Below are 56,140 nucleotides of genomic sequence, written 5' to 3'. Positions count from 1 at the left end.
TGCCGGGGCGCACGGCACGGCTGTCCAGCACCAGGCCGGTCAGAACGGGATCATGGCCCGCCAGGACCACGTCCGGAAGCAACTGCGAAAGCAACATCGAAGGACTCATTGCGTGCCTCCCGTAGCGGGTGGCACATGGGATTGCGCGCTGGGCAGCGCGGCATCGAATTCAGCGGCGGCATCCGCCGGCAGTGCAGCTTCCGCCGGTGGCACCGGCAGTACCGAGGCCGAATGGCCGATCTTTCCGGACTGCTGGGCAGCCAGCCACGACTGCAGGTCGTCCAGCGGCACGTCCATCAGGCGCAGCGTGCCTTCCATCACGTTGTGATAGACCGGCGCCGACACCAGGCCGCCGTAGAACTTGCCGCCCTGCGGGTCGTTGATGACGATGACGGTGGCAAACCGCGGATTGGTGGCCGGCACCACGCCGGCGAACAGCGCGTTGTAGTGACCACGCTCGTAGCCACCGGGGCCGGTCTTGCGCGCGGTGCCGGTCTTGCCGGCCACGCGATAGCCCAGCACCGCCGCCTGCTTGGCGCCGCCCTGGGTGACCACCGTTTCCATCATCGCCACCACCTGCTTGGCGACGTTCTCGTCGATGATCTGCTGGCCTTCGTTGCGCTGGCCCTTCACGAACGTCGGTGCGATCAGCTTGCCGCCGTTGGCCAGCGCCGAGTACGCGGTGGCGATCTGCAGCGGCGTGACATTCAGGCCATAGCCGTAGGACATGGTGGTCTTGGTTGCGCCGTCCCAGTTGGCCGGACGCCGCACCACGCCGCCGGACTCGCCGGGGAAGCCACTGTGCGGCACCGAGCCGTAGCCGAAACGGCGCACGCCGTCATAGAACACCTGGTCGGGCATCTTCGCGGCGATCTTGGCCGCGCCGATGTTGGAGCTGCGGGTGATCACGCCGGTGACATTCAGCACGCCGTTGTTGCGCGGCACATCGCGGATGGTGAAACGGGCGACCTGCATGTAGCCCGGGTTGGTATCGATGATGGTGTCCTTGGTCACCACCCCGGACTGCAGCGCGGTGGCGATGGTCAGCGGCTTCATCGTCGAGCCCGGCTCGACCAGATCGGTCACCGCGCGATTGCGGCGCGTGTCCGGCACCGCGCCGTTGAGCGAGTTCGGGTTGTAGGTCGGCAGGTTGACCATGGCCAGGATCTCGCCGGTGGTCACGTCCATGATCACCATCGAGCCGCCGGCCGCCTTGTTGGCCACCAGCGCGTTGCGCAGTTCCTTGAAGGCCAGGTACTGGATGCGGCGGTCGATGCTGAGGGTCAGGTCCTTGCCCGGCTCGGCCGCATGCAGCAGGTCGCTCTCGACCGTCTCGCCCTTGCGGTTGCGGATCACCCGCTTGCCGCCGGGCTTGCCGCGCAGCCATTCGTCGAAGGCCAGCTCCAGGCCTTCCTGGCCGCGGTCATCGATGTTGGTGAAGCCCAGCACGTGCGCCATCGCCTCACCCTGCGGGTAGAAGCGGCGGAACTCGCGCTGCGCGGCCACGCCCGGAATCTTCAAGGCGACCACGCGCTCTGCCTCGTCCGGATTGATCCGGCGACGCAGGTACATGAATTCCTTGTCCGACTTCTGCGACAGGCGGCTGCTCAGCTCGTCCACCGACATGCCCACCGCCTGTGCCAGCTCGGGGATGCGCTCGGGCGAACGCAGCAGGTCCTGCGGGTTGACCCAGATCGAAGCGACCGGCGTGGACACGGCCAACGGCTCGCCGTTGCGGTCGGTGATCATGCCGCGCGAGGTCTTGATCGGCAGTTCGCGCAGGTAACGTGCTTCACCCTGGCGCTGGTAGAAGTCGCTGTTGATGATCTGCACGTAGGCGGCACGACCGACCAGCGACACCGAGCACAGACCAAGCGCCAGGGCCACCCAGCGCAGGCGCTGGCGCAGGTTGAAGGCGTTGCGGGGACGGTTGCGGCCGGTCTTGCTCATGGGCGCACCACCACGACGTCGGCGGCCTCGGGGAACTTCATGCCGAGCTTTTCGCGGGCGATGCTGTCCACGCGGTTGGCTTCGGCCAGGGTCGCCTGCTCCAGCTGCAGGCGGCCGAACTCGATGTTCAGGTCATCACGCGCACGCTCGGCGCGCGACAGCTCGATGAACGTCTGCCGGTGACGGTGACGCACGAACACGACGCCGATCGCCGAGGCCACGGTGCAGGCCAACAGGATGATCAGCAGCAGCCGGCTCATGCATCGGCCTCCCGCTTCTGGGCGACACGCAGCACGGCGCTGCGGGCGCGCGGGTTCGTCGCCAGCTCTTCGTCGGTGGCCTTGATGGCGCCACCAATCAGGTCCAGCGTCGGCACGAACACCTGCGCCTCGGGCAGCCGGCGGTTGGCCGGCGGCGCCTTGGCCAGGCGGTTCATGTACTGCTTGACGATGCGGTCTTCCAGCGAGTGGAAGCTGATCACCGCCAGCCGGCCACCGGGCTTCAGGCGCTCCACCGCCGCATCCAGGCCGGCTTCGAGGTCGGCCAGTTCGCGGTTGATGTGGATGCGGATGGCCTGGAAGCTGCGCGTGGCCGGATGGATCTTGTCTTTCCCACGCGGCATCACCGAGGCGATCAGCTCGGCCAGTTCGGCGGTGCGGGTGAACGGCTGCTTCTCACGGCGGGCCACGATGGCGCGGGCGATGCGCCGGCTCTGCCGCTCTTCGCCGTAGGTCCACAGCACGTCGGCGATCTCACGATCTTCCACGCGGTTGATCCACTGCGCAGCGCTTTCGCCACTGTCCGGGTCCATGCGCATGTCCAGCGGGCCGTCCTTGCCGAAGCTGAAACCACGCTCGGCGACATCCAGCTGCGGCGAGGACACGCCAAGATCGAACAGCACGCCATCCAGGCCTTCGGCGGTCTCGTTCCACTGCAGCAGCTGGGCGAAGCTGCCACGGAAGATCGAGACACGCGGGTCCGGCGCGAAATCGCGCTCGGCAACGGCAATGGCTTCCGGATCCTTGTCCATGACCAGCAGGCGTCCCTCGGGACCGAGCTGGGTGAGCACGCCACGTGCATGACCGCCACGACCGAACGTGCCATCCAGATAACGTCCGTTTTCGATCACCCTCAGGCCTTCCAGGACCTGGGTGTACAGGACCGGCAGATGCACCGCCGGCGACTGCGACACCGGAAGGTGACCGGTCTGCGCTTCTGGGCGCACCCGGGCACCCCGGCTCACAACTTCAGGTCGAGCAACCCATCACCCAGATCCTCGTCAGACAACGTCTGCTGGATCAGGGCCCGATGCGCCTGCTCGCTCCACAATTCGAATTTGTCGCCCATACCGAGCAATACCGCCTTCTTCTCAATGCCCACCGCACCGCGGTGGCTGGCGGGAATGCTGATGCGACCGTTGCCGTCCAGCTCCAGGTGGGCGGCTGAACCGACCAGCTTCTGCTGCAGCAGACGTACGACGCGCTGTGTGTTGGGTTTGGACATGACGTCGTCGCGTACCCGCTCCCATTCCGACTCGGCATACAGCCACAGGCAGCCGGACTCGAAGGGGTTGTAGGTCAATACGAGACGGTTGTTGCTGACGCGCGCAACGAGGTCGCGATGAGCGGTGGGAACCGCCATGCGTCCTTTGTCGTCAACTGTGATGGCCGTCTCGCCCTGGAACACGACGCCTGCACCTTATCCTTCGCCCGGTGAAACATTGAACCACGAAAATCCACAAAACACCCGGATTTCCCTCTGATGCCCACCTTAGCAGCGGCCCAAGGGTTGTCAACAACTTTTCAGCAGGGAAATCGCCAGCCGCATCAATGGTTTGCGCCAATGTTTAGAGAGTTGTTCAAGGTTTATCCACAAGTTGCTGATCCGTCTCAATTTTTGAGATTGAACGGAAGTTCAGGGGTGTGGAGGCCGCGTGAAACATGGCCTGCGCATTCATCCAGGACGGCCCGGAAGCGACGCCGCTCTGCGCAAACCGGGCACAATGACCCCATGTGCCTGCTTGCTCTTGGCTGGCTGCACCACCCGCGCTGGCGGTTGGTCATGGCCGGCAACCGTGATGAGTTCCACGCCCGCCCGACCGCGGCCCTGGCCCCCTGGCAGGATGAGACGTCCGTCATCGGCGGGCGCGACCTGCGCTCCGGCGGCAGCTGGGCCGGCGTCGGTGCCGGCGGCCGGATGGCGGTGGTGACCAACGTGCGCGATCCGCAGGCGTCCCAGACCGGGCCATCTCGTGGTGCCCTGGTGGCCGACTACCTGCGTGGCCGCGATACGGCGGGTACGCATATAGAACGTCTGGCCGGAATCGCCGCGGCCTACGCCCCGTTCAACCTGCTGCTGGCCGATGGCCACAGCCTGGAATACCTGGGCAACCACCCGGCTGAGCGACAGACGCTTGGCCCGGGGGTACATGGCATGTCCAACGGCGCCATCGACGCGCCCTGGCCAAAGACCCAGCGGTTGATGGACGCGCTTTCCGCTTGGCTGGAACAGGACGGGGTCAGATCCCTTTCCCAAGGGGAAAGGGATCTGACCCCGCTGTGGACCGCCCTGGCCGACGAACATCGCCCGGCCGACAGCGACCTGCCCGATACCGGCATCGGCCTGGAACGCGAACGCTGGCTCAGCCCCGCCTTCATCCGCGGCGACGATTACGGCACCCGCGCCAGCACCGTGCTGCTGATTGACGCGGACGGCCATGGCGAAATCCACGAGCGCCGCTTTGGGCCGCAGGGTGTACCCAGCGGACAGAGTCACGTCATTTTCTGACTGGAAGGGTAGTGCCGGCCGCTGGCCGGCAACCTCTGCATCTACGGGCAGGTCACGCGCCTGCCGGCCAGCGGCCGGCACTACCGGCGCCCGGCGCGTCGTGTTTTCCATCAAATGGGCCGTCGACGGGACAGGCCAAGCACGTCATTCAGCTTCCGGGCGCGACCAGTACCCGCCTCTGCCACAAGGGCTGCAGCACCACAGGCGCCCCGCTGTGCCCTTTTCGCCTTCGGCACTGTGTCTATAAATGTCGCCCCCAGCCTCCCAAGGTGGTCCTGCCCGGCGCCATGCCGCGCGATCCACACCCACAAGGAGGCCCCATGCGCCGCATCCTCATCCTGCTCACCACCCACGTACTCACCCTTGGCCTCGGCTTCGGCCTGGGCGTGTATCTCCTGCCCATCCTGATCGCCCCCGACGATCCGCCGGTCGAGCAGGTGCAGACCGCAATGGCCGACGCCACCTACCGCACCACCTTCCGTCGCGACCTCAAAGGCAGTGACGCGGTGCATTGGGCCGAAGGCAAGGTCAGCGTCAGCGCCCGTCAGGTCGCCTTCGACGGCAAGATGGGCCCGGGCCCGGACTACAAGGTGTACCTGGTCCACGACTTCGTCGACAACAAGGCCGACTTCCTGAAGATCAAGGACAAGGCCCAGCGAATCGGCGAGGTCAAGACCTTCAACCGCTTCCTGGTGGATGTGCCGGCCAACGTGGACGTGGATGAGTTCACCACCGTGGTGGTGTGGTGCGAGCGCTTCTCGCAGTTCATTTCCGCCGGGCAGTACCGGAAGCCGGGCTGAGGCAGGACATCATCCGGGTAGTGCCGGCCGCTGGCCGGCAACCTCTGGATCCTCGGACGGGTCACGCGGCTGCCGGCCAGCGGCCGGCACTACCAGATCCACGCTATGCGTGGATCCACGTGGATGGAATGAAGGGGCGGAGCCGGCCGATAAGCCGGGTTCTGTCGTGGACAGTCATTCCTCTAGGCGTTACGTCGCCGCAACGCTCAAGCAACCTACCCGGATCCAACGCGGGCCGCGCCAAAGGATCCCTATTTGGTCTTGCTCCAGGTGGGGTTTGCCGTACCGGTCTGTTGCCAGACTCGCGGTGCGCTCTTACCGCACCATTTCACCCTTACCGGCCTTCCGAAGAAGACGTAGGCGGTATCTTTCTGTTGCACTTTCCGTCGGCTTGCGCCGCCCAGGCGTTACCTGGCACCTTGCCCTATGGAGCCCGGACTTTCCTCGGCACCCCCGAAGGGATGACGCGACTGTCTGGCCGACTCCGCCGCGCGCATTCTACCGCACGCGCGCCTGCCCTGTCGGGTTGATTACGGCGCGCGGTTCATCCATCCACGCATGGCGTGGATCTACTGCACATCGGGGATTCTTCATCCACGCATGGCGTGGATCTACCGTGCACACGCAATGGCGTGGATCTACTGCAGTAGAGCCACGCCCTGCGTGGCTGCGATTCACCCAGCCCCGATCAACTGCCGTACAACGCCTTGCGCGGCGCACCGGTCATTTCGGCCGCCAGCTTGGCCGCGGTCGATGGCGGCAGGTGCTCGCTCAGCTTGGCGTAGACCTGGCGGCCATGGGCCAGCTGCGCCTCGGCATCATCGCCAGCGCCCTGCACCATCACCACGAACTCGCCCTTGCGCTGGTTGTCATCGGCTTCCACCTGCGCCAGCAGCCCGGCCAGGTCGCCATCCAGCACGGTCTCGAACAGCTTGGTCAGCTCGCGCGCCAGCACGGCCGGGCGCTCGCCGCCAAAGATCGCCGCCATGTCGGCCAGGGATTCGGTAATGCGGTGCGAGGATTCGTAGAACACCATCGTGCGCACTTCGCCGGCCAGCGCCTGCAGGCGATCACGGCGACCGCTGGCCTTGGCCGGCAGGAAGCCCTCGAAGGTGAAGCGGTCGCTGGGCAGACCGGCCACGCTCAGCGCGGCGATGGCCGCGCACGCGCCGGGAATCGGGCTGACCTTGATGCCGGCTGCGCGCGCGGCACGCACCAGGCGGAAGCCCGGATCGCTCACCAGCGGGGTGCCGGCATCGCTGACCAGCGCCAGCGACTCACCCGCCTGCAGGCGCGCCACCAGGCGCTGGGCCAGCGCCTCTTCGTTGTGCTCGTGCAGGGCCACCAGCGGCTGCTGGATGCCGAAATGGGACAGCAGCTGGCCGCTGCGGCGGGTGTCCTCGGCGCAGATGGCCGCCACCGAACGCAGCACTTCCTGCGCGCGCGGGCTCAGATCGGCCAGGTTGCCGATCGGCGTGGCGACGACATACAGGGTTGGGACACTCATTTCAGCGGTACTCACGGGGCAAGGGTAGAATCCTAGCGTGTACCTGGCCAAGGCCGCTGCCCTCATCGCATGGACCCGATCATGAACAAGCCCGCCGCACGCATCTCTGCCCTGTCGCTGTCGTTGATGCTGCTGGCCGGTTGTGCCACCACCAGCCTCGTCAGCGCGCCCGAATCGCCGGCCCAAAGCCAGGCGCTGGCGCTGATCGAACAAGGCAAGCCGCGCGACGCCGCCCTGCAATTGGAAGCGCTGGCCGCCACCCTGCGTGGTGGTGCCCGCAGCAACGCCCTGGCCGATGCGGCCTGGGCCTGGCATCTGGCCGGTGACAGCGCCCGCGCGCGCAGCCTGCTGGGTCAAGTGACCGCCCGCCAGGTGAACGGTGCCAGCCTGCAGCGTTACCAGCTGGCCAGTGCCGAGCTGGCGCTGGCCGACAAGCAGCCGGCGCAGGCGCTGGCCCTGCTGAAGGATCATGGCGACAACGTGCACCCGAGCCTGCGCACGCGCTGGTACCTGGCCCGCGCCAATGCCCTGCAGGCCACCGGCGATGCGTTCGGCGCCGCCACCGAACGCGCCCGTGCGCATGCCGGCCTGACCGGCGCTGCGCGCAGCGAGAACCAGGCGGCCATCTCCGGGCTGCTCGGCACCCTCGACGATGCCACCCTGCGCAGCCGTGCCGCCGCATTGCCGGCCAACGACCCGCTGTACAACTTCGCCGGCCGCGCGCTGATCGCCCGTGGCCTGCCGCTGCCACGCCCGTTCGATCGTGATGGCGCCGCCCAGTTCGACACCAGCAAGCGCCCGCCGGCAATGAGCGATGGCTACCGCCCGCCGGCCAAGCTGGCGGTGCTGCTGCCGCTCAGCGGCCGCCTGGCCACCGCCGCGCAGCCGGTACGCGACGGCCTGCTCAGCGCGTACTACGGCGAAACCCGCCGTCGTCCGGAGGTCAACTTCTTCGACACCGCCGGTACCCCGGCCGGTGCGCTGGCCGCCTATGACAAGGCCGTAGCGTCCGGCGCCGACTTCGTGGTCGGTCCGCTCGGCCGCGACGAAGTGGATGCCGTGTACGGCCGCCAGCAGCTGCCGGTGCCGGTGCTGGGCCTGAACCGCGGCAAGGATGCGCCGCCGGCCGGCAGCGCCGGTTTCTCGCTGGCACCGGAAGACGATGGCATCGTCGCCGCCGAATACATGCGTGGCCGCGAGCGCAGCAAGGCGCTGGTGATCAACAGCAGCGACGACACCGGCCGCCGCGCCGCTGCCGCATTCGCACAGCGCTTTGCCCAGCGTGGCGGCAGCGTCGCCACCACCATCGCGATCAGCGAAACGGTGGGGGATGTCAGCGCGCAGGTTCGGAATGCCGGCGCGGTCGATGCCGTGTTCCTGGCCGTACGTGCACCGCAGGCCCGCCTGCTGGCGCCGCAGCTGGCGCTGGCCGGTGCCGGTGGTGCCACCCGCGTGGGTACCTCGCAGCTGACCACCGGCAGCGGCAAGGTTGAAGAAGACGTGGCGCTGGACGGCATCATCTACCCGAACGAAGCCTGGAACGTGCGCAGCGTGTCCGGCGTGCCGTCCGCTGCCCAGGTCGCGCAGACCCTGCCCAGCGCGCGCGGCGCGGCCAGCCGCCTGTTCGCCTTCGGCGCCGATGCGTGGAAGATCAGTGCCTACCTGGACAAGCTGGCCACCGAAGGCGGCCTGGACGGCGCCACCGGCACGCTGTACCTGGACAGCAACGGCAACATCCTGCGCCAGCCGGCATGGTCGACCTTCAGCGGTGGCCGGCCGATGCCGATCGCCGGTGGTCGCTGAGCACCTGCAACGTGGCTCGGCGGTGGAAGCCGCCGCCGAGCAGCATCTGCAGCAGGCCGGGTTGCGGCCGCGCGCACGCAACGTGCGTTATCGCGGCGGTGAACTGGACCTGGTGATGGATGACGCCGGCACCGTGGTCTTCGTGGAAGTGCGCTACCGCGCACGACAGGACTTCGGTGGCGGCGCAGCCTCGGTCGATCCACGCAAATGCCGACGGCTCGTGCATGCCGCACAGCTGTATCTGCAGGAACATCCTGCGCTGGCCGATGCACCGTGCCGTTTCGATGTGGTGGAAGCCAGTGGTGAGCCACCGCAGCTGCATTGGCTGCGGGATGCGTTCCGGTTGGATGATTGCTGATGGGTACCGTCCGCTCTGGTAGAGGCCGACCTTGGTCGGCGCTTCTGTGCCAACCAAGGTTGGCACCTACCAGAGCGCAGCCTGGCCGGCTCTACCACGGTGCATGACTGATGCCTTCGATCATTACCCATGCCGCCGTGCCGCTGGCGCTGTGGTGCGCTGCTGATCGCGGTCGCATTCCGCCGTGGCTGCTGGCTGCCGGCCTGGTCGCGGCGATGTTGCCCGATGCCGATGTGCTGGCGTTTGCCCTGCATATTCCGTATGCCGATGCCTTCGGCCATCGTGGCGCCAGCCATTCGTTGATGTTTGCCGGCGTGCTGGCGGTGTTGGCAGCGTTGCTGGCGTTCTTTGGTAGTCGCCGACCTTGGTCGGCGGTTCCGCGCCAACCAAGGTTGGCATCTACCGTTCAAGCGGCGACGTTCGTCTTCATCTGCGCCGCCAGCCATCCATTGCTCGACGCACTGACCTCCGGCGGCCTCGGCGTCGCCCTGGCCTGGCCCTGGAGCGAACAACGCTTCTTCGCCCCGTGGCGGCCGATCCGCGTTTCTCCGTTTGCCCCGCAGTTCTTCAGCGCGCGCGGCGTGGCCACGTTGCTGTCGGAACTGCGCTGGGTGTGGCTGCCGCTGGCCGGCGCCGTTGTTGCCTGGAAACTGATTCAACCCGCCCCTGCTGCCCCACGAGATCCGTCATGAGTACTGCCCTGCCCGTCGCGTTGATTGCCGAACTGTCCGCCCTGCTTGGTGCCGATGGCTGGCGCATGGATGACGGCGCGCTGGAGGCGAACGCGCAGGACAACTCGTGGCGCCACCAGCGCCCGGCTGCCGTGGCACTGCCGGCAGATATCGAACAGGTGCAGGCGCTGGTGCGCGCCTGCCGCACGCATGGCGTGGCACTGGTCGCCCGTGGCGCAGGCACCGGCACCACCGGCGCCGCGGTGCCACTACCGGGCAGCATCGTGCTGTCGTTCACCCACATGGACCGCATCCTCGAGATCCGCGCCGGTGACCGCTGCGCCGTGGTGCAGCCGGGCGTACTCAATGGAACGCTGCAGCAGGCGCTGGCGCCGCACGGCCTGTTCTGGGCCCCGGACCCATCCAGCGCCGAGATCTGCAGCATTGGCGGCAACCTCGCCTGCAATGCCGGCGGCCCGCGCGCGGTGAAGTACGGCACCAGCCGCGACAACGTACTGGGCCTGGTGGCAGTCACCGGCACCGGCGAGGTGATCCGCTGCGGCGGTGCCTACACCAAGGACGCCACCGGCTACGACCTCACCCATCTGCTGGTGGGCAGTGAAGGCACGCTGGCGCTGATTGTGGAAGCGACGCTGAAACTCACCCCGCTGCCGGTCAGCCAGGCTGGCCTGCGCGTGCTGTACCGCGATGCCGATGCCGCGGCCGCTGCGGTATCGCGGCTGATGTCGCAACCGGTCGTTCCCACGCGATTGGAATTCATGGACGCACGCAGCCTGCAGCTGTTGCGCCTCAACGGTGCCGACGTGCCGGAAGCCGGCGCGATGCTGCTGGTCGAGGCCGATGGCGACCACGACACCCTGCCCTACCTGCTGCAGGCGCTGGCCACCGCCGCCGAGGGCGACGGCATGATCGAACTGGACGTGGCGATGGAAGGCCGCGCGCGCGATCAGTTGTGGGCCGCACGCAAGGCGCTGTCGCCCGCGCTGCGCAGCGTCGCGCCGGGCAAGATCAACGAAGACGTGGTGGTACCGGTGTCGCGCATTCCGGAACTGGTGGCCGGCGTGCAGGCACTAGCGCACGAGTACACGCTGACCATCGTCACCTTCGGCCATGCCGGCAACGGCAACCTGCACGTCAACATCCTCTACCACCCGGACGACGCCGACGAGAACGCACGCGCGCATGCGGCGCTGCCGAAGATCTTCGAACTGACGCTGGCGTTGGGCGGCACGTTGTCGGGCGAGCATGGCATCGGATTGGCCAAGCGCGATTTCATGGCGCAGGCGTTCAGCCCGGCCACGCTGGCAACGATGCGCGCGATCAAGGCCGCGCTGGATCCGGATGGCATCCTCAACCCAGGCAAGGTGCTGCCGCCGGGGTGACACCCGCCGGGCATGGCCCGGCGCTACCGGTTTCCCGGGGTCGGATCCCATTGCCAAGCAATGGGCTCCGACCCCGGCACTGTCGCTTACCAGGCCATGCGCAGGCCCACCTGGCCACCCACATTTCGGTAACCGTGGTCACCCCGCTGCACGGTCAGGCCACCCCATGCGCCCCAGCGCTGGCCCAGCTTCAGCTCGGCACCGGCCTGCACGTCATAGCGATTGCGCAGAACATCCGCGCCCAGCCTGTCACCGTTGAACTGCAATGCACTGTTGCCGCTGCCACGCAGCCAGTTCCCCCCCAGGTACGTGCCAGCTGCAGCGCCATGACCGAACACGCGCACAGCCCGGGCGCCCGTTCAGGCCACCGGCATCGGCACGATCGATCGCCGTGCAGTTGTGTTCCATGGCGATCAGCGTCGAAGTCGACATACGACAGCTGCGGCTGCAGATACAGCTGGCTCGACGCACCCTGCCAGACGTTGAACGTGTAACCGGCCTCCAGCGACGCCCTGGCCATCCGCGAATCGTATTGCTCCGGCTCCAGGCCGATACCCCTCACGCGGTTGTCGAAACCGCCGTACTGCACGTTCGTATCCATATAGGCGCCGTGAGTGCCCTCGCCATCCTGCAACCAGGTGCCATAAACACCCAGCGGCAGTACCACGCACGCGGCCGGTAGCGGTGTAGCCGGTCAGATCCGCCTGCGACGCTGGCGAAACTCCCGACATCGCCGCTACCAGTAATCGACGTTCAACACCGCCTCCCCCTTGATGATGCCGGGCGTGAGTGTCTCCGTGGTGCGGATGTAGCGCGCCGTGAACTCGTGGTTATGCATGCCGCCCACCCCCGGGTCGAAATCCCACTGCTGGCCGAACTGGACCTCGCTGCCTGCACGCATCAGCTGCACACGGACACCGCCGGCATCCGAACCCGCACTGGGTGTCAGCTGGCTCCCGGTATTGCCAGGGTCTGCAGCATCATGCAACGAGATCCTGGCCCGGGGCGCATCCGCGCCGCAATCCATCCGAATGGCCACCACTCTCTCTCCTGCCGTGCTGCCTGGTGCGGACAACTCGGCGAAATCGACATCCCGCAGGTCCTCCGCCGCGTCCAGCAGCGGGCACGTGACGTGTGGGAATTTCAGGTTGATCCTGAGCGGAATCGTGAGTCCCAGCGAAGGAAAATCAGGCGCATCGATCTTGAGGCTGCCTGACATCTCATAGGTGCGCATGGGAGTTCCCCGTGAGAAAGCGTAGGCGCGAAAATTGAAATCGGCTTTGGGCCTCTCCGTTGCCGCTATATCCATGACATACGGTGTGGTACTACCCGGAGTGACGGGTTGAGCAGACCATCCTATGACCTGCATGAACGCAAAGCCGATCAACGGCGAATCATCCGCATAGTCGTAAACGGGCAACGTCATTCCGTCATAGCTGATGGTACCTGCCGGCCTGAGTCCAGGCATATCCAGCGTGAGCGCCATATCATAGAGGCCGGGGACACTGCATTCGCTGAAGTTGGCAACGGTACTGCCGTAATCCATGAACCGTCCCTCGGAGGGCGGCGAGGAGCTGTAGGTCTTGTCGAAGTTCATCGGGTAACCCCGGCTTGTCGTACACGCAACTGCAGTCGCGCAGAAGCCAAGTGAACACAGCAAGCCGATCGCCATGCGCAGTCCGGAGTGCCTTGCCCGCCTGATTTGGCGCGCGGCGCTGATCATGCTTCTGGTCGGCGTGGGTACATTCGTTCTCATTCGTAGTCCGCCGTCACCACGATCTCCGTGGAAACCCCACCGGCTTCGGGCACGCCTGCGGGAGGCAGGTAGTACGCCGCTCTCAGGTCGTAACGCGCGCTGGTGCCGGTCACCGGCACATCGATGCCGGTGTCGCCGTCCTTCAGATAGGTGCTGCCGGTGGTACCCGACAACAGCGAGATCGACACGCCACCGGCCGGGTCGGTAGCTTCGGTGTTCTTCCAGCGCGTCGCATCGCCGTCGGCAGCGGTGCCGGCGAAGGACAGCACCGCCTTGCTCACGCCCACGCAGCCGTTGAACTCCAGCGCGCCGGCCTTGATCTGGCTGTCCGTGCCGGGGGTGAGGTCGCTGGCTTTGACCGGATCCAGGGTGATCGGCGAGGCGGTGAGCGTGCAGGTGCCGGGCAGCACCCGGCCGCTGATGGTGAGGGTGGCGCTGTCGGCCATGGCCAGCGGCGCCACGGCCAACAGAGCGGTGCACAGGGTCAAGCGGTTGAACAGATTCATGCAGAACTCCAGATAGGGAAAGGAAAGAAAGACTCAGAACGACGCTGCGCTGGACACATCCAGAGCGGCCTGCAGACCCGGGCTGGGCGCGGGCAGCGGTGTGCAGACCGCCTGGCTCCAGGACAGCCCGTAGGCATCCGGGGCATCGGGCGTGGTGTAGTGCAGGCGACAGCGCTGTGGACCATCGGGATCGACGATCAACTGGCCGTGTTCGGGCGCGCCGCGCAGCTGGATCACGCCGCCCTGGCCCACCGCGCCGTAGCCACGGCCCGTCTCATCTTCGATGCGCGCGGCGAACGGCAGCGGCTGGCCGAGGGCATCGGTGGCATCGATGAACAACGTGCGTTCGCGCTTGGCGTTGAAGGCCACCCGCACGATGCTGCCGGCGGTGGGGGCGACACGCTGCGAGGTCTGCAGCAGTTCCACGTCCAGCGGCAGGTCAGCAGGATCCAGGTCGATCTGATTCCAGCGGTAGGGGCTGACGTGTGGCAACAGCGCGTAGCCATTTCGCGCCACGCGGGTGTCGTTGCCGTAGCCTACCTTCGCTCCGTGCGCACCGTCGGCCTGGATCAACGCAAAGCCGTCGCCCGCCGGCGCGCCAAGGTTCACACCGCCCGCATGCAGTACCAGGCTGCCGGCGGCACCCAATACCAGGGTGCTGTAGTCGCCCGAACGGCTGTAGCCCGCACTGAAGTTGCCCAGGCCGCCCTGGTAGGCGGCATACGCACTGGAATTGGACTGGCCCGTGCTGGCATCACTGGCCGACAGGCTGTAGCTGAGGGCGCGCGATTCGCCCAGCGTACCGCTGAGGCCCAGCTGCGCTTGCTGCCCGCTCGCACCGTGGCTGACCAGGCTGCTGGCGCGCGGCGCATTCGGGCTACGCCCCAGCGGCACGCTTACATTGAACGAGTAGCGGGTGTCCTGGCGGCCGTTGCCCAACTGGTAGCGCATCGCGGAGATGCCGTAGTTGGCGCGGCCCCAGGTACTCTGGAAGCGCAACTGGAAATCGTTCTGGCGGTCGGCGCTGTCCCAGTAGCTCACATGGCCGCCACTGAGCGACAGCGTGCTGCGCTCACCCAGCCGCTGCGAGAAGTTCACCTGGTAGCGCTGGCGCGCGCGGCGGCCGTAGCCCCAGTCGTCGCGGCGGGCGTCGGCGAAGTCGGTCAGGGTGAGGTAGCCCTGGGTGCTGTAGCGATGTGCGGCCAGGCCGAAGTTGGTGCCGGTGGCAGCAACATAGCGCTGGAAGTTGAGGCGCAGGCTGTTGCCGGTGATCTGCGAACCATTGGCCAGGCGCGCGCGAGAATGGGTGATGTCGGCACCGAACGCACCGATTGGTGTGTTCACTGCGCCACCGAACAATGCGGCCTGGAAGCCTTCGCTGGCCTGCACGCCACCCAGTGCGGTGAAACGGTTGCTGAGGCCGCGCACATAGGTACCTTCGGCAAAGCGCAGGTCTTCACCCCCGCGACGCGGCGCGCGCAGCGCACCTGCGGTCGCGCTGAAACGGCTGGCACCCGGACGCAGCGCCTGCGGCACCGCCGAGAAGCTGACCTTGAAGCGCTGCTCGCGGCCATCGGCTTCGGTCACGGTCACCTCCAGATCGCCACCGAAGTTGGTCGGGTACAGGTCTTCGATCGAGAATGGGCCCGGTGCCACCGTCACTTCATGGATGACATTGCCGTTCTGGCGGATGGTGACCACCGCGTTGCCCTCGGCGATGCCCTGCACCACCGGCGCGAACCCGCGCAGCGAATCGGGCAGCATGCGGTCGTCGGTAGCCACGCGCACGCCGCTGAAGGCAACGCTTTCAAACAGCTCGCCACCGGTGCTGCTCTGGCCCAGCAGCAGCTGGCTGTTCCATGCAGGCAGGTCGCGCTGCAGATGGCTGCTGATCACATCGTGGTGCGAACCGTACGTGCCCTGACTGAAAAACGCGCGATGACGCAGGCGCCATGCACCCAGGTTGAAGCCGGCGTTGACGCTGGCCGAGGTAGTGTCCTGCGCATTGCTGCGGTTGTGGTTGACGCTGTAATCAAAGAAGGCCGCGGTGATGCCATGATCGCGCAACTCTGGCGCCACGTAGCCACGCGCCGTACTTGCCTGCGCCGCCTGCGGGATCGTGATCAGCAGCTGCAATGCGCTACCATCGAAACTGACCGTGGCACCGTCCACCAGCGCAGCCAGATCCACGCACGTGGTCGGATCGTCATCGAGTGCAGTCAGGTAGGCATCCTTCAATCGGAACTGGCGCACCAGCGTCACCGGAAGGCATGGCACGGCGCCCTGCGGTGCCGGCGCTGCCACGAAGGTGATGTCGCGGTTCTCGCGGAATTCGCCGTTGACCAGCAGGTCCAGCGGATAGACGCCCGGCTCCATCGGGTTGCCCTGCGCATAGCGCTGCATGTCGATGGCTTTGCCACCAATCAGGAATCCTTCACTGAATTGCAGTGGCTCGCCATCATCAGCACGGGCGTAGCTGCTGAGCGTCACCGCCATGGCAAGGGCGATGGCCGCTCCCAGCGGGCGGCTGATGAGAGGACGCTGTGTGCGGTGATGAAGAGAGCGCTTCTGCATGGAAAACGTCATTCGATGAGGCCGAAGCCGACATCGCTCGTAGTCGAAGTGGGCCGAAGCGTAGACAGCGCCCCACCGTCTTCCCATGCAATTTGTTGCAAAGCGACAACGAAGTACGGAAAGACGCGACTTTCCATGCACTGACTGTTTCAGGGCAATTCAGGCTTGTTGTCACGATCCAAAGACAGTCAATCGAATGCCTTGCAGTTGCCGCACCGATTGCCTGCCACAGGGCGTCGCAGGGTGACATGTCGTTTTCTGACCGCTCGCTTTACCGCAAGCACAAACTCGTACGTTGAACAAGCATCTTGCAACTAATTGCATGGTCCCGGTGGGTATCGATGGGAACACTGTGCGCATCCGCCGCCTCATCCATTGCGGAACCCCTGTTTCTCCAACCAAGGACACTCTTATGTCGAACCAATTGAACCTGATCGTTGCCGGTGCGCTCGCGCTGGCTGTTTCCCCCGCCGCCTTCGCCGAGAAGCTGGAGATCACCGGCGAACTGATGGCCTCCACGTGCGCAGTGGATTCCACCGGCGGCACCATCACCGTGGCCATGGGCCAGGTCGACCTCAAGTCGGTCAACGCCGATACCCGCGCCGGCCAGAAGAACTTCAGCATCGGCCTGGACTGCTCCGGCTCGGGCAGTGCCCAGGAAGTAAGCGTGCGCTTTGGCGGCATGCCCGACGGCAGCACCGGCAACCTGGCACTGACGGCAGCCTCCGGTGCCGACAACGTGGGTGTTGCGCTGTACGACGCCGCCGGCAACCACCAGAAGATCGGTGAAGACCCGACCCATTGGGTCACCATTCCGGCCGACAGCTCGGGCCAGCTCGACTACAGCGCGTGGTACGCCTCGCCGGGCCAGGACGCGACCGCAGGTACGGCCAATGCTTCCGGTGACTTCGTCGTTCTCTACAAATAAGCAGGTTGCAGCTTCATGTGCCGGTGCACATCGCACCGGCACGGTCCTTCCTCTTTCGAGCAGGTGAGCAATGAACATGCGTACTACATCGCGGGCCGCCGCCCTGGTGGCACTGCTGTTGGCCAGCCATGCCTCGTCGGCGGCCGTCACGCTTCAAGGCACCCGCATCGTGCACGACGCCGGCAAAGGCCGCGATATCACGGTGAAGGCCAGCAATGGCGGCGATCAGCCGGCCATGGTGCAGGTCTGGATTGATGCGGGCGACAGCCAGGCGCGTCCGGAGAACGTGCGCACGCCGTTCCGGTTGACCCCGGCCGACCCGCGCCTGCTGCAGGCGCATCAAGGCCAGGCCTATCGCATCACCTATGCGCCGCGGCCGTCGGAAGCAGCGCTGCCGACCGATCGTGAATCGGTGTTCTATTTCAATCTGCTGGATATTCCACCCAAGCCCAGCGATGCCACCGGCAAGAACCTGCTGCAGTTCGCAGTGCGTACCCGCGTGAAGCTGTTCCACCGCCCCGCCGGGCTGCCCGGCAACGCGCGCGACGCAGCAACGCAACTGCAATGGCGCGCGCACGACGGCGCGCTGCAGGTGAGCAACCCCACCGCGTATCACGTCACGCTGAGCACGCTGACGCTTCCCGACGGCCGCAAGGTGGACGCCGACATGATTGCCCCAGGCGCACAGGTACGCTTGCCTTTGCCGTCCGGTGCATCGACGCCAGCGCAGATCGGCTTCCAGTGGTTGGATGATTACGGCACGCCCCGCGATGCCCAGGCAAACGTCGAGCGTTGAACGGAAGGCCAATCCATCCGGGATTACCCCACCCTTGGTGGATGCGGCCCTTGGTTCGCATCGTGTCTCGCGTGCGATGACGCAATCGCCTCGTGCTTGAGACTCATTGCGTCAGTGCGTACGCACTGCAACGTTTTCGAATTTGAAACTTTTCTGATTGGTATGGCAGCACTTGCGTGTGCACATCATGGCGTGCCACCGACAACGGGTGGCACGGGCTTGCAATCCCGTTAGGTTGATGTGTTGTTTACGCTTGCCTGCCGGCGTCGCTCTTTCCTTGTTGGGCGGCGTCGGCAGGCAATCCGTCCGTGCCCTATGGCGGACGGTGCGTGGGGGTCTCGTACCCGCCGGCGTTTCTACATCGACCTCCGGCATTGCAACCACGCACCGTCCGCCGCCCTCGCCCAGCGCGAGGGCGGCCCTTGCTACATGCACAAGGATGCCGCCGTGACTTCTTCGCTCTATCCCCATCTGTTCGCCACACTGGGCGACGCCGTCGAACGCCTGCCGGAAGACCTGGCAAAAGCACTGGAGACCACCTTGGGCACCACGATGGGTGCCCAGGCCGACGAGGGCATCGCCCTGCTCGGTTGCCTGCAGCGCATTCGTCATGTGGAAGCCGCCGATGGCCAGCCGTGGCCAGGCAAAGGCCGCAAGCAGGGCCATGGCATCGCGATGGCACGCATCGACCGCGCCAATGCCGGGCTGACTTTGCTGCTGGAACTGCTGCACGCCATCGAGCGTGTACGCGTGGATGGTGATGAGGGCCAGCAGGTGGGCGATGACGTGCGCGAGGGATTGCTGCTGGCCTGCCGCGGGCTGGCTGAGTACGTTGACCTCCAGCTGCACCCTGTGTGAGGGCGTAGTACCCCCCTGGCACGTCCCAGGCGCATCGCGCTATTTCAGGTCTGCGGTGATCACGGCTTCGCCGACGATATCACCGGGCGTCAAGGCATCTATGGTCCGGATGTATCGTGCAGAGAGATCCTGATCAATCCAACTGAAGTCACTGGTGACATCCCACTGGCTTCCCATTGCCAACGGAATTCCCCCGCGTAAAAGCTGCACTGCCACACCCGACGCCGTAGTGCCTGATGCCGCCGTAAGCACACTGCTGATATTGCCTGGATCCATTGCGTCGTCGATCCGCACCCTGGCCACCAGGCCGGCACTGGAGCATCGAACCCGGGCCGGTGCTGCCTGTTCGGCAGCGCTGTCACCAGGCCGCTGCAACTGGTGCTGCTGCACGGATGCCAGCGATACCGTCGCGTCGGTGCGGACCCTGCATGAATGGGACGACGGGCGGATGTCCACGCTCGCACTGTTGTAGAGGCGCGTGGAAGGACTGCCTGCAACCGAGGTTTCCACAACCCCGAGGTCGACGCGTTCCTCAATGATGGGCCCGCCGCGGGCGACCAGACCCACCGCAAGCTGGAAGATCGGCCCGCCCGCTGAAATGAATGTGATCGGTGTCTCCCGATCCAGGCGCAGCGGTTCATCGTAGTACTCCAGCGAATTGATGATTCGGTACCGGAATACCACCAAAGACGAGGTCGCGCTCCATCCATACGCCGGATAGGTGGTACCAGCGATGATTACGTCACGGACGTATGTCAGCTGCGGCATGACCGGCTTCACGTTCACCGTGGTCGAGTATTCGCAGTTCACCAGCGAAGTGCCCCAACCTCTTATCGGAATCGAAAGCACCGTATCAGCATCCGCCTCGCTTTCAGTCGCAACTGTCACGTTGGTCGAGGCTCGCTGCTGCGAAATCGTGCAGGCGCTCTGCGCCCATCCCGCAAAGGGGAGTAGCGTCAGCAAAAGCGCAAGCCATCGAGGGGCAGGCAGAAACCGCATTGGGGTGTACGCCATCATTCGTAGTCCGCCGTCACCACGATCTCCGTGGAAACCCCACCGGCTTCAGGCACGCCTGCGGGAGGCAGGTAGTACGCCGCTCGCAGGTCGTAACGCGCGCTGGCGCCGGTCACCGGCACATCGATGCCGGTCCGGTGGGCATCCACACCTGCCATCACTCGTAATCCGCCGTCACCACGATTTCAGTCTGCACCGCACCTGCGGTCAGCCCTGCCACAGCCGGCAGGTAGTAGCCCGCCCGCAATGGGTAGCTGGCCGTCGCACCACTCACCACCACCTCGATGCCGGTGTCGCCGTTCTTCAGATACGTGCTACCTGTGGCACCGGCCAGCAGCGCGACCGATACGCCATCGGCCGCATCGGTGGCGGCGGTGTTCTTCCAGCGCTCGGCATCGCCATCGGCGGCGGTGCCGGCGAAGGACAACGTCGCCTTGCTTACGCCTACGCAGCCGGTGAAGTCCAGGCTGCCGGCTTTGAGCTTGTTGTCGCCCTGCACCAGCTCATCGGCCTTGACCGGATCGAGGGCGATGGCGGGCGCCGCCAACGTACAGGTGCCCGGCAGCACACGGCCGGTGATGGTGAGCGTGGCCTGGTCGGCGAATGCGGTCGAAGTGCTCAAGCACAGCGCAGCAGCAGTTGCCAGCTGAAGGAAGGAACGGGACATGCGGAAGCTCCTGTGAGCGATGAAAGGGAAAACGGGAATCACGGGGCGGTGCTCTCGGCCACTTCCGGCGTGCCCACCTGCTGGCTCTCCGGTGGCAGCGGCTGGGGCACGCACACGGCCTGGCTCCACGACAGCCCGTAGGTGTCCGGCGCATCGGGCATGCGGTAGTCGATGCGGCAGCGTCGCTTGCCATCGGGGTCGACGATCAAACTGCCGCTGTCCTGTGCACCCCGCAGCTGGATCACCCCGCCCTGCCCCACCGCACCGGCCGGCGTGCCGTCTTCGGTCTGCACCACCGCCGCAAACGGCAGCGGCTGGCCCAGGGCATCGGTTGCATCGATGAACAGCGTGCGCTCGCGGCGTACCTGGAAGGGCACGCGCACGATGCCACCGGCGGTGGGTGCCACGCGCTGCGAGGTCTGCAGCAGCTCCACCTCGATGGGCAGGCCGGAGGGGTCCAGGTCGATGGTGTTCCAGCGATAAGGGCTGACGTGTGGCAGCAGCGCATAACCGTTGCGTGCCACGCGCAGGTCGGTACTGCTGCCGATGCGCGCGCCCTGCGCACCCGGTGCCTGCACCAGGGCGAAGCCTTCGCCCACGGGAGCGCCCAGGTTCAGACCGCCGCTGTGCAACACCACGCTGCCCGAAGCGCCCAGCGACAGGCTGCGGGAATCGCCGCTGCGGCTGTAGCCCGCATTGAGATTGCCCCGGCTGCCCTGCCACGCGGCGTAGGCGCTGTGGCTGTTCTGTCCATTGCCTTGGGCGCCGGACAGGCTGTAGCTCAGCGCACGTGCCTCGCCCAGGCTGCCGCTGATGCCCAGCTGCGACTGCCGCCCGCTGTCGGCCTGGCTCAGCTGGGTGCTGGCACGCGGTGCGTTGGCACTGCGGCCCAGCGGCACGCTGAGGGTGAACGCGTAGCGGGTGTCCTGGCGGCCATCGCCCAACCGGTAGCGCAGCGCGGACACACCATAGTTGACCCGCCCCAGCGTGCTCTGGAAGCCCAGCTGGAAATCGTTGCGACGCCGGGCACTGTCCCAGTAAGCCACGTGGCCGCCGCTGAGATACAGGTTGCTGCGTTGACCCACCTTCTGCGAGAAGTTCACCTGGTAGCGCTGGCGCGCACGCTGGCCGTAGCCCCAGTCATCATTCTGCGCGCGTGCCACGTCGTTGAGGCTGAGGAAGCCGCGCGTGCTGTAGCGGTACGCGGCCAGGCCGAAGTTGGTACCGGTGCGCGCCACGTAGCGCTGGTAGTTCAGGCGGAAGCTGTTGCCGGTGTCGGTCTCGCTGCCACGCAGGCGGGCACGCGAGTGGGTGACATCGGCACCGAATGCACCGATGGCCGTGTTCACCGCGGCGCCCGCAAGCAGCGCGCGATAGTCCTCACCCACCTGCACGCCACCCAGCACGGTGAGCCGGTTGTTCAGGCCGCGCGCATAGGTACCTTCGGTGAAGCGCAGCGTCTGCAGCGTGTTGCCGGTGTCGCGCAGTTCACCGGCAGTGACCGCAAAGCGTGAAGCCCCTGCGCGCAGTGCCTGCGGTACGGCGGAGAAGTTGACGTTGAAACGCTGTACGCGCCCATCGGCTTCGGTAACGCTGACGTCCAGATCGCCGCCGAAGTTGGTGGGGTACAGATCCTCGATGGTGAACGGACCGGGCGCCACGTTGCTTTCGTGGATGATGTTGCCGTTCTGGCGGATGGTGACCACCGCATTGCCTTCGGCGATGCCCTGCACCACCGGCGCATAGCCACGCAGTGAGTCGGGCAGCATGCGTTCGTCGCTGGCCACGCGCACGCCGGTGAACGGCACACTCTCGAACAGCTCGCCACCGGTGTTGCCCTGCCCGAGCAGTAGCTGGCTGTTCCAGCGCGGAAGGTCTCGCTGCACGTGGCTGTTGATGACGTCATGGCGGGTGCCTTGGCTGCCCTGGGTGAACGATGCGCGGTGGCGCAGGCGCCATGCGCCCAGATTCAGGCCCGCCTGCAGGCCCAGGTAACTGCTGTCGTTGCCCTGGCTGCGGTAGTGGTTGGCACTGTAGTCGATGAAAGCGGCGGTGATGCCGTCGTCGCGCAGTTCGGGTGCCACGAAGCCACGTGCGGCGATGGCCTGTGCCGCCTGCGGAATGCTGAGGGACAACTGTAGTTCGCCACTGTCAAAGGTGCTGCTGGCGCCCTCCACCAGCGCTGGCAGATCCACACAGGTGCTTTCTTCGGCTGGCAGTGCCTGCAGGAACGCAGGCTTCAACGGCAGCCCACGCACCAGCGTCGGTGACAGGCACGCCACCGCGATCTGCGGGTCGTCTTCGATGACGAAGCGGATGTCCTGGCTGCGCAGGAACTGGCCGTTCACATGCACATCCACCGCGTAGTCACCGGCGGGCAACGGATTGCCGTTGGCGTAGCGCGCCATGTCGATGGCTTCGCCACCGATCAGGAAGCCTTCGCTGAACTCCATGGGACCCGCCGCGGCTGCCGTTGCCAACGTATGCGCGCTGGCCAGCAGGGCGAGGGCGATTGCCTGGGTAAGGCGCTGGGCGGGAAACGTGGCGCGGCGTGGCGCTGCCGGATCTACGGGGGACAACTTCATCGTGGACGATGGCCGTTGCCGAAGCAGCGGCATGAGGAAGGGGAACCGCAGGCTAGAGGCTGCAGCACGCGCTCCCCATCCAAAAAGTTGCAGATCGCGCGGGGCACGGTCGCATTGCAACTCGTTCGATGTGCAGGCTCGCCCGTGGCGCTGACACTGCTGGCGGTTCCACAGGACGGGCGACGGGCATGCACCCTGCACCATGGCGTGGCGCATCATCGGTAATCGGCGGTCAGCACCGCCTCTCCCTTCACCTCGCCCGGCACCAGCGGATCAGCTGTGCGCAGGTAGCGCGCACTGAAGGGGATGGCCTGCAGGCCCTTGCTGGACCAGCCATGCGACCACGCCTGGCCGAACTGCACCGGCTGTCCATTTCGCAGCAGCTGCACCTGCACGCCGCCGGCGGTGGTACCGGTTGCCGGGGCCAGCTGGCCGTTGCTGCTGCCCGGATCGTTGGCGTCGGCCAGCGACAACTGCACATCGACGTTGTCCATCGGACAGTTCATCGCGACGTCGAAGCTGGATTCCTTGGCCGAGCTGCCGCTGGCGGCGAGTTCGTTGGCGACAACGTCATCCAAGGTGTGGGAGGCATCTGCCAAGGTGCAGGTGACCGTCGGCACGGTGAAGCCCAGCGAGATCGGCGTGAGCAGACGCTGGCTGGGGTCGCTTGCAGGCCAGGCCTCGACAGTTCCCAGATACCGGTACGGCACGCTTTCCATGGCGCCGCCACGCAGGAAGTAGGCGATGATCACACCAGCCTTGACTCCGCCGGTGCCGGTGATGGAAGCAGGTATCGTAATGCGCTGCCCCGGGCGCAGCGGTTGCGGCGTAGCGCCGCCGATCTGATAGTTCATGCCGATGAGTGGCGAGCGGTCGCTGAAGGCATAGGCCGCATAGGTAACTCCGAAGTTGTCGACGATATCGCGCACGTACGTCAGTCCGGCCAGGGGCACGTCAACAACGAAGTCGGTGTTTCCTGGCGGGCAGGTATACGCATTGTCCAGATAGCCGCCGACGCCACCAACACTGGCGTCGGGCACGTCAACGTTGGGCAACGACCGGTTGTCATCCAGCACCTGATCGCCAAGGACCAGCCGCTGGCAGGCGGCAGCCGGGCCCGCCGCCGCCATCGCCAGTACCAATAGCGGCACCAGGCGCGACAAGCGCGCGACCCATGAGTCAGGACGGAGAGGCTCTCGCGTTTGCATGGCGATTCCTTCTGGCAATCAGTCAACGGGCGCGCAGTCTATGCAGCGCCGCCGCCGCTTCCCATCGGATTTATTGCAATTGGCGAAGGCCAGGGCACTTTTGCAACTAATTTCATTTCGAGCATCAACGCACGCGCCGAAACTGTCCCTGCTGGCTGCCCTCAGCGGTCACTGCGTGCCTTCATTCCACTACTAGAGAACTGTCATGTCCCTGACACTCCGCCTGCTGTCCCTTTCCCTTCTCGCTGTTGCCGCGCCGTCGGTGTCTGCCGAAACGCTGGAAATCACCGGCGAACTGATGACGTCCACCTGCTCGGTAGGTTCCTCCGGCGGCACCATCACCGTGCCGATGGGCAAGGTCGATCTGGCCTCGGTCAACGCCAGTACCCGCGCCGGCCAGAAGAACTTCACCATCGCCCTGGATTGCTCCGGTTCGGGTGCGTCGCAGGAGGTGGGTGTGCGCTTCGGCGGTGCGCCCGACGGCAGCACCGGCAACCTGGCGCTGACCGCGGCCTCGACCGCAACCAACGTGGGCGTGGCGTTGTATGACGCCGTCGGCAACCAGCAGAAGATCGGTGAGGACCCGACCGTCTGGGTGACCATTGCCGCCGGCGGCAGTGGCCAGCTGGACTACAGCGCGTGGTATGCATCGCCAGCCACCAACGCGACCGCTGGCAGCGCCAATGCCTCGGGTGACTTCGTGGTGCTCTACAAGTAATCCGCTTCCGGCAGGCCGGCGCGATGCTGCGCTGGCCTGCCCCCTTCAATGAGGTTGACCATGAAACTCCGCGCCACTACGTGGACGTACGCGCTGCTGGCCATGGCGGTAGCGCTGCCGGCATCGGCTGCGGTGACATTGCAGGGCACGCGCATCGTGCACGACGCCAGCAAGGGCCGCGACGTGACCGTCAAGGCCAGCAACGTGGGCGAGCTGCCAGCGATGACGCAGGTCTGGATCGACGACGGCGACAGCCAGTCGCGCCCGGAGAATGTGCGCACGCCGTTCCGGCTGACGCCGACCCAGCCCCGCCTGTTGCAACCCAAGCAGGGCCAGGCGTATCGCGTCACCTACGCACCGCGCCCGTCGGAGGCACCGCTGCCGACCGATCGCGAATCGGTGTTCTATTTCAATCTGCTGGACATTCCGCCCAAGCCCAGCGATGCCACCGGCAAGAACCTGCTGCAGTTCGCGGTGCGTACCCGCGTGAAGCTGTTCCACCGCCCCGCCGGGTTGCCGGGCAATGCACGCGACGCAGCGTCGGCGCTGCAGTGGTCTGCCGATGGCGACGCCCTGCAGGTGCGCAACCCGAGCGTGTACCACGTGACCTTGAGCACACTGACCCTGGCCGATGGTCGCAACGTGGAGGTGGACATGATCGCGCCGGGCGCGCAGGTGCGTTATGCGCTGCCGGAGGGTGCCGCGATGCCGGCAACGGTATCGTTCAAGTGGCTGGATGACTACGGCACGCCACGCGATGCCGAAGCACGCGTTGAACGATAGGCACGAGCGGTCCTTCCAAGCGTGGCCATGCGGTCGTCTGCGTCCTGCGCGAGGCCAGCGCCGCGCCGCAGGGGGCGCTGCAACGGCTTGCATTGAGAGTGGCCTGCGCGGCACGCTGTAATCCACCCCCGCACATCGCAGGTCCACGCCATGGTGTCGTCACCTTCGGGCTCCGTGCTTGCCACCCTGCAGCGGTTGCAGCGTCGAGTGCTGTTCGGGGGCGGCGCCATCCTGACCCTGCTGCTTCTGGCCGCGGGCTGCGCGGCGCTGTGGCTGCGGCTGGAAACCGTGCACCTCAACGAACGTGAGGCGCTGCGACGCGGCCAGCAGACGGTGGACCGCTATATCGGCGAGCGCAGGCGGGCCTACGTAGCCAGCTTGAACACCAACGCCACCTTGTGGGCCACCCAGCAGCACGCGCTGGTGGCAGGCGGCATGCCGGTCCGTGAGCGCTTTGCGGCACAGCAGGGTGCCGCAGGGGTCATGGCGCCAGGCGCGCTGTCCGTGCCCTGGCTGGCGCTGGCCCCGCGCCAGGGCCGCCTTCCGCCCCAGGCCGAGGCGGCGTACCTGGGCATGGTGCAGACGTATTCGGCATACATGGCCGCCACCGTGGCCGCGCAGGATTCGCCCACCTCCTTGATCTCCTTCGCCTTCGAACCGGAAGGGCGCCTGTTTGCAATCGCCGGGCTGCATGATGAAGCGCAGCTGCTGCAGCTCATGAAGGTGCAGAGCCGTGAACAGGCATTGGCGGCGCTGACCCAGGCCGCCGTTGAGGGCTGGCAGTTGGCGGGTGCCGAATCCGAGCTTCGACTGGATAGCGGCCGACTGCGCGCCTACTTCGGCCGTAATCCCCTGACGGGCGAGGATGCACTGGTCACCCAGATGCGCCTCAGCAGTGACGGTGCGCCCTTCGTCAATCGGCTGACCTTTGAATCTCTGCAAGGCCTGCGCGAGCGGCTGGAGGAGGCAAGCCCGGGCATGTGGGAGGTGCTTGACCGGCAGGGAAACGATGTTCTGCGCAGCGTTTCGCAGGGCACGATTCCCGCGCCTGCGCCGCAGGCCGTGCCCTCGTCCCGGGCCACGATGTTGGTACTGCCTGGCGGCCGCGCCTTCGTGGTGTCCGCCCCATTGCATGGCATCGACTGGACGCTGCTGCGGCTCTACCGCTGGAGCGACGTGTGGGCAGCGCAGCGGGCCTATCTGCTCGGCGGTGCCCTGGCCTTGGCAGCGCTGTTGGCCGCACTGTGGACGTTGTTGCTGCTGGTGGACCGGCGCGTGCTGCGGCCGGCGCTGGCAGAAGCGGCACGGGTGCATGAGAGCGAAGCGCTGAGCCGCACACTGATCGAAACCTCGCCGGTGGGCCTGTGCCTGCTCGACCAGCAGAGCGGGCAGGTGATCCTGCACAACCAGGCTCTGGAGCAGCTGATCGGCGACACCAGCGGCAGCCTGATGGAGGTGCTGGTCGGCCGCTTGGTGCAACGCGTTGACGGCCAGGAGCAGGGACAGCTGTTCGAGGCGCCGTCCTCGGATGAGCACGGTCCGCCGCGCTACCTGCAGTCGATCGTGGCCGCCTCGCGCTACCAGCGACGGGCGATCTGGGTCTGCGCGGTGACCGATGTGACCGCACAGAAGGAAACCCAGCAGCGGCTGCTGGATGCGCGGCGGCATGCCGAAAAGGCGCAGCACGATGCCGAGGCTGCGGACCAGGCCAAGACCGCCTTCGTGGCAATGATCAGCCATGAAATACGCACCCCCTTGAGCGGCGTGCTGGGCCACCTTGAACTGCTTGCCCACCAGACCATGCCACCGGCATCGCACGCGCATGTCACGCGCGCGAGGAGTGCGGCCGATGTGCTGCAGGGGTTGGTGAACGACACCCTGGACCTTTCCCGCTTTGAAGCCGGGTTGATGACGCTGGAACCGGCGCCTTTCGATCCGCGTGCGTTGCTGCAGCAGACTGCCACGCTGTTCGAACCACAGGCCACCGCAAAGGGGCTGCAGCTGGAGCTGCACACGGGCGATGCGCTGGAACCGGCCTACGTGGGCGACGCGGGCCGCCTGGCGCAGGTGATCAACAACCTGGTTGGCAATGCGGTGAAGTTCACCGCATCGGGAACGGTGGCGGTCAGCGTTGATGCCTCGGTTCGGCCTGATGGCAGCGAATGGCTGCACGTGGAGGTCCGCGATACCGGCCCGGGCATCGATGCCGAGGCGCAGGCCGACCTGTTCAAGCCGTTCGTGCAGGTCGGTGCCGGCTCGGCACGGCAGCACGGCGGCAGCGGCCTGGGGCTGGCCCTGTGCCAACGTTTCACCGAACTGCTGGGCGGCACCATCGGCGTGCGCAGCTCCCTTGGCGCCGGCAGCGTTTTCCACGTGGACATTCCGGCACGCCGGACCAGCGCCGTGGTAGACGTGTTGCAACTGCCAGCGCCTGTCGAGCGCGCGCATCCCTCGCGCGGCCACGCGTTGCTGGTGGATGACAGCGTGATCAGTCGTGACGTGACGCTTGGGCAGCTGCACGCGCTCGGTTGGCAGGTCACCCTCGCGGCCGACGGCGACGAGGCGTGGCAGCGCTGGCGCGAGGGTCGGTTCGATATCGTGCTGACCGATCTGAACATGCCACGCCTGGACGGATATGGACTGGCCCGGAAACTGCGTGCGGACGATCCCTCCATTCCCATCGTGGCGCTCACCGCCAATGCGATGCCCAAGGATGCGCAACGCGTACGCGAAGCAGGCATGTCCACGCTGCTGCTGAAGCCGCTCGACCTGCCTTCGCTGGAGGCCGCGTTGCGTGGACTCGACCCTGGTCCCACGGCCCGGCCACCGTTACCCCCGGCAGTAAGCGAGGTGGTTCAGCGGCAGATGCGCGAGGCGTTCCTGCAGACCGCCCATCGTGATTACACGTTGTTGAGCCAAGCGCTGGACAGCGCCGATGCCCCGGCCCTGATCGATCTACTGCACAGCTTTGCCGGCGCGCTGGCATTCCTGGCAGAGACCCAGGCGGCGCGCAGCTGCCAACAGGCCGAGCAGGCCCTGCGCAGCACCGGTGTGACAGATGCGGCGTCGAAGGCGACAGTCGTTGAGGCTATCGCGTTGATCGCGGCGAGCATCGAACGCCAGGCTGCCGCCCAATAGCAGGCATGAGCCCGCGTACTCAGCCGGCGAAGTGCTCGTACCCGCTCGGGCCGTCGTGGCCTTCGGTATGCACGCCCTGCCCTTCCATGATGCGGCCGATGCGGGTGATCGGCAGATCCAGCGATTCGGCAACGAAGTGCAGCGCATCGCGCTGGTCGGCGGCGGCGGTGAAACACAGTTCATAATCGTCGCCGCCGTGCAGCGCGCACTCACGGGCAGCATCGCGGCCCAGCAGTTCGCGCAGCGCCGCTGACATCGGCAACGCGTCGGCATCGACTTCGGCGCGCACGCCGCTGCGTGCCGCGATGTGGCCAAGGTCGGCCAGCAACCCATCGGAGATATCCACGGCGGCATGCGCGAATGCACGCAGGCGCAGGCCCAGGGTGACGCGCGGGGTGGGACGCAGCAGGCGCAGGCGCAGGGTTTCGTAGTCGGCCAGCAGCGTGGCGGCGGTCACGTTCAATGCGCCCTGCTGCCACAGGCGCAGCGCACCGGCAGCGTCGCCGAGGGTGCCGCTGACCCAGATGTCATCGCCAATCTGTGCGCGATCACGACGCAGCGCCTGGCCGCGTGACACCTGCCCCATCGCGGTGACCGACAGCGACAGCGGGCCACGCGTGGTGTCGCCACCAATCAGGGCGATGTCGTGCTGGTCGGCCAGTGCGAAGAAGCCATCGGCAAACGCGTCGACCCAGTCTTCGCTGGCCTCGGGCAATGACAGCGCCAGCGTGCACCACGCGGGGCGCGCGCCCATCGCGGCGAGGTCGGACAGGTTGACGGCCAGCGTCTTCCAGCCGATGTCGAACGCCGGGGTTTCTGCCGGGAAATGCACGCCGCTGTTGAGCGTGTCGGCGGTGACCACCAGTTGCTCGTTCGGGCGCGGCTGCAGCAGTGCAGCATCATCGCCGATGCCGAGCACGATGTCGTCGCGCTCGACGGTGCGGGCGCGGATGCGGTCGATGAGGGTGAATTCGGCCAGGGACATGGGGTGCTCCCGCAGTTATGCGTGCCGCGCATCGCGCGGTGGGCGGTAGTGCCGGCCGCGGGCCGGCAACCTCAGGATCCCTGCAGCTGCCGGCCAGCGGCCGGCACTACCACAGGTGGGTCAGTGACCCGATTCGACCTTGCGCCATTCCACGGCGGCACGATCCAGCACGCCGTTGACGTAGGTGTGGCCATGTTCGGAACCGAAGCGCTTGGCCGATTCGATGGCTTCGTTGATGACCACGCGGTACGGCACGTCCAGGCGGTAACGCAGCTCGTAACCGGCCAAGCGCAATACGGCGCGTTCGATCGCGTCCACTTCGTCGATGCTGCGGTCCAGGTAGGGGCCGAAGGCTTCGTCGATGTCGCGACGGTTGTCGAGCACGCCATGCACCAGCGCTTCGAAGTACGCCAGGTCCGCGATTTCGCGAGCCTGCTCGTGGGCGAACTGGGCGATCAGCGACTGGCCGTTGCCACCGGAGATCTGCCAGGCGTAGATGGCCTGCACGGCACGACGGCGCGCGCGCGAGCGCAGCACCGGATCGATGCCATCGCGGCGGACGGGTTTACCGGAGGGCTTGCCCTGGGTGTTCTTGTTCATGGCAGCTGCTCCAGAAGGTTGACCATTTCCAATGCGGCGAGTGCGACTTCCTCGCCCTTGTTGCCGTGGCTGCCGCCAGCGCGGGCCTCGGCATCTTCCACGCGCTCCACTGCCAGCACGCCGTTCAGCACCGGCACGCCGAAGTCCAGCTGCACGCGCATCAGGCCTTCGGCACAACGGTCGGCCACGTGTTCGTAGTGGCGGGTGTCGCCGCGGATCACGCAGCCCAGGGTGAGGATGGCGGCGTGTTCGTGGGCGGCGGCCAGGCGCGCGGCGACCAGCGGCAGCTCCCAGGCACCCGGCACGCGGATCACGTCGATGCTGGCTTCGGCAATGCCGTTGCCGGCCAGACTCTGGCGGGCGCCAGCGACCAGCACGTCGGTGATGCGGGCATTCCAGCGGCTGGCCAGGATGGCGAAGCGCGCCGATTCGGGAGTGCGAAGATCGCCTTCGTAGTGGCTCATATGCGGCTTGGGATTCGATTAAGGGGTAATTCTACCGTGGATGGGCCCCGGCCGTTGCTGGCGGGGGCCCGGGGGCGTCGGCACCCACCAGAGGGCAGACGGTGGGTGCCGACCGTTGGTCGGCACGCCAAGGGGTTTACGGGGTCACCGTCTCCACCACTTCCAGGCCGTACCCGGCCAGGCCGATCTGGCGACGCGGGGTGCCCAGCACGCGCAGCTTGCCCAGGCCCAGGTCGGACAGGATCTGCGCCCCGGCACCGTTGCGGCGCCACTGGCTCACGTCCTTGTCCTTGCCCGGCACCTCCGGCGCCGGCTGCTGGCGCAGGCGGGCCAGCAGGCCTTCGCCGTCGCGCGGGGCCTGCAGCACCACCATCACGCCACTGCCTTCGGCATCGATGGCACGCAGCGCATCGGTGGCGGCCACGCCGAAGTCGTCGCGCCGCCAGTGCAGCAGGTCGGCCAGCGGGTTTTCCACCTGCACGCGCACCAGGGTCGGGGTGTCGGCATCCGGGGTGCCACGGACCAGGGCGAAATGCAGGTCGTGGGCGATGCGGTCGCGGTAGGTGACCAGCTTGAACGGACCGAATTCGGTCTCGATCTCGCGCTCATCGACGCGCTCGACGGTCTTTTCGGTGGCCAGGCGATAGGCGATCAGATCAGCGATCGAACCCATCTTCAGGCCGTGCTCGCGGGCGAACACCTCCAGTTCCGGGCGACGCGCCATGCTGCCGTCGGGGTTGAGAATCTCCACCAGCACGCCGGCCGGTTCCAGCCCGGCCAGCATGGCCAGGTCGACGCCGGCTTCGGTATGCCCGGCGCGGGTCAACACGCCACCGGGCTGGGCGATCAGCGGGAAGATGTGGCCCGGCTGGTGCAGGTCGGCCGGCTTGGCGTTGGGCTTCACCGCGGTGCGGATGGTGTGCGCGCGGTCGTGCGCCGAAATGCCGGTGGTCACGCCCTCGGCCGCTTCGATGCTGACGGTGAAGTTGGTCTGGAACTGCGCGGTATTGGCCTGCACCATCGGCGCCAGGCCGAGGTCGGCGGCGCGGGTGCGGGTGAGCGGCAGACACACCAGGCCGCGGCCGTGGGTAACCATGAAGTTGATGTCGCTGGCCTTGACCAGCTCGGCGGCCATGATCAGGTCGCCTTCGTTCTCGCGGTCTTCGTCATCGACGATGACGACCATGCGGCCGAGGCGGATGTCTTCCAGGATTTCGGGGATGGGGGCGAAGTTCATGCGGCACCTCCTTGTGCATGCTGACCGTGGGTCGGCACGGCATCTCCCTGTGGGTGCAGACCGTTGGTCGGCACACTGATCAGGCGTTCCACATAACGAGCGACCAGGTCGATTTCCAGGTTCACCGCGCTGCCCACGCCGGTGCCGGAGAACGCAGTATTGGCCACGGTGTGCGGGATCAGCGCCACTTCAAAACCTTCGTCGTCCACTTCGTTGACGGTGAGGCTGACGCCATCCACGCAGATCGAGCCCTTCTTGGCGATGTAGCGGCGCAGCGCGGCCGGCGCGGCGAAACGCCAGCGCTGCGCGCGGGCATCTTCGTGGATGGACAGCACCTGGCCGAGGCCGTCGACGTGGCCGCTGACCAGATGGCCGCCAAGGCGGTCGGTCGGACGCATGGCACGCTCGAGGTTGATGACCGCACCTTCGGCCAGCTGGCCCAGCGTGGTCAGGCCCAGGGTCTCGGTGGACGCATCGGCCTGGAAGCTGCTGGCGTCGAACGCGATGACGGTGAGGCAGACGCCGTTGATAGCGATGCTCTCGCCCATCTGCACGTTGTCGAACGGCAGATTCCCGACGTTGAAGGTGAAGCGGACATCGCCGCCGATGGATTCGCGTGCGGCCAGACGGCCGACGCCTTCGATGATTCCAGTAAACAAGTAACGTTCTCCGCGAAAAGTGAGCGAAAAACGCCGCAAGGCAAACAGGCGGGCGCAGGGCCGCAAAGGCCCTGTGGCACCGTCTTCTTTCATCCGGACTATGACCGTCGGCTCCGGCATTTGACCGGATCTGCTGACCCCCGACGGTAAGACCGGGGCGCTCGCGGGCTCGTGCTTGCGCACCTACCGCCGGTGGGGAATTGCACCCCGCCCTGAAGACGTTTGTGTACCGGCGAACCGGCGCGGGCATTGTAGCAGCCCGGGCTGAACGGGGTCGGATGCCCCGGGGGTCGGATCCCTTTCCGCAGGAAAGGGCTCTGACCCCACCCGGGCGCGTCCGAGCCTGTGACGGCCGTCGCTCGCATTTCGTAAAGCTTTCATTAAAATCGGCGGTCGGACGACATGAGGTCGCCACGGACTGCCGCACAGGTGGACCGCCAATGGACTGAAATTCACAGGAATTCCCATGCGCAAGATCCTGATCGCGGCAGCCCTGCTGGCCGCTGCCCCGTTCTCGGCCTCGGCCGACGCCCTGAGCTACACCTACGTTGAAGGCGGCTGGACCCAGGTCAAGACCGACGACGAAGCGTTCAACGATCCGAAGGTTGATGGTGGCTACGTGCGCGGTTCGATCGCGCTGGCCGAGCAGGTACATGTGTTCGGCGGCTGGAACTACGCCAGCAAGAGCTACGACTACGACTACGGCTCGATGAAGCTGAAGTTGAACCAGCCGGAGCTGGGCATCGGTTACCACATGCCCTTCAGCGACCGCGTTGATTACACCGCTGACATTGCTTGGGTCCGCCAGCAGGCTGAGATCACCGTCAAGGACGTTGACTACGGCCGCTTCAGCGTGAAAGACCACACCAACCTGGTGCGCGCCACCATGGGCCTGCGTGGCAAGCCCTCGCGCATGACCGAAGCCTGGATCAAGGCCGGTTACATGGACGGTGGCAACGAGTTCAAGGGCACCTGGGTCGGCACCGTCGGCGGCCAGATCAACTTCACCCGGACCTGGGGCCTGGTCGGCGAGATCTCCGGCTACCGCGACGTCACCCAGTACTCGGCCGGCGTGCGCGCCAGCTTCTGATTGCCCGATCCTCGTCGTGTGATCGAACGGGTCCCGCAAGGGGCCCGTTTTTTGTTGGCCGCCGCGCGCAATATGCTTGGCTGCGACACACCATCGAATGCGATGACAATTGCGCTAGGCTTGCCGCCCTCTGGAACAGGAACACCGTCATGAAGACCCCGATCCGCGGCCTGCTGGCCACCGCACTGCTGTGCGCCCCGTTGTTCGCCGTCGCTGCACCGGCGCAGCTGACGCCGGAACAGACCTTCGATCTGTACGCCCGCGCATTGCTGGAAGACGATGCCACTGCCACGCGCACGCTCAACGATGCATTGAAGCCGGCCTTTGAAGGCCAGGACTCGGTAACGCCGGTGCCGGGCATGATGGCCCAAGCGCTGGCCGAGCCGTGGCAGACGGTGCTGGCCGTGGCCGGCGTGAAAGGCGATCCTGCAGCGGCGGAAGCAATGTACGCCAAGGCGCTGAAGGCCTCGCAGTGCCGTGCCACGCGCAGCACGGTGGAAGACAACGAGTACGTGGACGACCAGAAGATCGCCAAGGTCGATTTCAGCTGCCAACTGGCCGACCTGGGCAGCGTGCAGCCGCTGTTCCTCGCCAGCCTGACGGGGGAAGACAAGGCCCCGCGCGTGCGCTTCACCGAGGCCTACACGCAGGCCCTGCAGCGCGGCCCGCGCAAGGCCGTGACCGGTACCCTCACCCTGTATACCGCCAAGGACAAGGGCTACTGGTACAGCAGCAATTTCGACGATCTGGTCGGCCCGGTGCTGGGTGCGCTGGCGCCGTTCGATGCTTGGATGCAGGACGTTGAAGCGGCCAAGGCACCGAAAGTGACCGGCGTGCCGGCCTGCGACCTGCTGCTGCAGCAGCACCGCAGCTGCGTGGCGAAGATTGCGCCGGACCAGATCAGCGGTGTTGATGCGATGGCCGAAGAGCTGAAGGCCAAGACGCAGGTGATGTCGGCCGAGGAAATGACGCAGGAGTGCAAGGCACTGCGCCCGATGGCCGAGATGATGTGGACCGACGAATGCGCCTGAGAGGGCCGTGTTGAAGACATGGGGGCTGGCAGCGCTGCTGCTGGCCTTCAGTAGTGCGCGGGCAGGTTCTGCGGCATTTCCGGACGCGCAGGTATTCGATCTGTTTGCACAGGTGATCGTGCACGGCGATGCGCCTGCACAGCGTGCGTTGGCGCAGTACATGCAAGGCGACAAGGGTGTGGCCATCGCTGCGGCCCTGGCCGGTGTGAGCCACCTGGACGACGCACCGGAAATGGCCGATTGGCCGCAGGCGGCGGCCGCGCTGCGTGCGCGGCAGGCCTCGGTGCGATGCACGACCGACAGCGTGCAGTACCCGCACGGGCCTGACGGTGACAGTGCCCTGGTGGACTACCGTTGCGCCCTGCCGGATCTGGCGGCGCTGCTGCCCGTGTACCGGCAACACCCGGTGCCGTTCAATGGCCCGCACCCGCCACAGATGGCGCCGGCACTGGCGGCGGCGTACACGCAGCTGCTCGCCGATGCGCCGGATCGGGAGCGGAATGTCACGCTGGCCTTCGAACGCGATAGCGGCGGTCGCTGGCGGGCAGACCCCTCGCCGCTGATGGGGACACTGGCCGATGCCTTCCTGCCGTTCTTCGAGTGGAACGAGCACCCGCCCGGCGGGGATCGCTGACGTGCGCAACCGCCTGCATCTGCCATCAATGCTTGCCTTGATGTTCGTCGCCACCTCGGCGGGGGCGCAGACGCCCATGCCCTCGCCCGAGGAGAGCTTCGATCTGTTCGCGCGCTACCTGCTGGAAGGCGATGAAGAGGCGGCAGCACAGGTCTCGGCCATGATCGACATGCCACCGCTCAGCGAGCGCTGGGAGGCGACGGTGGAGCGGATGATGATCGGCGAAGCACCGGAAGATGACGCGCAGACGCACCTGGGCCGCGAACTGTCGCCGATCATGGCCGAAGCACTGCGGCAGACGCGCTGCCGCAGCACCGACAGCAAGCGCAGCGATCGCGATGGCGTCCAGATTTCGATCGTCGATTACAGCTGTCAGATGCCCGATTACGCAGCACTTTCGGACGGCACACCCGCGCCCGAACTTCGCGAGCAGATGGCGCACGATGACCTCGTCGGGATCCGGGTGTGGATGGATCTGCTGCAGCGGGCGCCGAAGCGAACCTACAACACCCGCGTGACCATGGCACGCGAAAATGATGAGCGTGCATGGGTCCCGCAGGACCTGCCGCCCATGCACGAGTGGATACAGATGCTGCTGACGCTGCCTGACGGCGCCGCTAGCTAGCTATATCCTCGCTGGCTACGCATCGTCATCGTCCGGGGTTTTTCCGAACTCCTGGCGATTCTGCTGGTACTCGCAGCCATGCAGAGTCTTGCCGGGACGAAAGGCGCGCGCGATGCGTGCGCGATCTTCAAGCCAGCCATCGGCGGCGGCATCGGTATCGTAGAAGCCGACGAATGCAACATCGTCCCAGCCATCGTAGGGCGGTAGATCCCACCGTTCTGCCAGTGCTGGAGCGATGTCACCATCAAGCTCGGCATACAGGGTCTGGCCAAGCTTTACAAAGCGCGACACCGGCATTCCGGCAATGGCAATCGGCGCTGGGGGTGTCCACCAGCGATTGCCTTCATCATCCTCTCCGCTCTTCCAGCCCTTGAAGCGCGGGTCAGTGGATAGCGGCCCCATGAGCACTGCCCAGCCCGCAGTATAGTTTCGCAGCGCGTCGGCCTTGCAGGTGAGCACCGCGTCCAGCTCCTTGTTTATGTCGACGCCGGGCGCGAATGCGGTATCGGGTTCCTTGCCCCGCCGGCGCAGTTGTTCCGTGCGAGTGCCGTAGCGCTCTTCACATCCCACCAGCACCGCGCCAGGGTGGCTGGCAATGCGAGATGCGGTAAGCGAGCGCACGTAGAATCCATCATCGCCACTGTTGCGTAGCGACAGCTCGCGCAAGTGGATATGCGGGGCATCCGTGGCGCTCAAGGGCTTCATGTCCAGCTGGCTTGAAATGTCTTCGAGAGAAATACGCTCAAGAATAGCCATCGTCGCCTCGGACAGCACCGCGATTCGTTGCGTTTCGTGGCCGAACACAGTAATCGGCACCGGCAGCTCGATCTCGTGCAGCGAGCTATTGGGCTGTTTTACCTCGGTCCACGCTTCAAACGGTGAACCGGCACGACTGCTATCGCCCAGCACCACAGGCCAAACGTTCGTGGAAAGAGCCAGCTGGGCGTGCGTGGATGCGCGGCACTCGATAGCCGCCGTCAACACTTGCTGGGCCTGTTCGGCGGTGAACTCGTACCGGAGGGCTTCACCTTCTTCATCAGCCATGCAGACCGGTGAGATGGCCAGACTCAGGGACGCCAGCCCCAGAAGCGCGAGGGTTCGACTTGAGTGCAACAAAGTAGTCACCTGAAAAGATGCGACCAACTACCGTGCTTGATCGGCGTCTACTGGTATATGCGAATAGTTTCAAATTGCTCCGACGCAACGGACATGCCAGCGCGCCAGTAATTTCGGACAAGTTGCATGGACGTGGCCGTCAATCGCCGAGATCATCCGCCATTGTCCCGACTGCCTACGTCCTACCATGTTCAAGCCGACGCTTGTCCTGCTGCTCTGCGCACCCCTCTGCGCTACCGCCGCGCCTGCTGCCCTTTCCCTGCAGGACTCCTTCGATGCCTACACACGCATCATTACCCAGAATGATGAGAACGCCAAAGCAGCTCTGCGTAACAGCCTGCGTACTGCAGATCCGAATGACTATCCCGATGTCAGCAGTATCGTAGATGTGCTGTACGCGTTCGAGAACCTCGCAGCGGGATTCGAGGAGCCTGCCGCGAGCGAGATTGGTGAGCGACGAAACACCATTCAGTGCCATGCCGACAAAGTTGAAGAGAGCACTTCTTCCCGCGCCGGCATTGTGGACTACCACTGCGTGCTTCCCGATGTCTCCGCTGCGTTTGGGGCCTACCGTGACGCCAAGGCACGACATCGCTCAGGAGAGCAGAGCTTGGAGGGGGCCAAGGCATTCCTGCAAACGTATGCAGCCATTCTGCGCGATGCGCCTGACACCAGATACGAGGCGCGAGCGGAATTCTCGCGCGTTGGCGACAACGGACCATGGGCCAGTATCGACATGGACCTTCTTGGGCTGAAGCTCTTGAAACAGCTGATGCCCTTCCAGGCATGGGACGAGCGGATCGAGGCGGAAGCGGTCACTGCGTACTCTGGCATTCCCGTATGCGACCTGATGTTGGATGCTCAACTGAAGTTCGCCGAACGCTATGATCCGGATAGCCCACTGCAGCATGGCACCACCCTGCAGGATGCCGTGGAAGAAAAGGTGAGAACGCTGGGGCCGGAGCTGGCCGCTGCCTATTGCCGGGGAACCCATGAACGGAACCGCGCGCTGTGGGAAGGCTATCGCAGTGAGCCGCCTGCGGGGCCGGTGACCGAGTGAATCTGCGCAGCACGGTTCTTCTGTCTGCGCTGGCCGGACTGGGCGCATGCGCACCGCCACCCGCCGGCGGAGTCGGGCCCGAGCAGACCCAGAGTCGCCTGCAGACCGAGAAGCCAGGTTGCAGGGAAGACGACGACGTTGTGACTTGCCTGCAGCGCTTTGCCTCAACGCCGACCCGGACCTTCACCGCACGCGCCGACTGCAGTGTATTCACCGAGCGCGGCGACAGCGTCTCGATCGAGCCCACCACCCGCGCTGCGCGCCAGGTTGTTTTTCCCGTTAGGGCTCGCGAAAGCGGCATGGTGCGCCTGCAGATGCAAGTAGACACGGGTGGCCGCCTTCTGGATGTTCGTGTGGTGCAGTCCAGTGGCAATGCCCTGCTGGAAGCTGCCGCGATGGACGCCGCACAGGAGTGGTGTTACCTGCCCGCACACCGTAACGGTCGCGATGAGGGCGGCGCCGTTGAGGCGGTGTTTCGCTTCAACGTGATCCGCGGAGCCAAACGTGACAACGAATCATCCAAGCAGACGCACTGATGGCGGCAGGAGCAACGAGCGGTCGATTGGCAGGGCCGATGAGACACCTGTGCTTCCTGCTGGGCGTTCTGTGGTGGAACACATCTGCTGCTGCTCCCTCGCCCGAGCAGGCATACACCCTGCAGGTGCTGGCGGGGCTGCTACCGCTGGATGTGTGGGACGCACGCGGGGTGGATGAGGATACCTCTGAACTGTGCAGATTCCGCTGGCAGAGTGTCGGGCACTTGAAGCAAATGCGCCGACCAAGGTCGGCATCTACCAGGGCAAGGTAGATCCACGTCATGCGTGGATGAACTTCTCGCCTTACACGCGCAGCAGCAGCCGCAGATCCTCACCCACCTGGCGCTGATCGACCACGCGCAGGCGGCGCTGCTGGTCCATCGCGTCGATGCCAAGACCAGCCAGCAGCGGGCGGCCGTTGTCGCCGAGCAGGGTCGGCGCCTGGTACAGCAGCAGTTCGTCCACCCAGCCACCGCGCAGCAGTGCACCGGCCAGCGTCGCGCCGGCTTCGGTATGCACTTCGTTGATGCCGCGTTCGGCCAGCAGCGCCAGAACCGCGCTCAGATCAAGGCGACCGTGGCGGACGGCCACGCTGGCGAATGCCGCGTCGGCGGCGTCGGGCGGGCTGACCATCGCATCGTGCAGGTACAGGGTCGGTGCTCCGCCCTCGCGTACCCGGCTGCATTCCAGCGAGCGCAGACGCGAGTCCAGCACCACGCGCAAGGGTGGCATCACCTCGGTGTCAGCCAGGCGCACGGTCAGCATCGGGTCGTCGGCGATCACGGTGTCGGCACCGGTGAGGATCGCACCAGCGCGCGCGCGCCAGTGCTGCACGTCCTCGCGCGCGGCGGGCCCGGTGATCCACTTCGAGCTGCCGTCGGCCATCGCGGTACGGCCATCCAGGCTGGCTGCGAGTTTCACCCGCAGCCACGGACGACCGCGCTCCACGCGCGACAGGAAGCCCTTGTTGAGCTCGCGCGCCTGCGCCGCCATCAAGCCCTCGGCGACCTCGATGCCGGCTTCGCGCAGCAGATCGAAACCACCGCCATCGACCTTCGGGAACGGGTCGCGCATCGCGGCAACTACGCGCGACACACCGGCGTCGATCAGTGCCAGTGCGCACGGCGGTGTGCGTCCGTAATGCGCGCACGGCTCGAGGGTGACGTAGGCGGTGGCACCACGCGCTTCGGCGCCGGCCTCGCGCAATGCGAACACTTCGGCATGCGGGCCGCCGGCACGCTGGTGCCAACCCTGCCCGACCACGCGCTCGCCATGGGCGATCACGCAGCCGACCATCGGATTGGGACGGGTGGTATAGGCACCGCGTTCGGCAAGCCGCAATGCGGCGGCCATGTGCAGGTGGTCAAGGACGGTGAACGATATGCTCATGCCGCCATGGTAGCGCCGTTGGTATGGATCCACGCCATGCGTGGATGGCGGCAAAGCGCCAACCAAGGTTGGCCTCCACCAGAACCCAGTAGATCCACGCCATGCGTGGATTGATAGCAAAGCGCCAACCAAGGTTGGCGGCTACCGAAGCAAATGCCGTCAGCCCTTCTTCTTGGTCAGGGCGATCACATCACCCAGCAGCTGCAGCTGTTCGGTGCTCGACGGCAGGTCGCGTTCGAGCTTCTCGATCTCCTCGCGGAAATCGGCCACGTCCTCGAAGCTGCGGTAGACCGAGGCGAAACGCACATAACCAACATGGTCGAGCTTGCGCAGTTCATTCATGACGAACTCGCCGACCTTGATCGACGGCACTTCGCGTTCGCCGCTGATGCGCAGCTGATGCACCACCGCGCGTACCGCCGCTTCGATCTTCTCTTCCGGCACCGCACGCTTCTGCAGCGCACGGTCGAAGCCGGCGCGGACCTTGCGGGCATCGAAGGCTTCGCGGGTGCCATCGCTCTTGACGATGGCCGGCAGCTTCAGTTCGACGGTTTCCAGGGTACTGAAGCGTTCGTTGCACGCCTCACACTCACGCCGACGACGAATCGTCGCGCCGTCTTCGGAGACGCGCGAGTCGATGACCCGTGTATCGGCATGTTGGCAGAAGGGGCAATGCATTGAACGCCTGGCTCAGGAGAATACCTGCTGCCACGGTCGTGGCGGCGTCGCAACGGTACCTGAGAAAGGCCGAGGCAGCAAATAAGGCGCCAAGTCGGAAAATCAATCCACGGAACCGCGAAATCCTCACCTGGCCAGAACCCATGCGCTCCCGAACCGGTCCTGCGGCCCTCCAGCCAGAGCGGCTGGATACCGGGGATCGACACAGCGGCCCCATCAACACGTACGCCGATCAACTCGCCCGGCACCCGCTGGAGAGCGATCACCGAAACTGCCGCGGCCGCGTGACCGGGTCATCGTCCGCGTTCTTGGCAACGATGATGCTGCCACGCGGGCCGCGCAGACCAGCAAATGCGGCCTTTATGTCGGGATGAAGCGGCCCGCCAGCGAATGTCCCGTCGTGCGCGTCAGTGCTCGCCGATGTCCCATAGCCCCCATAGTGCCCACTGCGTCAAGGAATCAACGCGCTGTCGTTCTTGGCTAGTGTGCTGCGCCTGCAGATACGAGAAGTTGCTGTCATTCCCCTCCTGGAGGCCACATGACCACGCCATCGCTCGTACTGCCGTGTCTGCTGCTCCTGTCGGCATCAATGCCGGCCTCAGCCGCCGCGGCCTTGCCACCCTCTCAGGCCGCGTCCAGGGCTTCGATGGAAAATGCGGCAGTCGTTGTCAGCCGGGTAACGCCGACGAGCGTCTCCGTCGTTGATGGCGCCCTGCAGGGCGAGGTGGAGGGCAACATCTCCAGCCAGGAGGCGGTCAACCTGTTTGCCTACAGCGCTGTCGGGGCGCGCATGAAACTCAGCCTGGGGCGGCTCGCCCCAGGCTATTTCCGGCATCCCTCAATGGTCGCGCTGAACGACATCGTCGTGGATGGAAGTGCCGTCTTCTTCGTCTCCCCCTCCGAAGACGGTTCCTATCAGCCCAGTGCCCCCTTCGTCATGCAACCGCAGATCGTCCTGCCTGCGCCGCGCATCACCGCTGCGGTCGGAGGGCGCGGGTCGGCCCGCATCCACGGCACGGCACTGCGCGGTGCCCGCATCAACGTGGAAGTGGCCGGGCAGCGTCGGGCGATCATGGCAAATGGTCACACCGGAGACTGGAGCGTTGAGTTCACCGGCCTGGGCGAGGGGCAGCATGAGGTTCTCGCCAGGGTGTACGACCTGATGGGTACTTTCCCCGATTCCACCCCCGCCCGCGCCACTGTGGCCGCCGAGGGCGACATCCTCCGGCCCCTGCAGGTCACTTCACCGCCGGAGGGATTTCCCATCCAGCGCACGGTTGACGTGCGCGGTGTCGCATCGCCCGGGCGTGGCAACGTCCAGGTCACGCTGGGCGGAGGCGCCACAGTCGAGGCACCTGTGAGCGCAACCCATCATGGCTGGTCGGCGCGGGTGACCAGCGCAACGCATGGGTCGGTTCCCTTGCAGGTCGCGCTGCCCGGCACCGGCGAACAGGTTGTCTACAACGTGGATGTCGCCTATTTCGGTGACCCGGTGGTCAACCGGTTCCGTCAATACACCACGTTCCAGCCCAGCTACACCTGGACGCTGGACGCCGAAGGTACTGTCACGCTGTCCGGGCCTGATACGGTGGTCCGTTATCTCAGTGTCGAGCAGACCTGGAAGACACTGGCCCACGTGCAGGAAGATGGGCACTGGCACTACGCCGGTCCGGTACCGGACGACATGTATCTGCAGAGCGAATCCATCGAAGGCAAGGGTTACCCGCAGGTGGGCAGGCTGAATGTCCCCAGCCTGGGCGACCATCCCACCGACCGTGTGACCGTTCCGCTGCTGGCGGGAGCGCCCCGGATGACCTCGCCCGCGCGCGTCGGGCGAACTGCCACGCTGAGCGGCGAAGACCTGTCCGGTACATTGCGCCCGATCAAGGTGACGTTGCCGGACGGACGTTCATTCACGGCCCCGGTCGATGATGCGCAACGCTGGAGCATCCACATTGAAGGATTGCCGCTTGGCCGTATCCCGGTTGTGTTCGCCAAGGACGTTCCAGACCAGATCGCGCACCAGTACGCGGCCTCGCACGAAGTACTCGATGTCGTGGAGGTACCTTGACGGTTGCTTGATGAGCGTCCGATCAGCCTTGTGACCGGGCGCTCCGATGCGCCCGGCGCAGCCACACCAGATGCGCCGACGGCAGCAGCAACGGCACGCCCAGCACCAGATATCCCAGTACCTGCCAGGGGCTGCCGGCGAACAAGCTGAAAAGCACCACGCCGATCACGGCCAGCGCCGCCATGGCGCCCAGCGCCAAGCCAATCCAGGGAATACGGGCGGTGTGCCGCAGGCCATCGCGCCCCCGCCGCAGGTAGCGGATGCTGAGCCACAACCAGGCCAGCAAGCCGGCAACACCCGCGCTCGCCCACAGGAACAGCACCGCACCTTCGTCGCCACGCATCAGCCCGTGACGGATCAGGAAGGTGTAGATGCCGAACCCGGCGACGCCACCACCGGCCACCAGTGCAGGCAGCCCCAGCAGCAGGCATTGGGCGATATACAGGCGTTTGTGCAGACGCTCATCCATGCGTTCGAATCTCTTTTAAGGTCGCTCGATTCAAGCGCGTAAGGTCGCTCGATTCAAGCGCGCGGTCGCAGCCACAAGAGCATGCCGGCCGGCACCAGCATCGACGGCCCCAACAGCAGCAGATTGAGGCCTTCGGCATGGACCGTGATGCCCCACCACAGCGCCAGCCCCAGCGGCGGCATGGCGGCCAGACCTCCGGCCAGCAGCATGCGCCACCAGACCGGCCGCACGCGCAGACCAGCACGCCCCTGCATCAGGTAACCCGCGCTGAGCCACAACCAGGCCAGGCAGCCAGCAATTCCGGACAGGCCCCACAGCGGCATCAGCGTCACCGATGCCAGGCTGCCGTGACCAAACTGGCCCAGGCCCATCAACAGCAGCATCATCGCTGCGGCCCCGCCGCCCACCAGGCTGGGCAGGCCGAAGAGTGCAGCCAAGGCTGCATAGAGATACTTGAGGCGGCGCTCATCCATGCGCGGTACTCCGATGCCCGGGGTCAGAGCCCTTCCCGCAGGGAAGGGATCCGACCCCAGTGCCCGATCAACCGTAAACCGGGTACTTGCGGCACTGCGCGCTGACCGCATCGCGCACGCGGCCGATGACGGCTTCATCGGCCGGCGCATCGAGCACGTCGGCGATCCAGTTGGCCAGATCCACGCAGTCCTGTTCCACGTAACCACGGGTGGTCACCGCCGGGGTGCCCAGGCGCAGGCCCGAGGTCACGAACGGCGAACGCGGGTCGTTCGGCACCGAGTTCTTGTTGACGGTGATATGGGCCTTGCCCAGTGCGGCTTCCGCGTCCTTGCCGGACACGTCCTTGCCGATCATGTCCACCAGCATCAGGTGGTTCTGGGTGCCGCCGGAGACGATCTTGTAGCCGCGTGCGATGAGCGTGTTGGCCATCGCCTGCGCGTTCTTCACCACCTGCTGCTGGTAAGTCTTGAAGCCCGGCTCCAGCGCTTCCTTGAAGGCCACGGCCTTGCCGGCGATGACGTGCATCAGCGGACCGCCCTGGATGCCCGGGAATACGATCGACTGCAGCTTCTTGACCAGATCCTCGTCGGCGCCCTTGGCGACGATGATGCCGCCGCGCGGGCCGCGCAGGGTCTTGTGGGTGGTCGAGGTAACCACGTGGGCATGTTCCAGCGGGCTCGGGTAGACGCCAGCGGCAACCAGACCGGCGACGTGGGCCATGTCGACGAACAGGTAGGCACCGACCTTGTCGGCGATGGCGCGGAAGCGCGCCCAGTCGATCACCTGCGAGTAGGCCGAGAAGCCGGCCACGACCATCTTCGGCTTGTGCTCCAGCGCCAGGCGCTCGACTTCGTCGTAATCGATCAGGCCCTGGTCGTTGACGCCGTACTGCACGGCGTTGAACAGCTTGCCCGACGCATTGACCTTGGCACCGTGGGTGAGGTGGCCGCCGTGGGCCAGGCTCATGCCGAGGATGGTGTCGCCCGGCTGCAGCAGCGCGAAGTACACGGCCTGGTTGGCCTGTGAACCGCTGTGCGGCTGCACGTTGGCATAGTCCGCGTCGAACAGCTGCTTGAGGCGGTCGATCGCCAGCTGTTCGGCGATGTCCACGTATTCGCAGCCACCGTAGTAGCGCTTGCCCGGGTAGCCTTCGGCGTACTTGTTGGTCAGCTGGCTGCCCTGGGCTTCCATCACCGCCGGGCTGGTGTAGTTCTCGCTGGCGATCAGCTCGACGTGGTCTTCCTGGCGCTGGGTCTCAGCGGCGATGGCCTTGGCCAGTTCGGGATCGTAGGTTTCGATGCGGACGTCACGCGGGAACATCGGGTACTCCAGCAGGCGGGGAAAGGGGTACGACTCAGCCCTTGATTGTAGCCCCGCCCTGGCCTGCTGGGGCCGAAACGACCGGGGCCGGATTCGACGAACGAATCCGGCCCCGTATGGTTTCGAATGGCGTTGTGGGGTCAGAGCCCTTTCCGTTGGAAAGGGATCCGACCCCGACGCTGCATCAACGGTTGTTGATGATGTAGTCGGCAATGATGCCGGTTGCCACGGCGACCAGCAGCATGTTGCCGCGGTCATCGCGGATCCAGTGGTGGCCGTACGGCGGGCGGCGCAGCTGGTAGCGCGGGTAGTCGTTGACCACGTAGATCGGGCCGCGGTAGTAGTCGCGATAGCGGTGGCCGCGCTGCCAGCCATAGCCATGGCCGGGCCGGTAGCCCGGGCTGTAGACCACGCGCGGCGGTGGCGGTGCCGGGCGGTAGTAGCCATGGTCGTAGCGGCGGTCGTGGCGGTAATCACGGCGCGCTTCGCGGCGGTCGCGTTCCCAGTCGCGACGGTCGTGGCGCCACTCGCGGCGATCTTCGCGCCATTCACGGCGGTCGTGGTCACGACCACGGTGGTCGTTGTCGGCGAAGGCCGGGGCGATGGCGCCCAGCGCCAGTACAGAGGCCACGGCGCCGGCCATGAGTCGATGGATGTGCATGGGAGACCTCTGCTGGGTGGGTGGTGAGCCCATATTGCGCATTCGATCTGAACGGTTTCCGGCTGGAAACGCTTCCCGTTGCGGGACTGTGACGGCCCATTCAGTCCTCGGCCAGCCCCGGGCGCTGCGACCAGCGCGGGCCGTAAGCGGTTCCGGCTATAATTGGGGGTATTCCATTCAGTCTGTGCCCGCTGCCGCAACGGGAAGTTCCCCGTGACGGACCGGGCGCAGGGTCGCGCCTACGGAGACCTCATGTCCTCGCAATACATCTACACCATGAACCGCGTGTCCAAGGTGGTCCCGCCCAAGCGGCAGATCATCAAGGACATCTCGCTGTCCTTCTTCCCGGGCGCGAAGATCGGCCTGCTGGGCCTGAACGGCGCCGGCAAGTCCACCGTGCTGAAGATCATGGCCGGCGTGGACACCGATTTCGAAGGCGAAGCCCGTCCGCAGGCCGGCATCAAGGTTGGCTACCTGGCGCAGGAACCGGAGCTGGACCCGACCAAGACCGTGCGTGAAGCGGTTGAAGAAGGCGTGGGCGAAGTGCTGCAGGCACAGGCTGCGCTGGACGCGGTCTACGCTGCCTATGCCGAAGAAGGCGCCGATTTCGACGCGCTGGCCAAGGAACAGGAGCGCCTGGAGGCGATCCTCGCCGCCGGCGATGCGCACACGCTGGAAAACCAGCTGGACGTGGCCGCCGATGCGCTGCGCCTGCCGCCGTGGGATGCCATCGTCGGCAAGCTGTCCGGTGGTGAAAAGCGCCGTGTGGCGCTGTGCCGCCTGCTGCTGCAGAAGCCGGACATGCTGTTGCTCGACGAACCGACCAACCACCTCGATGCCGAGTCGGTGGAATGGCTGGAACAGTTCCTGGCGCGCTACACCGGCACCGTCGTGGCGGTCACCCATGATCGCTACTTCCTGGACAACGCCGCCGAGTGGATCCTGGAACTGGACCGTGGCCGCGGCATTCCGTGGAAGGGCAACTACACCGACTGGCTGACCCAGAAGGATGAGCGCCTGAAGCAGGAAGACAACCAGGAAAAGGCTCGCCAAAAGGCGATCCAGAAGGAACTGGAGTGGTCGCGCCAGAACGCCAAGGGCGGCCGCACCAAGGGCAAGGCCCGTCTGGCCCGCCTGGAAGAGCTGCAGTCGGTCGATTACCAGAAGCGCAACGAGACCAATGAAATCTTCATCCCGCCGGGCGAGCGCCTGGGCCAGGCGGTGATGGAATTCAAGAACGTCTCCAAGAAGTTCGGCGACCGCCTGCTGTTCGACAACCTGAACTTCCTGGTGCCCTCGGGCGCCATCGTCGGCATCATCGGCCCCAACGGTGCCGGTAAGTCGACCCTGTTCAAGATGATCACCGGCCAGGAAAAGCCGGACACCGGCGAGATCGTGGTCGGCCCGACCGTGCAGCTGTCCTACGTGGACCAGAGCCGCGACGCGCTGGAAGGCAACCACAGCGTGTTCCAGGAAATCGCGGGCGGCCTGGACATCCTCAACATCAACGGCATCGAGATCCAGTCGCGCGCCTACATCGGCCGCTTCAACTTCAAGGGCCAGGACCAGCAGAAGATGGTCGGTTCGCTGTCCGGTGGTGAGCGTGGCCGCCTGCACATGGCCAAGACCCTGCTGCAGGGTGGCAATGTGCTGCTGCTCGACGAACCGTCCAACGATCTGGACATCGAAACCCTGCGTGCGCTGGAAGATGCGCTGCTGGAGTTCCCGGGCAACACGTTCGTCATTTCGCATGACCGCTGGTTCCTGGATCGCATCGCGACCCACATCCTGGCGTTCGAAGGCGACTCGCACGTGGAGTTCTTCCAGGGCAACTACCGCGAGTACGAAGAAGACAAGCGCCGCCGCATGGGCGACGACGCTGCGCCGAAGCGCCTGCGCTTCAAGGCGCTGAAGTAAGCAAGAACGAAAGGCCGCGCTCGCGCGGCCTTTCGCCTTTCATGGGCCGCAATCGATTTTTGTTGACGCTTTTGCCCCTTTCGCACCGTGCTCCCGCGCCCCTCGGCTGAAGGTCGCACGTGTAAAGCAGTGTTGATCCCTTGTCGCACACGGCAACTTCCGTACTTTGCAACTCTTTGCATGTTCCCGGCCCAACGCTTCGGTTTTCCTACGCACCCGATTCACCCCCACGTAGGAAACACCATGAAAGCACTGATCTCGACCACGGCGGCACTGCTGCTGTCCGGCACCGCCGCCGCCGCGCCGGCGAACTGGGAAGGCATCCATCTGGGGGCACATGCCACCCACGGCGAAGGCCACAGCCAGGACCGCAGCAATGCCAACGCCTCTGAAAAGAGCATCCGCGGCTTTGCCGGCGGGCTGCAGGTCGGCCGCAACTGGCAGTTCGACAACAACGTCGTTGCCGGGATCGAAGGCGCCCTGTCCTTCGGTACCATCAACCAGGAGTGGAAGGACCGCGACAACCATCAGTACAGCCCTTACTACGGCAAGGATGCGGTGACCCGTTCGGGCGCGATCAACCTGACGCTGGGTTACGCGGCGGGCCAGTGGCTGCCGTACGTCAGCGCCGGGGTGAGCGTGGCCCGCCAGGAGTTTTCGCTGGGCTGCGACAAGTCGCTGGTGGAGGCCACCAATGGCTGCCGCGTCGCCGAGTTCGAAACCCGCGCATCCCATGTTTCCACCGGCGGCAACGTCGGCGCAGGCGTGCTGTACCGCTTCAGCGACCAGCTTTCGGCGGGTGCGGAGTACCGTTACACCCATCTGGGCTCCAGCCCGGTTTACCTGGAAGATCCCAACTACCCGGCTGCGGCGCGACGCAGCTTCCATACCAACTACAGCAGCGTTACGCTGAAGTTGAACTACCACTTCTAACCGCCTGGCGACGCACCCGCCGGTCCTTCGGGCGGCAGGGCGTGCAGGTACGAGAGATCTGCGATGTCCCTGTTCGAACGCCTGTTCCAGCTGCAGCAGCACGGCACCACCGTGCGCACCGAACTGCTGGCCGGTGTCACCACCTTCCTGACGATGTCCTACATCGTCTTCGTCAATCCCGAGATTTTGGGCACCACCGGCATGGATGCCGGCGCGGTGTTCGTGGCCACCTGCCTGGCCGCGGCGCTGGGCTCGGTGGTGATGGCGCTGGCGGCCAACTTCCCGGTGGGCATGGCCCCGGGCATGGGCTTGAATGCGTTCTTCGCCTTCACCGTGGTCGGCGCTGCCGGCCTGCCCTGGCAGCAGGCACTGGCGGCGGTGTTCATTTCGGGCCTGGTGTTCCTGGTGCTGTCGCTGACCGGCGTGCGCGCGTGGCTGGTGTCGGGCATCCCGGCGTCATTGCGGTCGGCGATCGTGGCCGGCATCGGCCTGTTCCTGGCGATCATCGCGCTGCAGAAATCCGGCGTGATCATCGGCAACGAGGACACGCTGGTCGCGTTGGGCCCGCTCAATACCGCACCGCCGCTGCTGGCACTGGGCGGTTTCCTGCTGATCGCGATCCTGGAAGCGCGGCGCGTGCGCGGCGCGATCCTGATCGGCATCCTGGCGGTGACCGCGGCCGGCTGGGCGCTGGGGGATCTGCAGTACCACGGGCTGGTGTCGTTGCCGCCGAGCCTGGCCCCGACCTTCCTGCAGCTGGACCTGCCCGGCCTGCTGCACCACAACGGCGGTGCGCCGATCGCGGTGCTGCTGCAGGTGGTGCTGGTGTTCGTGCTGGTGGAAGTGTTCGATGCCACCGGCACGTTGTATGGCGTGGTCGGCCGTGCCGGTCTGCTGAAACTGCCGGGTGCACAGAAGCGGTTCGGGCGCGCGCTGCTGGCCGACAGCACGGCGATTGTCGCCGGTTCGCTGCTGGGTACCAGCAGCACCACCGCCTTCGCCGAAAGCGCCTCTGGCGTGCAGGTGGGCGGCCGTACCGGTTTGACCGCGCTGGTGGTGGCCGCGTTGTTCCTGGCTGCACTGCTGTTCTCGCCGCTGGCGGCGATGGTGCCCGGCTATGCCACCGCGCCGGCGCTGCTGTTCGTGGCCGGGCTGATGCTGCGTGAACTGGTGGAAGTGGACTGGAGCGACCTGACCGAATCCGTACCTGCCGCGCTGTGTGCGCTGGCGATGCCGTTCACCTATTCCATCGCCAACGGCCTGGCGTTCGGCTTCATTGCCTATGCCGCGCTGAAGGCCGGCACCGGCCGCTGGCGCGAGGTGCATCCGGCGGTGTGGCTGGTGGCGGTGCTGTTCGTGCTGCGTTACGCGTTGGAGTGAGCCGGCGGCTGTTGCCGGCGGCTGGCCGGCAACCTCACATGCTTCAGGAATCCTGCAGTTGCCGGCCAGCGGCCGGCACTACCCGATGCCGCGTGGCCTTCACTCGTACTGGATGGTGAAGGTCGCCTGCCCGTTCGCAATACCGGCGCCCACGGTACCGGCCTGGGTCTGCACGTAGCGGGCGCGCAGCGGTAGGCTCAACGTGGAGCTGCCAACCGTCGTCGTGCCGACGTTGATGGTCTGGCCGAAACGCACTTCGCGCTCGCTGCTGCCATCACGCTGCACCATCTGGATGCCGATGCGCGTGGCGCTGTTGGCAGCGGCGCTGAGCTTGAGCACACCCGGCATGTTCGAACCATCCTGGTCGGCATCCAGGCGGATGCCGACCTTGCTCTGGAACTGCGCAAGGTTGCTGCCCTGGCAGTTCAGGCGGATGTCGAAATCACGGTTGACGGCCTTGGAGCCGACGCCGGTGAAGCTGGTGTTGGGCACGCTGCCGAAATCCACCGGAATGTTGCGGCTGCCGGCCTGTACTTCGCAGGTCGGGCTGACCACGGTGGTGCCCGAGCCCTTGAAGGTGGACGTCAGCACCGGTCGACCGGCACCATCACCGTCGAAGTAGTACGTGGTGAAGCGGCCGTTCGGTGCGATGGTGCCTGAGCCGGTCTGTGCCGCCGTCTTGATCAGCTGGATGCGGAACTGACCGCCGACCAGCGAGATGGTGGCGTTGCCGGCAAAATTGATGGAGTGCGGGTAGTACGTCTGGATGGCACCGGAGTCGCGGAACAGGCGGATACCCACGCCTGCGACATCGGTTTCATAGACATTGGAGAAGCCGGCAACCGGCCGACGCTGCGCTGCATTGACGTACTCACCGACGGAACGGCCACCTGACCAGTCACAGCGGGCAACGCTGTTCTGCTGGTTGATCGCCACGCTGATCTCCTTGATCACACCGCCCACGGCAGTGCTGGGCAGGATCACTATCTGCCCCATGTCCATCGTCACGTCCTGGGCAGTAAACCAGCTGGACTGGATGCGACAGGAGGCGCTGGCCTGCTGGGCCATCAGCATGCCACCAAGCACGGCCAGGGTGGCCAGCGCCTTGCGGCCACGGGAAAGGATCATCGGCATGCTGCCTCCAGCGGGATGAAGCCGGTCTTGGACGCATCGGCGCCCGCCGGTACCTGGTAATCAACCGTGCAGCGCTGGTCAGCACCGGAGCCCCATTCAACCTGCAGGCTGCCCTGGTTCTTCTCGCTGCGTACGTACAGGCGGCCGCCCTGGCTGACCATGCCTACCGGCTGGCCGGTTTCGTCCTTGACCTGCGCGCCGAACGGCAGCGTACGGCCGTCGGTGCTGCGCACCTGGATAAGCAGCGCATTGCCCTTGCGGGTATCGAAGCGCAGGTAGCTGATGGCACCGGCGAACGGAGCGATCGACTGGCTGCTGCTTTCCAGCTCGACATCGTGGGCCATGCCCTGCGGGTCCAGGGTCACGGTGTTGAGGCGATACGGCGACACGTAGGGGACCACGGCGTAACCGCGACCATCGATGCGCAGGCCCGGCGCGTTGCTGACCATGGCATCACGTGCACCCGGTGCCTCGACCAGCACCATGGTTTCACCACGCTGCGGGGTCAGGGTCACGCCGCCACTGTGCATGACCAGGCTGCCGTTGGCACCGAACGATGCCTGGCGGAAGTCACGCGAATGGCCGTAGGTCGCGTTCAATGCGGTGTAGCGGCTGCGGTACTCGGCATTGCCGACGGCGGTGGTGCCACCGTCGCGGGTATCGGACAGGGCCACGCCGTAGCTGAAGTTGTTGTCCACGCCTGCGGCACCGGTGATGCCTACACGGCTGCTGTCGTAGCCACCGCGTTCGCGCACACCGACATCGGCACTGAGCGAGACCGGGCGGGTTCCGCGGCCCAGCGGTACGCTCATCGACAACAGGTACTGGGTGTCGGAACGGCCCAGCGCACCTTCTTCGGTACGCAGCGCGGAGAAGCCGAAGTTCACCGAGCGCCAGGCGTTGTTGTAGCCCACCTGGTACTGCTTGGCGGTACCGGGGCGATCGTAGAAGTCACGCACCGAGCCGGTCACGTACAGCGCGCCCCAGCGACGGCCGAGCGGCTGGTTCAGGGTCAGCTGGAACTGGCTGCGCTGGCGGCCGCGGGTGCTCGGGTCGATGCCACGATCATCGGCGTCGCGTGCGTACAGCGCATCCTGCAGGCTGTAGAAGCCTTCAGTGGAATAGCGGTAAGCGGCCAGGGTCAGGTTGGTGCCGGTCTCGCCGATCATGTTGCTGTAGCTCAGGCGCACGCTGGCGCCGGTGCTGTTGCCGTAATGATCGAACGAGGTACGGGCATGGGTGACATCGGCGGCGAAGGCACCCAGCGGCGTGGACACGCCGATACCGTACAGCAGCGACAGGTAGCCATCGCTCAACGCGCTGCCACCGTACAGGGTCAGCTGGTTGCCGATGCCGCGCTGATAGGTACCCTGCATCAGCCATGGCTCATCGCGCAGCTGCTTGTTGCGGACCTGGCCGGCAGTAATCGCATAGCGGGATACGCCGGCGCGCAGCATCTGCGGCACCGAACCGAACGGAACCTTGAACTCGCGGCGACGGCCATCGGCTTCGACCACGCTCACTTCCAGGTCGCCGCCGTAACCGGTCGGGTACAGGTCGTCGATCACGAAGTTGCCCGGCGACACCGAGGCCGAATAGATCAGCTGCTGGTTCTGGCGGACTTCGACGCGCGCGTTGGTCTCGGCGATGCCACGCACCACCGGCGCGTAACCGCGCAGCGAATCGGGCAGCATGCGATCGTCGCTGGCCAGGCTGGCACCGCGGTAACCGATCGAATCGAACAGCTCGCCACTGGTGTAGGCCTCGCCCAGGGTGAGCATGCCGCGCACCTGCGGAATACCGCGCTGGGCATAGGTCGCGATGCTCTGCCAATGGCGGCCGTCGCCTTCGTTCCAGGTCAGGTTGGAGTCGTGACGGAACTGCCAGCCGCCCAGGTTCAGGCCTGCGTTGAGGCCCAGGTAGGCACTGCGGTTGCGGTTGCCACCATCGGTGCGGCTGTCGCTGTCGATCGCGTTGAAGCTGTAGCCGACGAAGCCGGCATTGATGCCGCGGTCCCACAGTGCAGGATTGACATAGCCGCGCGCTTCCCGGCGCATGAACGCCTGCGGGATGCTCAGGTCATAGCGCAGGTTGCCGCTGTCATAGGCGCCATAGGCATTGGCCATGCGCTGCTGCACCGGCGCACAGGCGGCCTTGTCCAACGTTGCGGACGGGTCCTGCTGGAGCAGGATCGCTTCGCTGTCCACGCCCAGTTCTTCCAGCGTCGCCAGGTCCAGGCAGGCATCGACACGGCCCTGCGCATCGGCCTTGAACTGCAGGTCGCGGCGGCCCTGCCAGGCGCCGTTGACGTAGACGTCGACGCGGTAGTTGCCGGCAACCATCGGGTTGCCATTGGAGAATGCTGCCAGGTCGACCTGCTTGGCCTGGCCAGACAGGAAGCTGGAATTGAACTGCGCCTGTTCCGGCGCACGCGCCGTCGCCGCACTGCTCTGCGCCATCAGCGCCTGTTCGCCGAGATTGGCCGGTGCAGCCAGTGCCCATCCTGGGCAGGCCACGCCAGCAGCCAACAGGCAAAGCGCCTGATGGATCGACAATGTCAATCTGTTTCCGATCACACTGACATTCCTTCAATTCGCCGCACGGCGGCAGTTGCGGGATGCGCAGGCCAATGGCCCACGCGGCGCTTTCAGCCCCCGGTAGCGGACAGGCGGATCGTGTGTTCGACCCGGCCGCCGTAGTCGTTGATGGTGATGAAGCGGACCTGCTCGATGCCGGCCGGAGCCGCGAAGTCGAGGCTCTGCTTCGGTGCAACCATCTTTCCCTGCTCTTCGACCGGCCGCTCACCGCCGCCGGTCACGGCATGCACTTCAGCCAGGGTCACGTGGAAGGGACTGGGGTTTTCCACCCGCAGGCGATCACCGCTGCGGGTCCAGCGCAGGGCTGCGGGCGCATCGTTGGCGACGCCCTTCAGACCCTGCGGCCGATAGAAGAGTTTGAGGCGCGAACGAAACGCGACCTGCAGGTAGTTCTGTTCGCCACTGTCGGCGCTTTCCGGCGACGGCGGCACATCCAGCACGTTGAGCCAGAACACCGATTCGTGATCGGTCGGCAGCTGCGCGCCGGAGAAGATCAGGCGCAGCGCCTGGCTGCGGCCGGGCTCGACACGGCTGATCGGCGGCGTCAGCACGAACGGCGCGTCGCTGGTATCAGCGGTCTGGTCGGCGTCGCCACTGTCGACCCACGCCTGCACCAGGGCCGGGGAGTCGCCGACGTTGTCGACCTGCACGGTGACTTCGCGCGATTGCGCCGGGTAGATCACCCGGGTGCCATTGACCACGACACCCGCAGAGGCAATCTGGCAAAACGCCAGCGTCGACGCTGCCAGCAGCAGCGCCCGGGGAAAGAAGGCTTTCATCGGAAGGACTACGCTCGAGGTGTGTGACCAGGGCCAAGGCACACTGGCCGGCGCGTACGCCGGCCAGTGCGGGGTACGACGACGATCAGTTGTAGATGATCGTGTACTTGACGTTGCTGGTGACTTCACCGGCAGACGCGGCGGCGGTCGCGTAGTACTCAGCGTAGTAGTTCAGGTTGGCGGTGCCATCGGCAGCCACGGTCACCCACTGCGAGTTGTCCTGGGCCTGGTTGGTGCCCGAGGCCTTGATCGGCAGGAACTGGTTGTTCGAGCCCAGCAGCTGCAGCTGCACGTTGCCGGCAGCGTTGGCCGCAGCCTGGTTGTTCAGGCGGCCACTGTTGAAGTCAACGGTCGAACCCGGCTCGAAATAGGTTGCGACGTTACCGGCGCTGCACTTGGTCAGGTTGATCGCGAACGGGGTACGACCGGCAACGGCACCGGCGGCAGCCAGGGTGCTCTTGGAGACGGTCGGCAGGTTGACAGAGAAGTCCTTGCCACCCGGGGTCGAGATGGTGCAGGTCTTGTCGGTGACCTTGCCATTGAAGGTGATGGTGCCGTCGGCAGCATTGGCGGCCAGCGGAGCGGCAGCCAGCATCAGAACCGCGATGAATTTGATCTTGTGCATTGCTTGTACCTAACCCTACTGAAGAGATGGAAGTAGAGGAGGAAGCAAGGAGCACTGCCGGGCATCGGACCCTTCCTTGCGTCTCACCTGTTGCCGGATTCGGACGTGCCTCTCCCTGAATCCGTGACGCAAGTATATGCATAAATGTGACCCAGGTCTCATAAATTTTTATTAACATGACATCTTGACGCCAATAATTTGACGTGATAGCTCAGCAATGGAAGGGGCCGGAGAATGCAAGGCGGGCTTGGCCTGCGACGCAAATGGCACACCGTCGTCGGCCAAATTTGCAGGTAAAAACGACGTTATTTGACGTACATCACCCTTCTCGGGTGATGGCCCTAGCAGAACGAAACACTGCCTATCAATGACTGCTCGCGGTTGTCGCTAACTAGGACACACCGAACCAGAGAACGTGTCATGAAGAGCTCGATCCTGCTGTGCGTGGCCTTGATGTCCGTCAGCGCACTGGCTCAGGCCAGCAGCGGAAGCGTCCGCTTCAGCGGTCGCATCGTCGATCCCGGCTGCATGACGCGCCTGTCCCAGCAGGAGCTGAGCCTGGAAGCGTGCCCGCCATCGGCCAAGGGCGCCAAGGTGGCTGTGACGGCGCTGGGCGAAGGTGAAACGGCAACGTTGCGCGAAGGCGGCCGCCATGGTCAGCAGCTGGCCGTAGCCGCACGCACGCTGCGTGCCGGCGACCTGTCGTTCTCCGAGCGCTATCGCCTGGAAGCCTCACAGCGCCAACCGCTGCGAGGCGCCTACCTGGTGGTGGTCGACTACCCCTGAGCAGGGTTCGGTAGTTCGAACACCTGTCTCAGGTAGGACAGGTAGCCCGGGTCGTCGCACATGCTCTTGCCCGGCGAATC

The 56,140-nt window shown here is 65.8% G+C and carries 54 protein-coding genes, 1 other RNA gene, 1 pseudogene and 1 riboswitch (2 of these 57 cut by a window edge); of the genes and pseudogenes, 23 read left to right on the top strand and 33 right to left on the bottom strand.

Annotated elements, in window-relative coordinates:
• The 5 genes in view from ACEF39_RS03175 to mraZ are tightly spaced (at most 14 nt apart) and all read right to left on the bottom strand, a layout consistent with a single transcriptional unit that may run on beyond the window.
• On the bottom strand, nt 1-109 hold the 5' portion of the coding sequence (locus ACEF39_RS03175) for a UDP-N-acetylmuramoyl-L-alanyl-D-glutamate--2,6-diaminopimelate ligase (protein ID WP_500286950.1). It extends 1,400 nt beyond the left edge of the window; 109 of the gene's 1,509 nt are visible here — the first part of the coding sequence; its start codon is at nt 107-109; its stop codon lies off the left edge, out of view.
• Complete coding sequence (locus ACEF39_RS03170) at nt 106-1,950, bottom strand: peptidoglycan D,D-transpeptidase FtsI family protein (protein ID WP_500286949.1); 1,845 nt, start codon at nt 1,948-1,950, stop codon at nt 106-108. The genes ACEF39_RS03175 and ACEF39_RS03170 overlap by 4 nt, the downstream gene beginning before the upstream one ends.
• Nucleotides 1,947-2,210, bottom strand: a complete 264-nt coding sequence (gene ftsL / locus ACEF39_RS03165; protein ID WP_025876599.1) for a cell division protein FtsL — start codon at nt 2,208-2,210, stop codon at nt 1,947-1,949. Before ftsL ends, ACEF39_RS03170 begins: the two co-directional genes overlap by 4 nt.
• Complete coding sequence (rsmH, locus tag ACEF39_RS03160; RefSeq protein WP_500287959.1) at nt 2,207-3,175, bottom strand: 16S rRNA (cytosine(1402)-N(4))-methyltransferase RsmH; 969 nt, start codon at nt 3,173-3,175, stop codon at nt 2,207-2,209. The genes ftsL and rsmH overlap by 4 nt, the downstream gene beginning before the upstream one ends.
• A gap of 14 nt (nt 3,176-3,189) precedes the next feature.
• On the bottom strand, nt 3,190-3,636 hold the full coding sequence (gene mraZ / locus ACEF39_RS03155; protein WP_025876601.1) for a division/cell wall cluster transcriptional repressor MraZ: 447 nt from the start codon (nt 3,634-3,636) through the stop codon (nt 3,190-3,192).
• A gap of 324 nt (nt 3,637-3,960) precedes the next feature.
• Here mraZ and ACEF39_RS03150 point away from each other — a divergent pair, with 324 nt between their 5' ends.
• Both ACEF39_RS03150 and ACEF39_RS03145 read left to right on the top strand, forming a co-directional pair.
• Entirely contained in the window at nt 3,961-4,737 is a 777-nt protein-coding gene (locus ACEF39_RS03150; RefSeq protein ID WP_500286948.1) for an NRDE family protein, read from the top strand.
• 320 nt (nt 4,738-5,057) lie between these two features.
• Nucleotides 5,058-5,537: a DM13 domain-containing protein gene (locus ACEF39_RS03145; protein WP_500286947.1), complete on the top strand. Its 480-nt coding sequence runs from the start codon at nt 5,058-5,060 to the stop codon at nt 5,535-5,537.
• A 134-nt stretch (nt 5,538-5,671) separates the two neighbouring features.
• Here the strand turns inward: ACEF39_RS03145 and rnpB are convergent.
• Nucleotides 5,672-6,023, bottom strand: an RNA gene (gene rnpB, locus ACEF39_RS03140) — RNase P RNA component class A.
• Nucleotides 6,024-6,225: 202 nt separating this feature from the next.
• Nucleotides 6,226-7,044, bottom strand: coding sequence for a 16S rRNA (cytidine(1402)-2'-O)-methyltransferase (rsmI, locus tag ACEF39_RS03135; RefSeq protein ID WP_500286946.1), 819 nt, complete (start codon nt 7,042-7,044; stop codon nt 6,226-6,228).
• 81 nt (nt 7,045-7,125) lie between these two features.
• Here rsmI and ACEF39_RS03130 point away from each other — a divergent pair, with 81 nt between their 5' ends.
• The 4 genes from ACEF39_RS03130 to ACEF39_RS03115 all read left to right on the top strand — a co-directional run bounded on the left by ACEF39_RS03130 (nt 7,126) and on the right by ACEF39_RS03115 (nt 11,279).
• A complete protein-coding gene (locus ACEF39_RS03130; protein ID WP_500286945.1) occupies nt 7,126-8,847 on the top strand; it encodes a penicillin-binding protein activator in 1,722 nt (573 codons plus the stop codon).
• Nucleotides 8,837-9,205, top strand: a complete 369-nt coding sequence (locus ACEF39_RS03125; protein WP_500286944.1) for a YraN family protein — start codon at nt 8,837-8,839, stop codon at nt 9,203-9,205. The genes ACEF39_RS03130 and ACEF39_RS03125 overlap by 11 nt, the downstream gene beginning before the upstream one ends.
• Before the next feature lie 110 nt (nt 9,206-9,315).
• The gene (locus ACEF39_RS03120) at nt 9,316-9,897 is read left to right on the top strand and encodes a metal-dependent hydrolase (RefSeq protein ID WP_500286943.1); all 582 of its coding nucleotides are present in this window, start codon (nt 9,316-9,318) and stop codon (nt 9,895-9,897) included.
• Complete coding sequence (locus tag ACEF39_RS03115; RefSeq protein WP_500286942.1) at nt 9,894-11,279, top strand: FAD-binding oxidoreductase; 1,386 nt, start codon at nt 9,894-9,896, stop codon at nt 11,277-11,279. Before ACEF39_RS03120 ends, ACEF39_RS03115 begins: the two co-directional genes overlap by 4 nt.
• Before the next feature lie 86 nt (nt 11,280-11,365).
• Here ACEF39_RS03115 and ACEF39_RS03110 read toward each other — a convergent pair.
• The 4 genes and pseudogenes from ACEF39_RS03110 to ACEF39_RS03095 form a co-directional block, all read right to left on the bottom strand.
• A pseudogene (locus ACEF39_RS03110) lies at nt 11,366-11,983 on the bottom strand (autotransporter outer membrane beta-barrel domain-containing protein); the annotation flags it as partial.
• Nucleotides 11,984-12,015: 32 nt separating this feature from the next.
• On the bottom strand, nt 12,016-12,876 hold the full coding sequence (locus ACEF39_RS03105) for a fimbrial protein (RefSeq protein WP_500286941.1): 861 nt from the start codon (nt 12,874-12,876) through the stop codon (nt 12,016-12,018).
• Nucleotides 12,877-13,031: 155 nt separating this feature from the next.
• Complete coding sequence (locus ACEF39_RS03100; protein ID WP_500286940.1) at nt 13,032-13,541, bottom strand: fimbrial protein; 510 nt, start codon at nt 13,539-13,541, stop codon at nt 13,032-13,034.
• Nucleotides 13,542-13,574: 33 nt separating this feature from the next.
• On the bottom strand, nt 13,575-16,115 hold the full coding sequence (locus ACEF39_RS03095) for a fimbria/pilus outer membrane usher protein (protein WP_500286939.1): 2,541 nt from the start codon (nt 16,113-16,115) through the stop codon (nt 13,575-13,577).
• A gap of 412 nt (nt 16,116-16,527) precedes the next feature.
• Between ACEF39_RS03095 and ACEF39_RS03090 the strand changes: the two genes are divergently transcribed.
• From ACEF39_RS03090 to ACEF39_RS03080, 3 genes are all read left to right on the top strand, one after another.
• On the top strand, nt 16,528-17,043 hold the full coding sequence (locus tag ACEF39_RS03090; RefSeq protein WP_500286938.1) for a fimbrial protein: 516 nt from the start codon (nt 16,528-16,530) through the stop codon (nt 17,041-17,043).
• Nucleotides 17,044-17,113: 70 nt separating this feature from the next.
• Entirely contained in the window at nt 17,114-17,839 is a 726-nt protein-coding gene (locus ACEF39_RS03085) for a fimbrial biogenesis chaperone (protein ID WP_500286937.1), read from the top strand.
• A 447-nt stretch (nt 17,840-18,286) separates the two neighbouring features.
• Complete coding sequence (locus ACEF39_RS03080) at nt 18,287-18,697, top strand: hypothetical protein (RefSeq protein WP_500286936.1); 411 nt, start codon at nt 18,287-18,289, stop codon at nt 18,695-18,697.
• A gap of 39 nt (nt 18,698-18,736) precedes the next feature.
• On the opposite strand, the gene ACEF39_RS03075 is transcribed toward ACEF39_RS03080, so the two are convergent.
• The 5 genes from ACEF39_RS03075 to ACEF39_RS03055 form a co-directional block, all read right to left on the bottom strand.
• Nucleotides 18,737-19,714: a fimbrial protein gene (locus tag ACEF39_RS03075; RefSeq protein ID WP_500286935.1), complete on the bottom strand. Its 978-nt coding sequence runs from the start codon at nt 19,712-19,714 to the stop codon at nt 18,737-18,739.
• Complete coding sequence (locus tag ACEF39_RS03070) at nt 19,711-19,869, bottom strand: hypothetical protein (protein WP_500286934.1); 159 nt, start codon at nt 19,867-19,869, stop codon at nt 19,711-19,713. The genes ACEF39_RS03075 and ACEF39_RS03070 overlap by 4 nt, the downstream gene beginning before the upstream one ends.
• A complete protein-coding gene (locus ACEF39_RS03065; protein ID WP_500286933.1) occupies nt 19,869-20,378 on the bottom strand; it encodes a fimbrial protein in 510 nt (169 codons plus the stop codon). The genes ACEF39_RS03070 and ACEF39_RS03065 overlap by 1 nt, the downstream gene beginning before the upstream one ends.
• 38 nt (nt 20,379-20,416) lie before the next feature.
• Nucleotides 20,417-22,963, bottom strand: coding sequence for a fimbria/pilus outer membrane usher protein (locus tag ACEF39_RS03060; RefSeq protein ID WP_500286932.1), 2,547 nt, complete (start codon nt 22,961-22,963; stop codon nt 20,417-20,419).
• 215 nt (nt 22,964-23,178) lie between these two features.
• Nucleotides 23,179-24,171: a fimbrial protein gene (locus tag ACEF39_RS03055; protein ID WP_500286931.1), complete on the bottom strand. Its 993-nt coding sequence runs from the start codon at nt 24,169-24,171 to the stop codon at nt 23,179-23,181.
• Nucleotides 24,172-24,376: 205 nt separating this feature from the next.
• Here ACEF39_RS03055 and ACEF39_RS03050 point away from each other — a divergent pair, with 205 nt between their 5' ends.
• From ACEF39_RS03050 to ACEF39_RS03040, 3 genes are all read left to right on the top strand, one after another.
• Entirely contained in the window at nt 24,377-24,889 is a 513-nt protein-coding gene (locus ACEF39_RS03050; RefSeq protein WP_500286930.1) for a fimbrial protein, read from the top strand.
• 60 nt (nt 24,890-24,949) lie between these two features.
• Nucleotides 24,950-25,672, top strand: coding sequence for a fimbrial biogenesis chaperone (locus tag ACEF39_RS03045; protein WP_500286929.1), 723 nt, complete (start codon nt 24,950-24,952; stop codon nt 25,670-25,672).
• A 150-nt stretch (nt 25,673-25,822) separates the two neighbouring features.
• Entirely contained in the window at nt 25,823-28,810 is a 2,988-nt protein-coding gene (locus tag ACEF39_RS03040; protein WP_500286928.1) for an ATP-binding protein, read from the top strand.
• 19 nt (nt 28,811-28,829) lie between these two features.
• On the opposite strand, the gene thiL is transcribed toward ACEF39_RS03040, so the two are convergent.
• From thiL to ACEF39_RS03015, 5 genes are all read right to left on the bottom strand, one after another.
• Complete coding sequence (thiL, locus tag ACEF39_RS03035) at nt 28,830-29,795, bottom strand: thiamine-phosphate kinase (protein WP_500286927.1); 966 nt, start codon at nt 29,793-29,795, stop codon at nt 28,830-28,832.
• Between the two features lie 120 nt (nt 29,796-29,915).
• Nucleotides 29,916-30,395 (bottom strand): transcription antitermination factor NusB, encoded by a 480-nt coding sequence (gene nusB, locus ACEF39_RS03030; protein WP_049469504.1) that lies wholly within the window; start codon nt 30,393-30,395, stop codon nt 29,916-29,918.
• Nucleotides 30,392-30,859: a 6,7-dimethyl-8-ribityllumazine synthase gene (gene ribH, locus ACEF39_RS03025; protein ID WP_089238735.1), complete on the bottom strand. Its 468-nt coding sequence runs from the start codon at nt 30,857-30,859 to the stop codon at nt 30,392-30,394. The genes nusB and ribH overlap by 4 nt, the downstream gene beginning before the upstream one ends.
• A gap of 136 nt (nt 30,860-30,995) precedes the next feature.
• On the bottom strand, nt 30,996-32,096 hold the full coding sequence (ribB, locus tag ACEF39_RS03020; protein WP_500286926.1) for a 3,4-dihydroxy-2-butanone-4-phosphate synthase: 1,101 nt from the start codon (nt 32,094-32,096) through the stop codon (nt 30,996-30,998).
• The gene (locus tag ACEF39_RS03015) at nt 32,093-32,755 is read right to left on the bottom strand and encodes a riboflavin synthase (RefSeq protein ID WP_500286925.1); all 663 of its coding nucleotides are present in this window, start codon (nt 32,753-32,755) and stop codon (nt 32,093-32,095) included. Before ACEF39_RS03015 ends, ribB begins: the two co-directional genes overlap by 4 nt.
• Nucleotides 32,756-32,832: 77 nt before the next feature.
• A riboswitch (FMN riboswitch) is annotated at nt 32,833-32,979 on the bottom strand.
• 242 nt (nt 32,980-33,221) lie between these two features.
• Here ACEF39_RS03015 and ACEF39_RS03010 point away from each other — a divergent pair.
• The 4 genes from ACEF39_RS03010 to ACEF39_RS02995 all read left to right on the top strand — a co-directional run bounded on the left by ACEF39_RS03010 (nt 33,222) and on the right by ACEF39_RS02995 (nt 36,135).
• Nucleotides 33,222-33,845 (top strand): outer membrane beta-barrel protein, encoded by a 624-nt coding sequence (locus tag ACEF39_RS03010; RefSeq protein WP_500286924.1) that lies wholly within the window; start codon nt 33,222-33,224, stop codon nt 33,843-33,845.
• Between the two features lie 149 nt (nt 33,846-33,994).
• The gene (locus ACEF39_RS03005; protein ID WP_500286923.1) at nt 33,995-34,876 is read left to right on the top strand and encodes a hypothetical protein; all 882 of its coding nucleotides are present in this window, start codon (nt 33,995-33,997) and stop codon (nt 34,874-34,876) included.
• 7 nt (nt 34,877-34,883) lie between these two features.
• Nucleotides 34,884-35,510, top strand: coding sequence for a hypothetical protein (locus ACEF39_RS03000; protein WP_218788662.1), 627 nt, complete (start codon nt 34,884-34,886; stop codon nt 35,508-35,510).
• Between the two features lies 1 nt (nt 35,511).
• On the top strand, nt 35,512-36,135 hold the full coding sequence (locus tag ACEF39_RS02995) for a hypothetical protein (RefSeq protein ID WP_059065999.1): 624 nt from the start codon (nt 35,512-35,514) through the stop codon (nt 36,133-36,135).
• 15 nt (nt 36,136-36,150) lie between these two features.
• On the opposite strand, the gene ACEF39_RS02990 is transcribed toward ACEF39_RS02995, so the two are convergent.
• Nucleotides 36,151-37,179, bottom strand: a complete 1,029-nt coding sequence (locus ACEF39_RS02990) for a hypothetical protein (RefSeq protein WP_313282602.1) — start codon at nt 37,177-37,179, stop codon at nt 36,151-36,153.
• A gap of 259 nt (nt 37,180-37,438) precedes the next feature.
• On the opposite strand from ACEF39_RS02990, the gene ACEF39_RS02985 reads away from it, so the two are divergent.
• The gene (locus tag ACEF39_RS02985) at nt 37,439-38,311 is read left to right on the top strand and encodes a hypothetical protein (protein WP_500286922.1); all 873 of its coding nucleotides are present in this window, start codon (nt 37,439-37,441) and stop codon (nt 38,309-38,311) included.
• Entirely contained in the window at nt 38,308-38,847 is a 540-nt protein-coding gene (locus ACEF39_RS02980; RefSeq protein WP_158684098.1) for an energy transducer TonB, read from the top strand. Before ACEF39_RS02985 ends, ACEF39_RS02980 begins: the two co-directional genes overlap by 4 nt.
• Nucleotides 38,848-39,150: 303 nt before the next feature.
• Here the strand turns inward: ACEF39_RS02980 and ribD are convergent, their stop codons facing one another.
• Nucleotides 39,151-40,236 carry a bifunctional diaminohydroxyphosphoribosylaminopyrimidine deaminase/5-amino-6-(5-phosphoribosylamino)uracil reductase RibD gene (gene ribD / locus ACEF39_RS02975; RefSeq protein WP_500286921.1) on the bottom strand — a complete coding sequence of 362 codons (1,086 nt, stop codon included), beginning with the start codon at nt 40,234-40,236 and terminating at the stop codon, nt 39,151-39,153.
• 159 nt (nt 40,237-40,395) lie between these two features.
• The gene (nrdR, locus tag ACEF39_RS02970) at nt 40,396-40,914 is read right to left on the bottom strand and encodes a transcriptional regulator NrdR (protein WP_500286920.1); all 519 of its coding nucleotides are present in this window, start codon (nt 40,912-40,914) and stop codon (nt 40,396-40,398) included.
• Nucleotides 40,915-41,452: 538 nt separating this feature from the next.
• Here nrdR and ACEF39_RS02965 point away from each other — a divergent pair.
• A complete protein-coding gene (locus ACEF39_RS02965) occupies nt 41,453-42,985 on the top strand; it encodes a hypothetical protein (RefSeq protein ID WP_500286919.1) in 1,533 nt (510 codons plus the stop codon).
• 22 nt (nt 42,986-43,007) lie between these two features.
• Here ACEF39_RS02965 and ACEF39_RS02960 read toward each other — a convergent pair whose 3' ends face one another.
• From ACEF39_RS02960 to ACEF39_RS02945, 4 genes are all read right to left on the bottom strand, one after another.
• A complete protein-coding gene (locus ACEF39_RS02960; RefSeq protein WP_500286918.1) occupies nt 43,008-43,454 on the bottom strand; it encodes a hypothetical protein in 447 nt (148 codons plus the stop codon).
• Nucleotides 43,455-43,507: 53 nt separating this feature from the next.
• Nucleotides 43,508-43,927 (bottom strand): hypothetical protein, encoded by a 420-nt coding sequence (locus ACEF39_RS02955; protein ID WP_500286917.1) that lies wholly within the window; start codon nt 43,925-43,927, stop codon nt 43,508-43,510.
• A gap of 67 nt (nt 43,928-43,994) precedes the next feature.
• On the bottom strand, nt 43,995-45,248 hold the full coding sequence (gene glyA / locus ACEF39_RS02950; RefSeq protein ID WP_428706314.1) for a serine hydroxymethyltransferase: 1,254 nt from the start codon (nt 45,246-45,248) through the stop codon (nt 43,995-43,997).
• Nucleotides 45,249-45,432: 184 nt separating this feature from the next.
• Entirely contained in the window at nt 45,433-45,909 is a 477-nt protein-coding gene (locus ACEF39_RS02945) for an RcnB family protein (RefSeq protein WP_500286916.1), read from the bottom strand.
• 252 nt (nt 45,910-46,161) lie between these two features.
• Between ACEF39_RS02945 and ettA the strand changes: the two genes are divergently transcribed.
• From ettA to ACEF39_RS02930, 3 genes are all read left to right on the top strand, one after another.
• A complete protein-coding gene (gene ettA, locus ACEF39_RS02940) occupies nt 46,162-47,826 on the top strand; it encodes an energy-dependent translational throttle protein EttA (protein ID WP_025876664.1) in 1,665 nt (554 codons plus the stop codon).
• Nucleotides 47,827-48,069: 243 nt separating this feature from the next.
• The gene (locus ACEF39_RS02935) at nt 48,070-48,759 is read left to right on the top strand and encodes an outer membrane protein (RefSeq protein ID WP_500286915.1); all 690 of its coding nucleotides are present in this window, start codon (nt 48,070-48,072) and stop codon (nt 48,757-48,759) included.
• Between the two features lie 63 nt (nt 48,760-48,822).
• Nucleotides 48,823-50,139: an NCS2 family permease gene (locus ACEF39_RS02930; protein ID WP_025876668.1), complete on the top strand. Its 1,317-nt coding sequence runs from the start codon at nt 48,823-48,825 to the stop codon at nt 50,137-50,139.
• Between the two features lie 99 nt (nt 50,140-50,238).
• On the opposite strand, the gene ACEF39_RS02925 is transcribed toward ACEF39_RS02930, so the two are convergent.
• The 4 genes from ACEF39_RS02925 to ACEF39_RS02910 all read right to left on the bottom strand — a co-directional run bounded on the left by ACEF39_RS02925 (nt 50,239) and on the right by ACEF39_RS02910 (nt 55,274).
• Nucleotides 50,239-51,273, bottom strand: coding sequence for a fimbrial protein (locus ACEF39_RS02925; protein ID WP_500286914.1), 1,035 nt, complete (start codon nt 51,271-51,273; stop codon nt 50,239-50,241).
• Nucleotides 51,264-53,828, bottom strand: a complete 2,565-nt coding sequence (locus ACEF39_RS02920; RefSeq protein WP_500287958.1) for a fimbria/pilus outer membrane usher protein — start codon at nt 53,826-53,828, stop codon at nt 51,264-51,266. The genes ACEF39_RS02925 and ACEF39_RS02920 overlap by 10 nt, the downstream gene beginning before the upstream one ends.
• Before the next feature lie 92 nt (nt 53,829-53,920).
• Nucleotides 53,921-54,649: a fimbrial biogenesis chaperone gene (locus tag ACEF39_RS02915; protein ID WP_500286913.1), complete on the bottom strand. Its 729-nt coding sequence runs from the start codon at nt 54,647-54,649 to the stop codon at nt 53,921-53,923.
• 85 nt (nt 54,650-54,734) lie between these two features.
• Entirely contained in the window at nt 54,735-55,274 is a 540-nt protein-coding gene (locus tag ACEF39_RS02910) for a fimbrial protein (RefSeq protein WP_312785962.1), read from the bottom strand.
• 420 nt (nt 55,275-55,694) lie between these two features.
• Here ACEF39_RS02910 and ACEF39_RS02905 point away from each other — a divergent pair, with 420 nt between their 5' ends.
• Nucleotides 55,695-56,060: a hypothetical protein gene (locus ACEF39_RS02905; RefSeq protein WP_500286912.1), complete on the top strand. Its 366-nt coding sequence runs from the start codon at nt 55,695-55,697 to the stop codon at nt 56,058-56,060.
• On the opposite strand, the gene pncB is transcribed toward ACEF39_RS02905, so the two are convergent.
• On the bottom strand, nt 56,051-56,140 hold the 3' end of the coding sequence (gene pncB, locus ACEF39_RS02900) for a nicotinate phosphoribosyltransferase (protein WP_500286911.1). It continues 1,098 nt past the right edge of the window; only the last 90 of its 1,188 coding nucleotides appear in the window; its start codon lies beyond the right edge, outside the window; it ends in the stop codon at nt 56,051-56,053. The two genes, ACEF39_RS02905 and pncB, sit on opposite strands and share 10 nt — an antisense overlap.

Origin of the sequence: Stenotrophomonas indicatrix, from assembly GCA_041545745.1 — a bacterium.
GTDB lineage: Bacteria > Pseudomonadota > Gammaproteobacteria > Xanthomonadales > Xanthomonadaceae > Stenotrophomonas > Stenotrophomonas indicatrix_A.
This window is presented reverse-complemented; position numbering and strand designations above follow the sequence as displayed.

Bases quoted from the DNA above. Each gene is read 5' to 3' on its own strand.
- ACEF39_RS03065 (WP_500286933.1), bottom strand. From the start codon at position 20,378: ATGTCCCGTTCCTTCCTTCAGCTGGCAACTGCTGCTGCGCTGTGCTTG.
- ACEF39_RS03095 (WP_500286939.1), bottom strand. From the start codon at position 16,115: ATGCAGAAGCGCTCTCTTCATCACCGCACACAGCGTCCTCTCATCAGC.
- ACEF39_RS03130 (WP_500286945.1), top strand. From the start codon at position 7,126: ATGAACAAGCCCGCCGCACGCATCTCTGCCCTGTCGCTGTCGTTGATG.
- nusB (WP_049469504.1), bottom strand. From the start codon at position 30,395: ATGAACAAGAACACCCAGGGCAAGCCCTCCGGTAAACCCGTCCGCCGC.
- ACEF39_RS03170 (WP_500286949.1), bottom strand. From the start codon at position 1,950: ATGAGCAAGACCGGCCGCAACCGTCCCCGCAACGCCTTCAACCTGCGC.
- ACEF39_RS03010 (WP_500286924.1), top strand. From the start codon at position 33,222: ATGCGCAAGATCCTGATCGCGGCAGCCCTGCTGGCCGCTGCCCCGTTC.
- ACEF39_RS02905 (WP_500286912.1), top strand. From the start codon at position 55,695: ATGAAGAGCTCGATCCTGCTGTGCGTGGCCTTGATGTCCGTCAGCGCA.
- ACEF39_RS02955 (WP_500286917.1), bottom strand. From the start codon at position 43,927: ATGGATGAGCGCCGCCTCAAGTATCTCTATGCAGCCTTGGCTGCACTC.
- ACEF39_RS03075 (WP_500286935.1), bottom strand. From the start codon at position 19,714: ATGATGGCGTACACCCCAATGCGGTTTCTGCCTGCCCCTCGATGGCTT.
- ACEF39_RS02965 (WP_500286919.1), top strand. From the start codon at position 41,453: ATGACCACGCCATCGCTCGTACTGCCGTGTCTGCTGCTCCTGTCGGCA.
- ACEF39_RS02945 (WP_500286916.1), bottom strand. From the start codon at position 45,909: ATGCACATCCATCGACTCATGGCCGGCGCCGTGGCCTCTGTACTGGCG.
- rsmI (WP_500286946.1), bottom strand. From the start codon at position 7,044: ATGAGTGTCCCAACCCTGTATGTCGTCGCCACGCCGATCGGCAACCTG.
- ACEF39_RS03085 (WP_500286937.1), top strand. From the start codon at position 17,114: ATGAACATGCGTACTACATCGCGGGCCGCCGCCCTGGTGGCACTGCTG.
- ettA (WP_025876664.1), top strand. From the start codon at position 46,162: ATGTCCTCGCAATACATCTACACCATGAACCGCGTGTCCAAGGTGGTC.
- ACEF39_RS03100 (WP_500286940.1), bottom strand. From the start codon at position 13,541: ATGAATCTGTTCAACCGCTTGACCCTGTGCACCGCTCTGTTGGCCGTG.
- ACEF39_RS03105 (WP_500286941.1), bottom strand. From the start codon at position 12,876: ATGAACTTCGACAAGACCTACAGCTCCTCGCCGCCCTCCGAGGGACGG.
- ACEF39_RS02990 (WP_313282602.1), bottom strand. From the start codon at position 37,179: ATGGCTGATGAAGAAGGTGAAGCCCTCCGGTACGAGTTCACCGCCGAA.
- ACEF39_RS03070 (WP_500286934.1), bottom strand. From the start codon at position 19,869: ATGGCAGGTGTGGATGCCCACCGGACCGGCATCGATGTGCCGGTGACC.
- ACEF39_RS03090 (WP_500286938.1), top strand. From the start codon at position 16,528: ATGTCGAACCAATTGAACCTGATCGTTGCCGGTGCGCTCGCGCTGGCT.
- ACEF39_RS02930 (WP_025876668.1), top strand. From the start codon at position 48,823: ATGTCCCTGTTCGAACGCCTGTTCCAGCTGCAGCAGCACGGCACCACC.
- ACEF39_RS03050 (WP_500286930.1), top strand. From the start codon at position 24,377: ATGTCCCTGACACTCCGCCTGCTGTCCCTTTCCCTTCTCGCTGTTGCC.
- ACEF39_RS02915 (WP_500286913.1), bottom strand. From the start codon at position 54,649: ATGAAAGCCTTCTTTCCCCGGGCGCTGCTGCTGGCAGCGTCGACGCTG.
- ACEF39_RS03055 (WP_500286931.1), bottom strand. From the start codon at position 24,171: ATGCAAACGCGAGAGCCTCTCCGTCCTGACTCATGGGTCGCGCGCTTG.
- nrdR (WP_500286920.1), bottom strand. From the start codon at position 40,914: ATGCATTGCCCCTTCTGCCAACATGCCGATACACGGGTCATCGACTCG.
- ribH (WP_089238735.1), bottom strand. From the start codon at position 30,859: ATGAGCCACTACGAAGGCGATCTTCGCACTCCCGAATCGGCGCGCTTC.
- ACEF39_RS03040 (WP_500286928.1), top strand. From the start codon at position 25,823: ATGGTGTCGTCACCTTCGGGCTCCGTGCTTGCCACCCTGCAGCGGTTG.
- ribB (WP_500286926.1), bottom strand. From the start codon at position 32,096: ATGAACTTCGCCCCCATCCCCGAAATCCTGGAAGACATCCGCCTCGGC.
- ACEF39_RS02925 (WP_500286914.1), bottom strand. From the start codon at position 51,273: ATGCCGATGATCCTTTCCCGTGGCCGCAAGGCGCTGGCCACCCTGGCC.
- ACEF39_RS02910 (WP_312785962.1), bottom strand. From the start codon at position 55,274: ATGCACAAGATCAAATTCATCGCGGTTCTGATGCTGGCTGCCGCTCCG.
- thiL (WP_500286927.1), bottom strand. From the start codon at position 29,795: ATGTCCCTGGCCGAATTCACCCTCATCGACCGCATCCGCGCCCGCACC.
- ACEF39_RS03045 (WP_500286929.1), top strand. From the start codon at position 24,950: ATGAAACTCCGCGCCACTACGTGGACGTACGCGCTGCTGGCCATGGCG.
- ACEF39_RS02960 (WP_500286918.1), bottom strand. From the start codon at position 43,454: ATGGATGAGCGTCTGCACAAACGCCTGTATATCGCCCAATGCCTGCTG.
- ACEF39_RS03120 (WP_500286943.1), top strand. From the start codon at position 9,316: ATGCCTTCGATCATTACCCATGCCGCCGTGCCGCTGGCGCTGTGGTGC.
- ribD (WP_500286921.1), bottom strand. From the start codon at position 40,236: ATGAGCATATCGTTCACCGTCCTTGACCACCTGCACATGGCCGCCGCA.
- ACEF39_RS03060 (WP_500286932.1), bottom strand. From the start codon at position 22,963: ATGAAGTTGTCCCCCGTAGATCCGGCAGCGCCACGCCGCGCCACGTTT.
- ACEF39_RS03115 (WP_500286942.1), top strand. From the start codon at position 9,894: ATGAGTACTGCCCTGCCCGTCGCGTTGATTGCCGAACTGTCCGCCCTG.
- ACEF39_RS03005 (WP_500286923.1), top strand. From the start codon at position 33,995: ATGAAGACCCCGATCCGCGGCCTGCTGGCCACCGCACTGCTGTGCGCC.
- ACEF39_RS03150 (WP_500286948.1), top strand. From the start codon at position 3,961: ATGTGCCTGCTTGCTCTTGGCTGGCTGCACCACCCGCGCTGGCGGTTG.
- ACEF39_RS02935 (WP_500286915.1), top strand. From the start codon at position 48,070: ATGAAAGCACTGATCTCGACCACGGCGGCACTGCTGCTGTCCGGCACC.
- ACEF39_RS03145 (WP_500286947.1), top strand. From the start codon at position 5,058: ATGCGCCGCATCCTCATCCTGCTCACCACCCACGTACTCACCCTTGGC.
- glyA (WP_428706314.1), bottom strand. From the start codon at position 45,248: ATGTTCCCGCGTGACGTCCGCATCGAAACCTACGATCCCGAACTGGCC.
- ftsL (WP_025876599.1), bottom strand. From the start codon at position 2,210: ATGAGCCGGCTGCTGCTGATCATCCTGTTGGCCTGCACCGTGGCCTCG.
- ACEF39_RS02985 (WP_500286922.1), top strand. From the start codon at position 37,439: ATGTTCAAGCCGACGCTTGTCCTGCTGCTCTGCGCACCCCTCTGCGCT.